Origin of the sequence: Paraburkholderia kirstenboschensis, assembly GCF_032806925.1 — a bacterium.
GTDB classification, from domain to species: domain Bacteria; phylum Pseudomonadota; class Gammaproteobacteria; order Burkholderiales; family Burkholderiaceae; genus Paraburkholderia; species Paraburkholderia kirstenboschensis.
The window spans coordinates 57,672-114,009 of sequence record NZ_CP136513.1; the positions used below are offsets into that span (position 1 = coordinate 57,672).

The following is a 56,338-nucleotide window of genomic DNA, read 5'->3' on the forward strand; positions in this document are numbered from 1 at the left end:
GCGTTCAACTGCACTTCTTTGATGGAGTTAGGCGTTGAGTTGGTCCTGACTAGTGTCTTTCTGTTCGGCATCATTCAGTCTTCCTGTTTTGCAAGGGCTTCATCGCCCCAATACACCGTGTAGTCGCCGCAACTCTCGCCGGTGTGAATACGAGGTAGCAGTCCATCCGCATCGAGGCGTCCCGCGCGCATCTGGCCGTCTGACGTCTCGATCAGATGCGGATAACCTTCGAGCGTCATGCCCGCAGCAGCGACGCAGGCCTGTTCGTCGTATATCGCATCTACTACCGGTGACGCGATTGCGGCAGCCGCCCCGCTGCTTACGCCCGCCGTGCTTTCGTCGGTCCAGTAGAAGCAACCGGGATTGGGACTAGCCATCACGCGATTCTGTCCGCAGGGACACAGCACCAGATCGCCTTCGATGACACCGGGCTTTCCTCTGTAACATCTGCGTGTAGCCGTACCGCATATCCTGAATGCACCCTTGCAGTTGCCGCACGTTGCTTCGTCGCCGTTGAGCGCGAATGGCCTGCCGTGGTCCGTCATGTGAGTGGCAGACCCGCCGGTTACAACGCCACCTGTCGTCGTGGGGCTGCCTTGCACGACGAGCGCCTTACGCATGGGTGTCGCGTCTCGCATCGGCAGGCTCAGCGGCAGGCGGCGCGTATCCGGGATTGAACAGGCTGGGGAGTCGTTTCGCCGTTACTCAGGCGCGAACCGATCAACGCAAGCGGCTTACCCTCCCATGTGGCGGCGTAAGCCGCGCCGTCGATAATGGTGGTTTGACTGCCGTCGTCATACGCGACGATATCTCCGACGCGAGCGAATGCCTTGCCTTCATGCTCGGCGCTGGTCATTACCCGGCCCGCGTATCGGCCGCGCCCGGTACGAGCGCCAATAGTTGCAAACAGGTACGTCAATTCGTTTATCTGCTGTTCCGGCATTTAAAAGTCTCCTGTCCTGGTTAAGTTGCTCCGATGCATTGCGCGAAAACTGGCCGCTGACGCGGCAAGGCATTACCCCGCAGGGCAGGCCGACAGCCATATCGGACAGCTCTGAAAACAGGTGACGTGCTGCGGTTTGTTGACGTGATGCCGAATTCTTCCCGCTCGCACCTAAACGAAATATTTATCGAGCATTAATTCAGGTATGCGTAGCATTCTTGTGATGCTATCAACAAAAATCCGATCAGAACGGTCGGCTTCAGGTCACTACGGCATCCCGAATATGCGACTAGAGATCGTGAGCTAACCCTGCGCTCACGTCGACAAGGCCGTCCTCGAACAGGCCAAAGATCTAAGCCTGTCCCGGCAGCGACAGACCAGCAAACTCTTCGGCCATGGCCTCAAGTCGCGACAGGCTGGTCAGGGCATGTAACTGGTCGATGCGGATTGCGGCGATATCCAGCGCGGCAGTATTGTGACCGCTATCGGTACATAGAGATTTGGCCATGACGCGCCTTCATTGTTCTGTCGAAGCGCTTCAACAAAGGCAAGCACCATCGAACGGCTGGCGGCGCGTAGGGAGGTTTGGTTTTTTCTGGCAGATCACGTCGCCCAGTTTTGACGGCTTGGCGCAGAATCCTGCCCAGTTGTCATCACCGGCCAGCGCGTTTCCAGGACGTCGCCGCGTCAATAGGCCGCCTCATTGCATCGCCCTGGGCGCGCGCGAACGGCACCTCGGCCGGCTCGCGCGGATAGTTTGCGTACTCGTACTGGACGACGTAGCTGTGTAATATTGTGGACCGCACATTTGCCAGACGTTGAACCACACTGCAAGACGAAAAAAAGGAATTTCGATGCTTACTGAGTCGCAACTGGAGGAGGTCAAGGCTAGCCTTTTCGCAGGCCAATAACTTACTGCTGGGCAGCGGCATCTCCCTTGATAGCTTTGACCGTGACAAGAAGCCGATAACTGGTGTGACCGAATTGACTCAGAATTTATGCGCTCTTAAGGGCGCAAAACCCGGCACAACGCTCGCAAGAGTTGAGCAAAGCTGAAGCAAAATCGCACCTCACCGAGAGATATATCGGATGCAGGCCAGGTGAAACGGTAAAAAGGATTGCTAATTTCGTCTGGAAGAGCGCATTTACTTTCAATATTGATGACGCGCTTGAGGCTGCGTACCAATCACATCAAAGGCCACGGCAAAAGATTGAATCACTCAACTACGGCACAGCTTATCAATCCCCTGCTAATCGGTCGCAGTTGCCCATTATCCATTTGCACGGATTTGTTCGCGAGGAAGACAAGGGCTATGTATTCTCCGTTGCGGAATATGGTAGGGTGACTCGGGGTCTAAATCCATGGATGCATGTATTGTCAAAATTGCTGGCAAGTGACCCTTTCATAATTTCTGAAACAGGCCTGAATGAGTCTGATTTAGAATATTATCTGGGCGGCCGTACTGAGGTTTCGCCTCGAAAAAATCGCGGCCCTTCCATATTGGTCGAACCTTTCCCTGATGCAGTCACGGAAAGTGACTGCCATCGTCACGGACTTCTTTTAGTTAAAGCCACCTTAAGTGAATTTCTTGGGTGGCTTGGTGAGAAATTAGGATCGCCGCCGACCGTCCAAGAGCTACTCATTCCGTCGACTACGTCTATATTCAGTACTCCTCCGACGCAACTCGAACAGGTTGCCTTTTTCACCGATTTTTACCTCGTGCGCCCCGTCGCACCTGTGCCAGATAGCAACCCCACACCATTCTTTGACGGTCGCCTCCATCTTGGCATGATCTCGAATCCGCCCTGGATATTTCCACCGTGGACGAGTCAAGCTTGAGCCGTCGAGTACGCCAATTTCTCGACGATCCAAACTCCCGCCGTCGAGCGATCTGCGTACTCTCAGAGGCCGGTTCCGGAAAGACCACTTGTTTGCGGCGAGTTGCATACGACTTCGTGCAAGAGGGGCAAACCGTTCTCTTTCTGAATAGCAGAGGCGATCTTGATATCGACAATGCTGCGGTCTGTTTCACTCAGATAGCGCGGCCGTTCGTTGTAGTGATTGACGGGCTGGCAGACCATGTTTCTACGGTCCGTGCTTTGCTGACAAACCCGGGCGTTACAAGGCCGTTTATAGTTCTGTCTGCGGAACGCCAATACCGCCAAGCACACATCGACCGACTCCTCGGCGACTTGGCGCTAGAGTTTACCGGAATGAGTTCGTGGCCTCGCGCCGCGCTTACCCAGTTAATTGAAAAATACAGACAATATGGGCTGGTCGGCGCCGGTGATGCAATAAAATATCCGGAGAAATACGCCGATGAACTCCGGGGCGAAGCAGTTGCAATCGTTACATGCAGAATTCTCAATAATTTCCGCCCGTTAGACAAATTGTGAAATCGTTATGGAACGATTCTACTGAGTCGGCCCTGAACAATTCGTCTTGAGTTCCGGCGGTCACACCATCGCGTCGGTGGCCATTCTGAACAAAACAGCAAGAACGAAGGCATAAAGAAGCCGTAGCTTCCTGAGGATCATCCGCAGGTTGTGGCCAGCGCCGCACAGCACGGCGTGCAGTGCATCGCCCAGCGCACCCTTCAACCAGTTGCGCCCGAGCCTGCCATCGCTCTTCATGTGACCGATGGCAGGCTCGATCGCACTTCGCCGTTTGATCATCGCGCGTAGTCCGCATGTGATGCCGCGCCGCAGGCCGGGGTGATAGATCTTCACGCCATCAAGCGCAACGCCCTTGTAACCACGGTCCACGATGGCGACCTCTGGCGTAACGTCGCTGAGGATCGCGGCCTGCTCCAGCGCCTCAGCCAGCGTGTGGCCGTCGTATGGGTTGCCCGGCATTGAACGCATCCCCACCACGAGCCCTTCCTTGTGAGTCGTCGTGATCGACACTTTCACGCCGAATTCGTACGGTATGCGCGCCTTGCCCTTGGCCAGACACTCGACTTCCGGCGCGTGCAGCGCATACAGCTTGTTCTTGTCCTTCAGCTTCTGCGACAGAATCCGCTTCGTGCGGCCAATCAGTTCCTGCAATGCCGCGCGGCTGCAATCGGCCACCGCGTCGACTTGCCGCTCGACGTCGCGCATCACCCGACCCACACGCGAGCGCAACGTGCGCAGTGTCTTTCTCATCCGCTTGTATTGCTTCGCATGCGCGTAACGACTGATCTGGCTTGCCAGCCGTGGCGCCTCGCGATTGTAGTTCTGCCGCAGCTTCAGGCCGTGTCTCGCAGCGGCCTTCACCAGGTGTTCGCGACATCGTTCGAGCAGGCGTGAATCGGTCGGATACGCAATCGCCTTCTCCATGACCGTCGTGTCGACGATTACGCGTTTTACGCTCGAGGCCTTGATCACGCCGGCGCGCTTCGCTGCTTCAATCGTCTCTGCCAGCAACTCTTCAACGCCGGCTTCACCCAGCCGCTTGCGCCAGCGCGTCAGGCTCGATGGGTCGATTGGTGGCTGCGTCTGCAGGTAAGTCTCGCCCGTGAACACCTGCCAATACGGGTTCTCAACCCATTGCCACACAACCTCTTCGTCAGACAGGTCGAAGGCATGTTGCAGGTAGAGCAGACCCGCAATCAGGCGCGGTGATGTTGCCGGGCGGCCCTTGCCGGACACGAAGCTCTCGCTCATCGACGCGCCCAGCCGTTCCCAGTTGATCAGGTCCGTCAGGCGTACCAGCGGATGCTTCAGGTTGATCTGTTCACGCAGCGGTTGCCGGAAGAAATCTCCTTCCGTCACAGGTGTCTTGGGACCCATCCGCACCTCGTCAGAAATTGCAGGATTCCCGTACCAATATGCCAGGTCCCTGCAATTCCCACAACACCATTTCGGCCGTAAAGCCTCACCACACAAGGACTTCCGGATTGTTCAGGTTCGACTACTGAGGGCGCTCGCAGAAGTTTTTTGATTGCTGCATTAGCTGAATATTGCTATTCAGGAGGATTGTATTATCCGATTTTAGAGGCGGCTCACGCCAATGTTGAGCTAAAAGATCAAATATATTTAGATTATCCTTTGCCACTAGCATGCGCGGATGATGATGATTATATTTTACCGCTTCATGCCGTTGTAGCGGATCGAATCCTTTTGCTGGCAAGCAACGGCAATTGAATCTCACCCTTACCCTTGGACCACACTTGCGTCGATTCTCGCCCGAAAAATGGAGATGACGCCGTCGTTCCGCGATGTGATTTTTGCTGAAGCTATTGAATTGCTGGAAGATGTATTCGGGTTCGAGGAAAGGCGAAGTTAACGTCCGACGCCGCATCCGTATTCGACACTCTTGCACTGCGTCAGTGTCTTCCTTGACCAAGGTGGTCTGATCACGCCAGCCCAACGGGCCTCGATCTCGACGCGGATCGAGAAGTGCCAAGAACTGTTTTCGCGCGATTCCGCAATGCAGGCGAGCATCACCGCGCTTGCAAGAAAACTTTAGGATCGGCAACCAAAAAGCTTCTTGGTACCTAGCGAGAATTATTTTTGAACAAGACGTGGGCGCATGAACTTCATGCCCCTGCGATCTAGTTCCGACGGACGTTGCGCGGAGTTTGAGACAAGCGTGGTGTTTTGAAAAACTGCCAGCAAACCCACGTCAGGTAAGGGTCTATGGCGGAGGCGGTGAGATTCGAACTCACGGAAGGATCACTCCTTCGCCGGTTTTCAAGACCGGTGCCTTAAACCACTCGGCCACACCTCCAAGCCGCAAATTGTAACCTGAAAAAACCTCTGTGCGGCGCTCTCTTCATCTGCATTCACTGCGGATCTTTCAGAAACAACGCCTGTAGATCGTTGAGGAACGCTTGTCCAAGCGGCGTGGGCGCAATCTTTTCGTGGTCGCGTGTAATCAGCTTGCGGCGTTCCGCCTCCTGCAAAGCCGGCTCGATAGATGTCATCGACAAACCCGTGCGTTCGATAAACCGATGCACCGGAAAGCCTTCGACCAGTCGCAGCGCGTTCAGCATGAACTCGAACGGCAGGTCGCGCGGTCCGACTTCGTGTTCTTCCTGCACCGCCGCGCCGGCCTTGGCCTTCTCGATGAACGTGGCCGGATGCTTGTAGCGCGCCTGACGCAACACACGATTCGGGAACGACAGCTTCGTGTGCGCGCCGGCGCCAATGCCGAGATAGTCGCCAAAACGCCAGTAGTTCAGGTTGTGCTTGCTCTGCCGATGCGGCTTGGCATACGCGGACACTTCGTAGCGCTCATATCCCGCCGCCGACGTGCGTTCGTGAATCCAGTCGTGCATGTCGGCGGAGGCATCGTCGTCCGGCAGCACCGGCGGGAATTTCGCAAACAACGTGTTCGGTTCGAGCGTCAGGTGATACAGCGAGAGATGCGGCGGCGCGAACGACAACGCAGTCTCGACATCGGCCTGGCATTCGGCAAGCGTCTGCTGCGGAAGCGCGAACATCAGATCGAGATTGAAATTGTCGAACGTCGTGGCGGCCACTTCCACCGCATGGCGCGCTTGCGTCGAATCGTGGATCCGGCCGAGCGCCTTCAGATGCGCCTCGTTGAAACTCTGTATGCCCACCGACAACCGGTTCACGCCGCTCGCGCGAAACTGCGCGAACTTCGCCGCTTCGAACGTGCCGGGATTGGCCTCGAGGGTGATCTCCGCATCGGCGTCGAGCGGCAGCAGTGCTCGCACGTCCGACAGCATGCGGTCGAGTCCAGCCGCAGACAGCAAGCTCGGCGTACCGCCCCCTATGAACACCGTATGCACCTGCCGTCCCCACACGAGTGGCAAAGCCATCTCGAGATCGGCACGCAATGCGTCGAGATACTCGTTCTCGGGGAAGCTGTGGCCTTTCCATTCGTGCGAGTTGAAATCGCAGTACGGACACTTGCGCACGCACCACGGAAAATGCACGTACAACGAGAGCGGCGGCAGCGACGTCAGACGGATGCTGCCCGGCGACGTGAATGCCTTGATCACGCCATTGCCGACATCGGCGGGCGTCGACTTGATCGGAATCACGCTTCCTCCGTTAGACGCGCAAGCAGTTGGCGCAACGCAATCGCGCGATGACTGCTGGCGTTCTTCACCGCCGGCTCGAGCTCCGCGGCGCTCGCGTTCAGCGACGGCAAAAAGAAGTACGGGTCGTAACCGAAGCCATGCGAGCCGCGCGGCGCATCGAGAATCTCGCCGTGCCAGCGGCCTTCGGCGATCAGCGGCTCGGGATCGTCCGCGTGACGCACCAGTGCCAGCACGCAGTAGTAGTACGCGCGCCGATCGCTCTCGCCTTGTAACGCCGAGACGAGCCGCGCGTTGTTCGCCGCATCGCTCTTCTCGCCGCCGGCCAGTTGCGCGTAGCGCGCCGAATGCACGCCCGGCGCGCCGCGCAACGCGCGCACGCACAGACCGGAGTCGTCGGCGAGGGCCGGCAGCCCGGTGAGCCTGGCCGCATGCCGTGCCTTGGTAAGCGCGTTTTCGACGAACGTGGGATGCGGTTCTTCCGCTTCCGGCACCCCCAGTTCGCCTTGCGCAATCAACTCGATGCCGGCCGCTCCAAGCAGCGCCGCGAACTCGCGCAGCTTGCCCGCGTTATTCGACGCCAGCACGACCTTGTTCAACGGCGATCCCGATAGTGGTGCGCCATTGCCTTCACGAACCTCACTCACCTCTGTACTCCAATGCTTCTTTCTGTTTCGCGATCAACGTGGCGATGCCGTCGCTCGCGAGATCCATCAGCGCGTTCATTTCATCGCGCGAAAAAGGCACGCCCTCCGCGGTGCCCTGAATTTCGACGAAGCCGCCCGCGCCCGTCATTACCACGTTCATGTCGGTGTCGCATTGCGAGTCTTCGTCGTAATCCAGATCGAGCACCGGCACGCCGTCGTACACGCCAACCGAAATCGCCGCGACGTAATCGGCAATCGGCGAACTTTCGATGCGCCCCGCGGCCAGCAGTTTGTTCGCCGCGTCATGCGCGGCGACAAAGGCGCCGGTGATACTCGCCGTGCGTGTGCCGCCGTCGGCCTGGATCACGTCGCAGTCGATATGCAGCGTGCGCGCGCCGAGCTTCTCGAGATCGAACACCGAGCGCAGCGCGCGGCCGATCAGACGCTGGATTTCCTGCGTGCGACCGGTCTGCTTGCCGCGCGCGGCCTCGCGGTCGCTGCGCGTATGCGTGGCGCGCGGCAACATGCCGTATTCGGCGGTAAGCCAGCCCTGGCCGCGATCGCGCAGGAACGACGGCACCGTCTCCGCGATGCTCGCCGTGCAGATCACCTTGGTGTCGCCGAATTCGACCAGCACCGAACCCTCCGCATGCTTCGTGTAGTGGCGCGTGATGCGCACGTCGCGCAGCTGATTGGCGAGACGGCCGCTAGGGCGTTGAGTGGTGTCGGTCATGTCGGATTGGGTCGGGAAGGAAGCAGGAAGGGAAAGCACGATTTTACAGCCGATCCGCACAGGCATGCGCCCCGGCGGCGTGCCGCGTCGGCCGGGGCTCTCCAAGGGGTCCCATCGCCAAAAATGGGATAATGCCGTTTCACCGCCTCGCGTCTCGTACACGCCGGGCGATTCGACTCTTCGGCCAGCGTCTCACGCATGGCCACCATCGCGAGAAATACGATGATCTACAGCATGACTGGCTATGCCAGCGCGACACGCGAACTCGTCGCGGCCTCCGGAACGGGCGGCGTAAGCGTGTCGGTCGAATTGCGCACGGTGAACTCGCGCTTTCTCGACCTCAACTTCCGTATGCCCGAGGACGTGCGCGTGTGCGAACCCACGCTGCGCGAAATGCTGATGAACAAGCTGTCGCGCGGCAAGGTGGATATTCGTATCAATCTGCAGCGTAGCGAACAGACGGCAAACGCCGGTTCGATCAATCATGACGCGCTGACGCAGCTTGCGTTGCTGGAGCGCACCGTGCTCGCGACGTTCCCCGAAGCGGGCCGTCTGCGCTCGGGCGAAATTCTGCGCTGGCCCGGCGTGCTCGCCGAGACGGGCGTGGCACCCGAGGTGCTGCGCGACGCAGTGCTCGCGTGCGGCAAGCAGGCCATTGCAGATCTGATCGACGTGCGTGCCCGCGAAGGCGCACAACTGGCCACGATGCTGCTCGCCAACGTGACCGAGATGGAAGCGATCGTCACGAAGATCACGCCGCTCGTGCCGGAGCTGATCACGAAGCATCAGCAAAAGATCGTCGAGCGTCTGCAGGAAGCGCTCGGCATTGCCGCGCCCGATACGGCGGCGACCATCGTCTCGCGCGAAGAGATCAACGAGCGGATTCGCCAGGAAGTGACGATGTACGGTATCCGCATCGACATTACCGAAGAATTGTCGCGCCTCACGGCTCATCTGAACGAAACGCGTCACGTGATCCAGAAGGGCGGCAAGGTCGGCAAGCGGCTCGACTTCATGATGCAGGAACTCAATCGCGAAGCGAACACGCTCGGCTCGAAGGCGGCCGCGAAGGAACTGGCGGATTCGTCGATGACCCTGAAGCTGCTCATCGAACAGATGCGCGAGCAGGTACAGAATCTGGAATAAGGCTGGAGCATCACAACATGACCGATCACCACACACGCGAAAGCGGCGCACCGCGCAACCCGTATGCCGGAGCTTATCCGGGCAACCTGTTCATGGTCGTCGCGCCGTCGGGCGCCGGCAAGTCGACGCTCGTGAACGCGCTGCTCGCCGGCGACGACGCGATCCGTCTGTCGATCTCGTACACGACGCGCCCGCCGCGTCCGAAAGAGCAGGACGGCGAGCACTACCACTTCACGTCCGTCGACGATTTCATGCGGCGTCACGACGAGGGCGAGTTTCTCGAAAGCGCTGAAGTGCACGGCAACTATTACGGCACGTCGCGCGTGTGGATCGAGGAGCAGATGAAGAGCGGCCATGACGTGTTGCTCGAAATCGACTGGCAGGGCGCGCAACAGGTGAAGAAGCAGTTTCACAACGCGGTCGAAATTTTTATCTTGCCGCCGTCGCTCGAAGCGCTCGAAGAGCGTCTGAAAAAGCGCGGTCAGGACGAGCCGAACGTGATCACGCGGCGGCTCCTCGCTGCAGGCAGCGAGATGGCGCACGCGGCCGAAGCGGAGTATGTGGTGATCAACGAGAACTTCGATCGCGCGCTCGGCGAACTGCAGTGTCTAGTGGCCGCTACGCGTTCGCGCTTCGCCTCGCAATACGCGCGTCATACGCAGCTTTTCGTGCAGCTCGGCATTCACCTTCCGCACCCCTGAGCGCGGCGGCGATTCGAGCACATAAGGTAGAATAAGCAACATACTGAGAAGGAACTCAACATGGCCCGCATTACCGTCGAAGACTGTCTGAAACAGATCCCGAACCGTTTCGAACTCGCGCTCGCCGCAACGTATCGCGCGCGTCAGCTCGCTCAAGGCCACACGCCGAAGATCGAAAGCCGTGACAAGCCCACGGTCGTCGCGCTGCGCGAAATCGCGGCCGGCCAGGTCGGCGTCGAAATGCTGAAGAAGGTGCCGGTTTAAGGCGCACTGTTTCTGTTTTCGGTTGGCAAGCATTTTTGCCATAGCTTTTGCCTCACCTGATTGCATCAACGTGCAGACCGGCGTCAACTCTCAACCGCTACGGAGGCGACCATGAGTACCACCCCGCCCACCGCCACGGAAGCGGAGCATGACGCCGACTCGCCTTCGTCTGCACGGAAGTACATCGACGCGGTCCTCGAACAGTCGTTTCGCCATCTGTTCGGGCCGACCGCCACGCCGGAGCAACCGCGCCGGCATGACGTCGTATCCATTGCCAAGCTGACGTCCGCGTTGTCCGGCTATCTGCAGCCGGAAGAGATCAAAGACGTCAAGGCGGCCTTCCATTTCAGCGACGAAGCCCACCTCGGCCAATATCGCCAGAGCGGCGAGCCCTACATCACGCACCCGGTTGCCGTCGCGGAAATCTGCGCCGGCTGGAACCTCGACGGCCAGGCAATCATGGCCGCGTTGCTCCACGACGTGATGGAAGACCAGGGCGTGACCAAGGCCGAGCTCGCCGAGCGTTTCGGCGCGAAGGTCGCGGAACTGGTCGACGGTTTGTCGAAGCTCGACAAGATGGAGTTTCGCAATCGCGAGGAAGCGCAGGCGGAAAACTTCCGCAAGATGCTGCTCGCCATGGCGCGCGACGTCCGCGTGATCCTCGTGAAGCTCGCCGACCGGCTGCACAACATGCGCACGCTCGGCGCGGTGCCGCCCGAAAAGCGTCGTCGCGTGGCGCGTGAAACGCTGGACATCTATGCGCCGATTGCGCACCGGCTCGGCTTGAACAATACGTATCGCGAGCTACAGGACCTGAGCTTCGCGAACTTCAATCCGCATCGGTACGCCACGCTTGAGAAAGCCGTGAAGGCGGCGCGCGGCAACCGGCGGGAAGTGGTCGGCAAGATTCTGGAATCGGTGCAGCGCGCGATCGCCGACGCGAAGATCGACGCGGAAGTCACCGGTCGCGAGAAAACCATCTTCAGCATCTACAAGAAGATGCGCGACAAGCAGTTGTCCTTCTCGCAAGTGCTGGACGTGTACGGCTTCCGTGTGGTGGTCGACAGCGCGCTCGAATGCTATACCTGCATCGGCGCATTGCATGCGCTCTACAAGCCGGTGCCGGGTAAGTTCAAGGACTACATCGCGATTCCGAAGGTGAACGGCTATCAGTCGTTGCACACTACGCTCGTCGGTCCGTTCGGCGCGCCGATCGAGTTTCAGGTGCGCACCCGCAAGATGCACGAGATCGCCGAAGCCGGCGTGGCGGCGCACTGGCTGTACAAGAACGGCAGTGCGGATCTGAACGATGTGCAAAAGCGCGCGCATCAGTGGCTTAAGTCGCTGCTCGACATTCAGAGCGAAGCCGGCGACTCGAGCGAATTCCTCGAGCACGTAAAGATCGACCTTTTCCCGGATGCGGTCTACGTGTTCACGCCGAAGTCGAAGATCATGGCGCTGCCGCGCGGTGCCACGGCGCTCGACTTCGCGTATTCGATCCACAGCGACCTGGGCAACCAGTGCGTCGCGGTGAAGATCAATAACGAACTGCTCCCGCTGCGCACCGAGTTGAAGAGCGGCGATATCGTCGAAGTCATCACGGCGCCGTATTCGAAGCCGAACCCCGCGTGGCTCGGTTTCGTGCGCACCGGCAAGGCCCGTTCCGCGATCCGCCATTATCTGAAGACGATGCGCCTGAACGAGTCGGTTCAGCTTGGCGAGCGTCTGGTCGATCAGGCTTTGAAGGGCTACGGCCTTGCGCTGTCGGACGTAACGCCCGAAGCGTGGGAAAAGCTCGTGCAGTGGACGGGCAACAAAAATGGCCAGGAAATTTTCGCCGACATCGGTCTTGGCCGGCGCGTCGCGGCGGTCATGGCCAAGCGCATCGAAGTGTTGATGAGCGGCCGCGATGCCGACGACGACGGTTCGCGTTCCGATTCCGGGTCGACGCCACATGCGCCGCCGGTCGTGATTACCGGCACCGAGGGCATGTCGGTGCAGTTGTCCGCATGCTGCCGTCCGATTCCGGGCGACGACATCATGGGCTATATCGGCATTGGCCTCGGCATGGCCATCCACACTACCGACTGCCGCGTCGCGCAGCGAATCCACCGGCGCGATCCCGGCCGCTGGATCGACGTGGCGTGGGCGCCGCAACCGGGGCGTCTGTTCGACGTCGCGGTCAAGGTGCTGGTCAAGAATACGAAGGGCGTGTTCGCCCGCGTGGCCGCCGACATTACCTCGGCAGACGCGAACATCGTGCATATCGCGATGGACGAAGACCTGTCGCAAGAATCCACGATTCTGCGCTTCGTGATCCAGGTCAGCGACCGCGTTCATCTGGCCAACGTCATGCGCCGCGTGCGCACGAATCCCGACGTGATGCGCATTGCGCGTGAGCGGCCGAGCGACGACGGCCATCATCGGCATGACGGCGGCATGCGAATCGACCGCGAGCGGGCCGATTACTGAGCTTTGCCGCTCATCGGGCGAAGAAGCGCCGTTTCGTTGCGTCGGAACGCCGGCGCCACTCGCGAGTCTCACCTGAAAACTCAGGGAGAACGCAGATGAAAGTAGCTGACCTCGAAGGCCTCGCACTGGATTATTGGGTGGCCCGCAGCCTGCACGATTTTGTGCGCGAAATTCACTTTACCGACAGCGGCGAGACCGTCGCGATTCGCGGTAATGACCGCGGCCGTCCGTGGGATGGCCGTTTCACACCTACCACCTCATGGGACGCCGCTGCGGCAGTGATGGAGCGCGCGCGTCGGCTTGAAATGCGCGAGCGCAGCGAGGAGGGCCCTGCGCACTGCGTGGCGGAATTCGAAGGCGGGCGCGGCGAGGCGGAGGGACGCGGGGACTCGTTGCGCGTGGCGCTGCTGCGGGCGTTCGTGGAAAGCCGGTTTGGCGATAGCGTGGGCGAGATGCTGCACGAGTCGCAGATGCTGGTGGGCGACACGGCGCGCCGCATTGCCGAAGCTACCGCTGGCGATACGTTCGAAGAGGTGCCGAGTCCCGACGGCCACATCGGTGATATTCAGTCTCCGCCGCGCTAAGGCTGCGCTCCTGAATTTGCGGTGTGCCGAAAGCGACTGCACAAAAACAAAGGGCCTTCCAACTGGAAGGCCCTCTAGAGGTGGTGCGGCTGGCAGGATTCGAACCCACGACCCCTTGGTTCGTAGCCAAGTACTCTATCCAACTGAGCTACAGCCGCACGCGAAACGGGTGATGCACTACTGCACTAAAACTGGGTAAAACATAAGGGCCTCCCCGGAGGGAGGCCCTCGAATAAGTGGTGCGGCTGGCAGGATTCGAACCCACGACCCCTTGGTTCGTAGCCAAGTACTCTATCCAACTGAGCTACAGCCGCACGCAGAAACGAGATTATAGCAAAGGTTTCAAAAAAAGGAAGCGTGTAACTGCGATTTGTCTCATTGTCATGATCGTGTACCCTAGTGAAGCAGTCGTTTGCTGCAGCTTATGGATCATCATGAACAAGGCCTTTGTCAAAGAGTCGAGCGAAGATAATGACGACGATCTCGACGTCGCCCAGCCGGATATCCCCGCGGGAACCAAGAACTACATCACGCCTGCCGGCTACCGCCGCATGCGCGATGAACTGCTGCATCTGATCGACGTCGACCGGCCGGAGGTCGTCAAGCTCGTGTCATGGGCTGCGTCGAATGGCGACCGCTCCGAGAACGGCGATTACATTTACGGCAAGCGCCGCCTGCGCGAGATAGATCGGCGCATCCGCTTTCTGACCAAGCGTCTGGACCTCGCCGAGGTTGTCGACAGCAGCAAGCAGGAGAACGTCGATCAGGTCTTTTTCGGGGCGACTGTCGAATATGCGACAGAGGACGGCGAGGAACACAGCGTGACGATTGTCGGCATCGACGAGGTCGATCTCGATATCGAACACGTAAGCTGGATCTCGCCGATCGCGCGGGCGTTGCTGAAGGCGAAGGTCGGCGACACAGTGACGTTGTACACGCCGGCTGGGCCGCAGCCGATCGACATAATCGACGTCAAATATCCGCCTCCGGATAGTGGCGGCTAGTCTCTTACCGCGCGCGAATTTGCCTGCGCGAAGCGTGTGTTGAGGCAATAAAAAAGGCGCCGCGAACGGCGCCTTCCATGCTGCGGGTCCTGCCCGCCGCGTCAGAAGCGGTGACGCAGACCTGCCGTGACCGCAACCTGCTTGTTGTTGCTCGAAGCACCCAGGCCGTTGATGTCGGCGCCAACGATGGCGCCCTCGTTGACCTGTTGGTATTCGCCCTGCAGATAAACATCCGTGCGCTTGGACAGTGCGTAGGCCGTTTGCAGATTGAACTGGTTCCAGTGCGGACGGGTGCCCGAAAGGCTCGCACGCGTGTACGTGTACGAACCGGCAATGCTGACAGCCGGCGTCAAAGCGTAACGAGCGTTTGCTTCGTAGTTCTGGAAGTGCGCGCTGTTGTTCGGGAGGCCGATGCCGGCGGGTTGGCCCGATGCACCTGCGCCGATGCCGACGAGACCCGACAGATTCGTCTGCGAATAGACGAGGCCGACGGTTGCCGGACCAAACGCGTAGCTGGCGCCTGCGCCCCACGTCTGCTGACGGCGAGCGAAGAACGTGTTGTCGCTGGACACGGCACCACCGGCGTTGAACGCCGCAGACGCGCCGTTCGCGCCGTTGCTGTTCAGTTGCAAATACGCTGCGCCGACGTTCAGGCCGCCCCAGTTGTACGACGCGCCCGCGCTGTAGGCGCGGTTGTTTGCGAAGCCGTCAGCCTGGTTCGAGAAGCCATACATGCCGCCGAACTTGAAGCCGCCGTAGTTCGTGCTCGTGTATTTGACCGAGTTGTTGACACGGAACGAGTTGTTCAGGTTGTCGTTGTCGAACGGATGGGCGAACTGCGTGCCGCCGTATTGCGTGCCGGTTAGCGCGAGCGGGCCAACGTAATCGACCATGCTGTCATATTGACGGCCGAGCGTTACGGCGCCGAACTGGGTGCTCGACAGGCCAACGAATGCCTGGCGGCCGAACTCGCGACCGCCTTGTTTCAGCGAACCGTCATTGATGCCGAAGCCGTTTTCCAACGTGAAGATTGCCTTCAGGCCGCCACCGAGGTCTTCAGCACCGCGCAAGCCCCAGCGGCTACCGTTCACCGAACCGCTCGTCTGTTGCCAGTTGCTGTGGCCGTGCTGGTTGTTGGTGTAGGTAATGCCGGCGTCGATCAAGCCGTACAAGGTGACGCTGCTTTGAGCGTGCGCCGCAGTTGCAAAAACGCCCGTGAGGGCCGCGACCATGAGAGTCTTTTTCATCTTGTTACTCCGAAAGCGAGAGTGAGCGGTGAATCGTGCTTCGGAACCCTCCACGCGGGCGCTGCGAGAGGCGTATCCGTGTCAAGGTGCGCTTAAAGATAGAGCGCTGATTTCCGGTTACGCAAAGTGTAGAGAGAGGCTCGAATCAATGGACGTTTCGATTCTCGCAATAAAGTATTACTTGATTCGAAACGATGGAAGAATTCCGCGAAAGCCTTGCCGGTCAACGGTTCCAGGCATGCCAGCAACGATGAGAACAAGTGAATGCCTAATGGCGTTGCGAAATTGCGACGCTAATTCGATGCGAAAAAACAACGAAACTGAATTGGAAGGCTATTGTTGTCGTTCTAGCAACAGACGATTGTATTTTGTGTGAATAATAGATTTGGGATTAAACGGTATACTGAAATCTCTGCTTTCCGAAGCGGACTTTTTCGTTGACGAAAAAGATCTCCAAAGCTTTGTCGGCGCGACTTCCCAGTCGCGCTTTTTTTTCGTCCGCGGATCGACGCGTTAGCGTTGCAGCGTCAGTTGACGATCAGTGCGCAGATGCAGTGCGGTCCGCATTCCACTCGTTCGCCGTGGTCGCAGTCCAGTCTTCCATGACGTAGTGGCGCGCGTCCATTGGTGAGGACAGGAGGTTCTGCCAGTGGTCGCCGTGCCACATCGGGTCGAACTCCAGCGCCGATGGTCGACCTGGCTTGGGTTGAGTGGGCGAGGCGGCTGGCGATTGTGCTAGAAGGGGGATCAGCTTGGAAAGGATTCGGCGGATTTCACAGAACTGCATGGCAATCTCCTGAGACGCATTACTGCAAATGCTCGATTCATGATGCGTTTCGGCAGGTCGGCGAACAACTCGTAGAAACACTTACCAATGTGGCGAAGCGTTACAGGCGCGGGCGGCGGAAAATATTTCCTTCCTTACGGTTTAGCGATTATCGGTTTTGGGTAAAGTTGACGGAGGAGCGAAAAAATTGACATAAGTAATACGAACGATTAATCCAAATATCAATTCGTTAAGCGCACAAGAAACATCTGTGACCAAAGCTTTAATTAAGTTCGCGGCTTCACTAATCGAAGTGGATGGTGACAATCGCTTGTGCACTTCTTCCAAAGGCGCGCCACTAAGCTGAAAAGCGCTCAACCTCGTTTAGCGAATGTGGTTTGACACCGCACGGCGAGGCTGAAAGGCAAGCAAGCGGCGAACGTTCAGCCGTTGTAGGGAGCGACTGCCACTGGGCAAGATGGGGCACGGTCGGCGCTAAAACCCTTCGCCGACGGAGGCTGGACCGCGCGGTGGTCACGCCCACGGGTCAGCGGCGGCCAACTAGTGCATACTTGCCGCAAAGTCACGCGTCCAAGCATTCCTTCATGTCTGAACAGTTTTTGCCCGAACCGGCCCTCAAAGATCCGATCGTCTTCGTCGATCTGGAAACCACCGGCGGCTCGACTAACGAGCACCGCATTACCGAAGTCGGCGTCGTCGAAGTAGGGCCGGCCGGCGTCACGCGCTGGAGCAGCCTCGTCGATCCGCAGCAACCGATCCCGTCGTTCATCCAGCAGCTCACCGGCATCACGAACGCAATGGTGCGCGGTGCGCCGACGTTCGACGCCATCGCGCCCGAACTGTTTGCGCGACTCAACGGCAAACTGTTCGTCGCCCATAACGCCAGCTTCGACCGAGGGTTTTTGCGCGGCGAATTCCGCCGCGTCGGCCTGTCATTCGACCCGGACGTGCTGTGCACCGTGCGCCTGTCGCGCGCGCTGTTCCCGTCCGAAAAGCGCCACGGGCTCGACGCCCTGGTCGAGCGGCACTCGCTGGTGCCGTCCGACCGGCATCGCGCGCTTGCCGACGCCGATCTGGTCTGGCAATTCTGGCAGCGGCTTCACGGCCTCGTGCCGCTAGACGTTCTGCGCGCGCATATCGAGCGCACTACGCGGCGCTATCGGCTGGCAGGCGACATCACGGAAGATCTGCTTGAGACCGCGCCTGCTGGATGCGGTGTCTATGCATTCTATGGAGACGACGATGTGCCGCTGTACGTCGGGCGCAGCGTGCGTGTCCGTCAGCGGCTTCGTGCGCATCTGACAGGCGAGCGGCGTTCGTCGAAAGATATTCGGCTGGCGCAGCAGGTGAGGCGCGTAGAGTGGCGCGCCACCGGCGGCGAGTTGGGTGCGATGCTCGCCGAGGCGCAGTGGATCGCGACGCTGCGGCCGGGGCATAACCGCGTGCCGCGCGTCACGAAGAGCGATCCCGCGGGCGCGCCGTGGCCGTTCCAGGGGCCTGTCGTTTTCGAGGAGCATGAAGAAGCGTCGCAGGCGCGCGCTTTCCATGTCGTCGACCAATGGTGTTACATCGGCCATGCTCCGTCGTTGGCCCAGGCGACCGAACTGCATGCAGCCAGTCTGACCGGCGGATTCGAAGCGTCAACCTACAAGATTCTTCAGAGCCACCTCGCGCGCGGGTTGAGGATGATGCCGCTGAGCGTGCTGGGCGCCGTGCCTGTCGCAGGCGTCGTTTGATCGCGCTCGCCTGATTGCGCGGCCGTTATGCGCGACCAGGCGAGATTTCCTCATTCCTCGCGACGCAACATTCCTCTTTGCGCCCGCGTCTTGCGTCTACCGCACCGTCAGCCGGTTGCGCCGACGCCACCGCTTTCGCACACGTGTCCAAGCGCGCGAGTCAATGCCGCTGAGCGCGTGGAATCGTAGCGAGTCAGAGACTTCCAGTTAGCCAGCGATTGCGCGACGCGCGACGGACAATCCGGCGCCGCGCGCAGCGGTTGCACGCGAGCGAGGCCGGCGACGAGCGATTGCGTCAGGCGATCCAGTTGCGGACGCGTGCTCGTTGCCAGGTCGGGAGCCGGTTCCTGCGGCGGCTGCGTTGCACGCCAGCTTGCAAAGAGCGCGTTCTGCACGTCTTTGCTCGCGTCGATCTGATCCTGGAAGAACGCGCGCGCGAACGCCGGATCGACGTTGGCGGCTGCCGCTCGTTTCTCCACATCTGCAAGCAACGCCTGCTCGCGCGGCGTGTCGGTGATTGCCTGGTGATTGGCCCACTTCCAGCGCGCCACCGGTTCTGCGAGCGCGAGTCGCTGCGACGCGAGCGCGATCAGATTGGTGAGCGCCGTATCGTCGCCGTCGGCGAGGGCAGAAGTAGGGGCAAACGAGAGTGATGCGAAAAGCGCAAGCGCGCATGGCGCGGCAAAGCGAAACAGGCGATTCATAAGCTGGACGATGGCCGGGCGGCCGCGAAAGGAAACCTGAAGAATAGACGATGCGTCACTGCGTGAGTGTTCTCGCCGGCATCTAGACCGGTGCCGCCGCCCGTTGCGGCAAGACAGTCCAGTTCACGCGAGCACAGGCGGGCGCAGGCTCGAGTGCGAGCGCCGACGGCAGACAGCGCTAGTCTGCCTGGTTAGAGCGTGATCCAAGGATATTAACGAACCGCGCGCAGCCGCGACTCGTGCAGTAAGCACAAGGACCGCTACCGTGTCGCGCTACCGCACAATTACTTTGCGTCGTACGACTTACGTTGTTCGTCGAAAAAGGCGCGGACGTGCTCCGGCAGTCCAGCCCCCAGAAACTCGACGCCGACAGGTTCCGGATCCGGGCTAAAGACTTTATCCGGGGTCGGGATCTTCGGTGTTTTCGCATCCATGATCATTCTCCTTTACAAACCAATTATCGGCCTCGTGCCCCGTTTCGCACCAGTGTCCGATTAGCATCACACCTTCTTTGTTGCTTTAACGGCACAGCGCACCATTTCAGCAGAGCTTCTGTTCAAATTTATAGGTTCGCTTGCGTTGTTCTTCTGCGGTCTTGCGTACAGTTCCGGCATCCATTGTTCTGCGAAATCGTGGTGAGCCTTGTCGGACGGGCCGTTGTGGCAGTGGGCAGCCCCCTTCGCGTAATCGGTCTTCAGTTTGTTGCGGGTATTCCCCGACTGGCGCTGAACTTGTGCATCGCCGCATCGGAATAATCTGCCCGGTAAAAAGCGAACGTTCGTTTATTGCCGATCGGACATTATTCGGTTGCGAACATCGGATTACTTTGTAAACGATTGGTTTGTCACGTCGTTGACGACTGACCAAAGTTTTCAGCGCATTTGCGTGAAAGGCTGGTTCACGCGCGCGAGTGCTTCAGGCAATCTCGTGCTGCCGTCATCAACGTTGCGCACTTGGCGGCAAAACATCGTCTTGTTAATGACGAACCCGGCCGCGCCAACATCGGCTCTATGATGAAAGTGGCTGTTATCCGCAGGCCACAGTGCGGTGGACAACCGACACCCGGCCGCGAACGCGGAAGATGGTTGTCTTCGCCTTCAGAGGGTTAGTCATGGAAAACGCTGTGTACTGGAATGGACGCCAGGTCGGCATCGAATGCGACGGCCGCATCTCGTGGTTTCCGTCAGCGCCGCAGGAGGCAGTCGCTGCGTACGGCGACGCCAAGCGCGCGGAAAACGACAAGGCCGTTCGGATGAGCGATCCGGTCGTCGCGCGCAACCTCGGCACTGTCGCGCACTTCGATAGACCTGAGTTGCGCGGCTAGGGATTGCAAGAGGTCGACGAAAAGCAAAAAGCCCAGTCGCAATGACTGGGCTTTTTGCTTGAATCTTGATGGTGCCGGAAAGAGGAATCGAACCCCCGACCTTCGCATTACGAATGCGCTGCTCTACCGTCTGAGCTATTCCGGCATCAGGAGAAACGAGATTATAGGGACTTCTTTATTGGCTTGGCAAGCCCTCGAATCACTTTTTTGTTTCGAGATGGTAGCGGGTCACGCGGTCCACTTCGTTCTTCGAGCCGAGGAACACCGCAACGCGCTCATGCAAGCTCTTAGGCTGAATGTCGAGAATGCGCTTTTCGCCGTTGGTTGCAGCGCCGCCCGCCTGTTCGACGATAAACGCCATGGGGTTCGCTTCGTACATTAGCCGCAGCTTGCCGGGCTTGTCCGGCGTGCGCTTGTCGGCCGGATACATGAAGATGCCGCCGCGATTCAGGATACGGTGCACGTCTGCCACCATCGACGCGATCCAGCGCATGTTGAAGTCGCTCTGACGCGGGCCGTCTTTACCCTGCTTGAGTTCCCCGATGTACTGCTCGACCGGCGGATACCAGTGACGCTCGTTCGACGCATTGATTGCATACTCGCGCGTTTCGACAGGAATGCGCATGTCGCTTTGCGTGAGCACCCACGAACCGAGTTCGCGGTCGAGCGTGAAGCAGTTCACGCCATTGCCGGTGGTGAGCACCAGCACGGTTTGCGGCCCATACACCGCATAACCGGCAGCGACCTGTTCTGTGCCTGGCTGCAGGAACGACTGTTCGGTGGGCTGCTGGCCGTCGGGGCAGCGGAGCACCGAAAAGATCGTGCCGATAGAAACGTTCACGTCGATGTTCGATGAGCCGTCGAGCGGATCGAACACGAGCAGATACTCGCCCTTCGGATAGTTCGCGGGGATAGGGAAGAACTGCTCCATTTCCTCCGACGCCATGCCCGCCAGGTTGCCGCCCCATTCGTTGGCTTCGAGCAGGATTTCGTTCGACAGTATGTCGAGCTTCTTCTGCACTTCACCCTGGACGTTCTCGCTGCCCGCCGTGCCAAGCGCGTCGCCCAACGCGCCTTTGCTGACGTGATAGCTGATCGCCTTGCATGCGCGCGCGACAACTTCGATCAAAAGCCGCAGGTCGGCCGGCAGGTTATTGGTTTCCCGCTGCTGCTCGATCAGGTACTTCGTGAGAGTGGTACGACGTTGCAAGGCCATTGCTGTACTCCAGGAGGCTTGAGGAATATCCCGATTTTAACCGCTTGGTGTGTCCGCTCCGTGCTTTTGACATCGGAGCGCGCGTGCAATGGCGCGCAATCGGCAAGAGCGGCCCTGCATGAACAAGCCGATCAGCCTTTGCGCCGGGCCCTGCCGCCCGTCGCGCTGCCGCTCACGCTTGCTGCGAGCGCCGCAGCCCGAGCGTGTTCCGCCGATACCTTGGGCAGCTTCGGGCGGTCGGCCTTGGGCATGGGTTCTATCTCGCGTTCGATCTGCTCGCCCGCCGCCGCCGTGGCAACGCGCAGGTCGTATGCGATTTGCAGATTGAGCCAGAACTGCGCGCTCGCGCCGAAATAGCGCGCGAGGCGCAGTGCGGTGTCCGCTGAGATTGCGCGCTTACCGCGGACCACGTCGTTGATACGCGGCGCCGGTACGCGCAACGCGAGCGCAAGCGCGTTGACCGACATGCCGAGCGGTTCGAGAAATTCGCTGCGCAGAATCTCGCCAGGATGGATCTCCTCGATGCTGTCTCCCGCGTCGATGTCGGAGAAATCGATACTGTCCAGATCGGAGCGTTTGATGACCATGCCGGTCTCCCAATAATCAGTGATAGTCGACAATCTCAACATTCAGCGCCTCGCCTTCGATAAAGTGAAAACAGATGCGCCACTGCGCATTGATCCGGATGCTCCATTGCCCGCTGCGTTGGCCTTGCAATGCTTCGAGCCGGTTGCCGGGCGGCGTGTGCAAGCTGTTGATGCAGTCCGCAGCGTCGATCATCAGCAACTTGCGGTACGCAAGCGCCTGGATATGACGTGGCAGCGTATGTACAAACTTGCCATGAAAGATTCTCGCCGTAGCCTTGTCGCCAAATGTCGTGATCATGGGATCATATATCGCTGCTCGTTAAACGTAAACCGTTAAATGAATGCGTTTACTTTCACCCCTCGGGCCGCGAACGAACAGTCAGCCAGACGGCTAATGTCCATGCGAGCTTCTGCCCCAAAGTCGTCCGAAAAAAGGCGAAAAAAAGCCGGCAACGTGTGCCGGCTTTTCGAAACGGAGGACCGCGTCAGAAATGCGTCATGCGAGCGCCTTCTCAACGATCTCACGTACGTCGCGCGATTTGACCTGCGACGCCACTTTCTCCAGCGCCGCGCGCATGCCTTCGCGCAACGTCGGCGTGAACCGGCGCCACAATTCGAGCGAGCGCGCGAGGCGGGCGGCCACTTGCGGGTTGATCGCGTCGAGCGCGATGACCTGGTCCGCCCAGAACGCGTAACCCGAGCCGTCTTCGGCGTGGAATTGCGCAGGGTTAGCCGCGCAGAAGCTGAAAATCAGCGAGCGCGCGCGGTTCGGATTTTTCAGATTGAAGGCTGGGTGCGTCATCAGCTTGCGTACGACGTCGATCACCGGACGCTGCGCGCTGCCGCGCTGCGTGGCCTGCAAAGCGAACCACTTGTCGATGACGAGCGGCTCCTTCTCGAAGCGCCGGTAGAAGTCGTCGAGGGCATGCTGCGCTTCGGCGCTGCCGCCATTCGCCGCCGATGCATTGAGCAGCACGGACAGCGCCGCCGCGCGGTCCGTCATGTTGTTCGCCGCGTCGTATTGCGCGGACGCGAGCCGCACGGTTTCCGCCGGATCGTCGAGCTCCGTGAGATAAGACAATGCCAGGTTCTTCAACGCACGGTGGCCTGCCGCCGCCGGCGTCGCTTCATATGGGCCGGGCGTGCGATGTTGCTCGTAGATCTTGAGCCAGTCGTCCTTGAGTGCATTGGCAAGACGCTTGCGCACGAATTGCCGCGCCGCGTGCACGGCCGCCGGATTGGATTCTGCCATCTGCTCGGCCAGATACGCTTCGGACGGCAGCATCAATGCAAGTTCACGGAAGGCCGGCGAAAGCGATTCGTCCGTGAGTACGCGTGCGAACGCGGCGGCCACCGAGTCGTCGAGCTGCAGTTCCGCACCGCTTGCGGCCCGTCCGGCTAGCGTCAGCAACTCACGCGTGGCGAGCCGTTGACCGGCTTCCCAGCGGTTGAACGGATCGCTGTCGTGCGCGAGGAGGAACGCCAGTTGGTCCGCCGAGTAATCGTATTCGACGATCACCGGTGCCGAGAAATTTCGCAGCAGCGACGGCAACGGTTCCTGCTCAACATTGACGAACGTGAAGGTCTGTTCGGTCTGGGTGAATTCGAGCACGCGCGTGGTGGAGTCCGAAGCCTGCGCCTCGCTCTCCAGTTGCAACGGCAAGTCCTTTCCATCTTTGCCGATCAGGCCGATCGCGAACGGAATCAGCAGCGGGCCTTTTTGCGTTTCGCGCGCGGCCGGCGCGGCTTCGCCATAACCTTGCGCGAGCGTAACGCTGTAGCGCTGCTGCGCGGCGTCGTAACGCGTGCGCACCGACACGCGCGGCGTGCCCGCCTGGCTGTACCAGCGCTCGAACTGCGCGAGATCGCGGCCGTTCGCGTCGGCGAGCGCGTGACGGAAGTCGTCGCAGGTCACGGCCTGGCCGTCGTGCCGCTTGAAATACAGGTCCATGCCCTTGCGAAAACCTTCGCGGCCGAACAGCGTCTGATACATCCGCACGACTTCGGAGCCCTTTTCGTAGACCGTCATCGTGTAGAAGTTATTGATCTCGACGTAGCTTTCCGGGCGCACCGGGTGGGCCATCGGCCCCGCGTCTTCGGCGAACTGCATCTGGCGCAGCACGCGCACGTCTTCGATGCGCTTGGTGGCGCGCGCGGCTTCGTCACTGCCGTCGGTCTCGCCGCCGGCCATGTCGGCCGAAAATTCCTGATCGCGAAATACCGTCAGGCCTTCCTTGAGGCTCAGCTGGAACCAGTCGCGGCAGGTCACGCGATTGCCGGTCCAGTTGTGGAAATACTCGTGGCCGACTACCGCCTCGATGTTCGCGAAGTCGGTGTCGGTCGCCGTCTCGGGGTTCGCCAGCACATACTTCGTGTTGAAGATGTTGAGCCCCTTGTTCTCCATCGCGCCCATGTTGAAGTCGCTCACGGCGACGATCATGAAGCGGTCCAGATCCAGTTCGAGCCCGAAGCGCTCTTCGTCCCAGCGGATCGAGTGGATCAGCGAATCCATTGCATGACGGGTCTTGTCGAGATCGTGCGGCTCGACCCATACCTGCAGCAGCTTTTCCTTGCCCGAACCCGTCTTTACGCGCTCTTCCAGCGCGACCAGCTTGCCCGCGACGAGCGCGAACAGATAGCTCGGCTTTCTGAACGGATCTTCCCAGCGAGCGAAATGGCGGCCGTCCGGCAGATCGCCTTCTTCGAGCAGATTGCCGTTGGACAGCAGCACGGGATAGTCGGCCTTGCTGGCTCGCAGCGTAACCGTGTAAGTGGCCATGACGTCCGGCCTGTCGAGGAAGTAGGTGATGCGGCGAAAGCCCTCCGCCTCGCACTGCGTAAAGAAATTCCCGCTCGACACATACAGGCCGGAAAGCGTGGTGTTCGCGGCCGGATTGCAGATGCTCGTGAGCGTGAGCTCGAAGTTCTCCGGCACGTTGTCGAGCACCAGGCCATGTTCGTGCGCATGCGCGTTGGCGAACGGCTGGCCGTCGAGCGTGGCGCTGACGAATTCAAGTTGTTCGCCCATTAGCTCCAGATGCGCGGCGCGCGACGCGTCCGGATTGCGGCGCACGCGCATCGTGTTCTTCACGACCGTGCGCTCCGGCAGCAAGTCGAATTCGAGCGCGACGGTGTCGATCAGGAAAGCGGGCGGCGCATAATCGGCGCGGCGGATCACATTGGGCGTTGCGGTATCGGCCATGGCGTTCTGTAGTGATGGACTCGAGCGGCCGGCGCACGAAGGCGCGTGAGCCGGGCTTGTCGAGCCATTGTACAAAGCCTCGGCGAATCGTGCGGAGCGACTTTCTGCCATTCCCATCGCAGCGCAAGGCCGGCGCACACGGCGCGGGACCCGGAACGGTGGGACCTGGCCTACGGTCTACGTACAATACAAACACGAGCCGACCCAAACGCTTCACGAGGTAGACCATGAAAACGAACCGATGGGCGCGCCGCGCCATGCTGCTGCTGGCGGCGCTGACCGTGCTGCTGTCCGGCTGCACGACTTATGTGACGACGCAGGTCACCGCGTTCTCCGACTGGAGCGGCGGCGACGCGACGCGCACCTACGCATTCGCGCGCGAACCGGACCAGCGAAACAATCTCGAACTGACCACGTACGAGCACATCGTCGCCAACGAACTGGCCACGCACGCGTTTCGTCAGGTGGACAGCGCGCAGGCGCGCTATCTTGTCGGACTCGCCTATGGAATTCGCTCGGACGTGGTGACAGTGGCCGAGCCGGTCTATTACAACCCGTGGCCGGCGCCTTATTGGGGGTGGGGGCGCCCGTACGATCCGTGGGGGCCATGGGGACCGTTCCCCGCCGGATACGTGAACCAGAGCTATCCGGTCTTCACGCATCTGCTCGGTGTGCGGATCACCGAGCGCGCGACCGGCAAAGAGGTCTACAACGTGACCGCGCGCAACTCGGGCGGCGAGTCGTCGCTGGTGAGGGCCATGCCGTACCTGGCTCGCAGCGCGCTCGCTGATTTCCCGCTCGGCAATGGCGTCGTGCGTACGGTCAAGATTCCGCTTGGCGCGAGCGCAGGCGCTTCCAACGAAACGTCTGTGCCCGCCGCTGCCTCCGCTGCCCCGGCATCGGCAATGGCGCCCGCGGCCGCGTCCGGCGCGAAAGCCGTGCAGTGACAGAACGGTGAGCCCGGCGGCGGCAATCCGGCTGGCGCCCGGATCGCGCGGTCCGCTTCAGATTCCGATGCCGAACAACGCCATCGTCCCGAGAACGACGAACAACACGGCGGCGATGCCGTGCACGAGGCCGGTCGGCAGACGGTGAGCGAAACGGTCGCCGAGCAGGATCGCCGGCACGTTCGCGATCATCATGCCCAGCGTGGTGCCGGCCACCACGCCGAAGAAATCGTGAAAGCGCGCGGCCAGCGCCACAGTCGCGATCTGCGTCTTGTCGCCCATTTCCGCCAGGAAAAATGCCACCACAGTTGCGCCGAAGACGCCGAGGTGCGTACGGTTCGTGTTGGCCTCGTCATCGGCGAGCTTGTCGGGCACGAGAATCCACAAGCCCATGCCGATGAACGAGATGGCCAGCGCCCAACGCATCACGGTCGGCGTGAGCAGCGAGCCGAGCCACGCGCCTAGTGCGCCCGCGCCCGCGTGATTGACGAGTGTCGCGGCCAGCACGCCCAGGATAATCGGCGCCGGCTTGCGGTAACGCGCGGCAAGCACGAGCGACAGCAATTGCGTCTTATCACCGATTTCGGCGAGCGCGACCGCTCCGGTCGAAATGAGAAAAGCGTGGATCACGTTGTTTTGAATTCCCGGGCCGAGAAATGAACGAGCGACGACCCACGACACGCCGGGCCCAATTGCGGCGGGGTGTGGGTCATCGGTCTCGCCAGGCCCGAGGCTGCGGCTGCCATGGCCGTGACGGCCAGGTCTGTTGACAGGCGCCCCCGCGACGTTTGCGTTCTACGAGCCCGGCATGTTTGCCCGCCGAACGCGCCGCGGGGCGGCTACTCCCCAATGAGGGGCGGATTATAACAGGCGTGGCATCGCAGTCTGAGTGCCGCCCACGAGATGGCCGGCAAAATGAATGTATTGAACTGCAACAGGATTCGCCGAAAGTTTATTGAAAGTTTCAGGCGATTTTCAGCGTAAGTGGCGCCGCGCGAAACCGGAATCCGGCGAGAAAACGCACCGCCATAGGTATATTCCCAAGGCGTCCCCTGAAATGTCCGCAAAATCTAATATGGGTTGAACGGCACCGTGGCAATCGCGACACGGATACAGATGGATACGTCTTTTTTGGCTGATTTAAACGAGAATCTTCAGTATGATTCCGGCTCACTGCGGGAGCCGGAGCCGAACCACCAGGCCAATTTTCAGAGGCGCCTAAATAATCTGGCCGATGTGCCGTTAATTTCGGTGAACCTACAAAAAGACTGGATCGACCCGCGGCTGGAGTTTGCCGGCCCGCGCGGCGCGCATACGCTATGACGGCTGCGTGTTCCGTCAGGCGCTTCAACCTCTCCCTGCTTCTACGCGCGAACACCGATATGCCCGATCCGCACTGGACCATTCCGGTCGCTCGCTGGTCTAGCTGGCCTGCTGCCGCATCTGCCGCGCCCGACATCGGCTTTATCGAGCCGATCGTGCGGCGGCGTCTCAGCACTCTGTCCAGAGTCGCGCTGAAGGTTGCGCACGATTGTGTCGGCGCCGGCGAGGCCCGCGTCGTGTTCGCCTCGCGGCATGGGGAATTGCGCCGCACCACCGACATCCTCCGCGCGATCAGCTCCGGCGAGCCCGTCTCGCCGACCGCGTTCAGCCTCTCGGTGCTCAACGCAATGACAGGCGTGTTCGGCATTGCGCGCGGCGACCGCTCGGCGGCGAGCGCCATCTCCGCCGGTCCTGAAACCCTCGGCTACGCGCTCCTCGAGGCCTACGCGCAATACGCGACGCAGCCCGCGTCGCCGGTATTGCTCGTCTACGCGGACGAACCCGCAGATCCCGCATACGGCACCATCGAAGACGAAGTGCAGGGCGGCGCAATCGCGATTCTGCTGAGCAGCGAAGGCGCGTTGGGCGATCTGGTGTGCGCGCGATCCGCGGCTGTCGGCCCGGACACGGCGCACGCAGTCGGCCGGCGCGACGCCAGCCCGACGGCTGCAACGGCTGCAAGCACTGGAGCCGGTGCACCCGCTGCAAACAGAGTAGCGCCCGAACACAGCGCGGCAACAGATGCAAGCGGCGCGGCGCAACCGCGCGACGCCGCCGAACCCGAAACGCGCTTCGCCACGCAGAGCCAGGCGCTGCTGCACTGTCTCGAGACCGGCAAGCCGGCAGCCTGGCAAGGCGCCGGCGCCCTATGGCATTGGGGATGGCATGACCGCGCGGCTTGACTACGCCTGGCGACTTTTCGCCACCGGCATGGCTTTCGTGGTGTTCGGCATCTGCGGCGTGCTGTTTTCGGTGCTCGTGTTTCCGCTCGCGTGGCTGTGGCCGCATCGCGCGTCGCGACAGTTTGCGGTGACGGGCGTGATCCACTGGTTCTTCCGCGCGCTTGTCGCCGTATTGCAGCGGATCGGCGTGATGGAACTCGAAGTGTCGGGCGTGGACGCGTTGCGCGCGCGCAAGCCGTCCATCGTGGTGGCGAATCACCCCACGTACCTCGACGTGATGGTGCTGCTCTCGCTCACGCCGCATGCGTGCTGCGTCGTGAAAAATGCGCACTGGAGCAACCCGTGTTTCTGGGGCATCGTGCGCTCGGCGGAATACGTCAGCAATGTCGATCCCGCGGAACTGGTCGAAGCCGGCGCGAGGCAGCTAGCCGCAGGCTATACGATGATCATTTTTCCGGAAGGCACGCGCAGCCCCGCGCCGAACCGGTTGCATGCGTTTTCGCGCGGTTTCGCGCATATGGCGCTAAAGGTCGGCGCGCCGATCGTGCCTGTGCTGATGGATTGCGATCCGCCCGCGTTCACGAAGCAGATGCGCTGGTATCACGTACCCGCGCGAGCGTTCCGCATGCGCGTGAACGTGCTCGAACCATTGGGCGTCGACCAGCTCACGGCAGACGACACTACACCGGCTCTCGCTGCGCGCAGCGTGACGAGCGCCGTCGAAGCACACATTACTCAGCACCTGTTCGATTATGGATTCTTTAAAACTCGAAATTAAGCAGCTCCTCATCGAAGCGCTCGATCTGGAAGACCTGAGTCCCGCCGATATCGACGACGACGCGCCGTTGTTCGATACCGACGGCATCGGTCTCGATTCGATCGACGCACTCGAAATCGGCATCGTGCTGCGCAAACAATACCAATTGACCATTGCGGCAAACGACGAACGCACGCGTGAGCACTTCCGCTCGATCAGCACGCTGGCCGCGCTGGTCGAGAGCCAGCGCGAAGCGGCGCATGCTGCGAACGAAACCAACAGAAAAGGGGAATAAATCGTGTCCGAGGCAGAGATTCTTGAACGCATCCGCGCCATCTTCAAAGAGAACTTCGCAATCGAGCCCGAGCGCGTGACGCCCGACGCGCATCTGTTCGAAGAGCTCGACCTGGATAGCATCGACGCCGTCGATCTCGCGATCAAGCTGCAGGAAATGACCGGCCGCCGGATCAAGCCGGAAGAGTTCAAGTCGGTGCGCACGGTCGGCGACGTGATCGGTGCTGTCGAATCCCTGCTGGCGGCCCAAGGCTGATGCCGGCAGCGCGCTCGGGAACGCCGGAGACCGCGCCTGGAGCGTCCGCTTCCGGCGCGCCGTCCACCGGCGAGCGTCATTGGGTCAAGGCAGTCGTGCAAGTGCTGGTGAAGCTCGCCTATCCGGCGTTGATTCTCTGCGCATGGCGTTGGGACACGCCGCGTTATGTCGGCTGCATGCTGTTCGCGATCCTGTGGTTGCAGCGCTGGGCCGGCGGCGGTCCGGTCGCGACTTCGCTTCGCCGCCTTTCCGCAATCGACTGGACTGTGGTCGGTTTGCTGAGCTGCGCGTCGGCGGCTATCGTGTTGACCAACAGCGAGCTGCTGTTGCGCCTGTACCCATCGCTCGTCAATCTCGGTCTGCTGATCGCGTTCGGCGCGACGCTCGCGCGCGGGCCCTCGATGATCGAAAAATTCGCCCGCCTCGGCAATCCTGATCTGCCGCCGGGCGCAGTGCGCCACACGCGGCGCGTTACTCAGGTGTGGTGTGTATTTTTTCTGCTGAACGGTGCTTTCTCCGCTTATACCGCGCTCTACTGGAGCCGCGCGAACTGGTCGCTTTATAACGGCGTGATTGCCTATGTGCTGATCGGTGTTCTGCTGATCGCCGAGGTCATATGGCGCTACCTCGTGGTGCTGCCGCGCGCCGCGCGTTCGGAGGCGGCATGATCGCGTTGCACGACCTGTTGTCGACTCCGTTGAGTACAGCCGCGGCCGCAACGCCGGTATGCCGCGATAGCGGTTTGCTGCTCGATCGCGCCGCATTTCGCGCACGCGTTGCGACGCTGCTAGCGGCTGTGCAATCGCAAGCGGCGCAACGCTACGCATTGTGTATCGACGACCCCTTCGATTTCGCCTGCGCGTTGTTCGCGCTGTTCGCATGCGGCAAGGAGCCGGTGATTCCCGCGAACGCGACCCCCGGCTATCTCGCCGATCTCGCCGACGCCTACGATGTCGTGCTCACCGACGCCGCGCTGCCGCCACATGCGCAAGCCGATGCCGCCGCCCATGCGCCGGGCGCACACATCGACCCGCAAGCACCGCTCACGCTATATACGTCGGGCAGCAGCGGCCGGCCCAAGCCGATCCGCAAAACGCTCGCGCAGTTCAACGCCGAGGTGCATACGCTCGAAAAGCAGTGGGGCACGCTGGCCGGCGACGCGACGATGCTCGCGAGCGTGCCGCATCACCACATCTACGGTCTGCTGTTTCGCGTGATGTGGCCGCTGTCCGCCGGCCGCGCATTCGACCGTGAGATCAGCATCGAACCGCTGCATCTGCAAACGCAACTCGCGCAGTGCGGCGCGGCCGTGATCGTGTCGACGCCCGCGCAGTTGTCGCGCTGGCCCGCGCTGCCCGGCTTCACTGCATTGACGCCGGCACCGCGCGCCTTTTTCTCGTCAGGCGGTCCGCTCGCGCTCGAAGCCGCGCACGAATATGCGGCCGCCTATGGTGCCGCGCCGCTCGAGATCTATGGCAGCACTGAGACGGGCGGCATTGCGTGGCGCCGCCAGGATCAGACGGATGCATGGCAACCGGTGACCGGCATCGAAGTGCGTTGCGACGAAGACGGTGCGCTCAACGTGCGCTCGCCGCATCTGGACCATAGCGGCTGGCATCGCACCGACGACAAAATCGCATTCGACGCGCAAGGCCGCTTCCGTTTGCAAGGCCGCCTCGATCGTGTGATGAAGCTCGATGGCAAGCGCGTGTCGCTGCCGGAACTCGAAGCGCGACTCGCGCTGCATCCGTATGTCACGCAAGCGGCAATCGTGCCGCTCGAAGGCGGCGTGCGTGAGCGCGTCGGCGCTGTGGTCGCATTGACCGAAGCGGGTAATAAAGCGTTGCGCGTCGATGGCCGCGTGCTGCTCGCGAAAACCTTGCGACGACATCTCGCCGATTATTTTGACGTCGTCGTATTGCCGCGTCACTGGCGCTTTCGTCTTGCGTTGCCGTTCGACGCGCGCGGCAAGCTGCCGGTGTCGGCCGTCGCAGCGGCGTTCGAGCCGCGCGACGAAGGCGTCGAAGTGCTGGCTGAAGCGCGCGGTGCCGACATTGGAGAGACACTGCACTACGAGTTGCGCGTGCCTGCCACGCTCACGCATTTCGCCGGCCACTTTCCCGGCTTGCCGATTCTGCCGGGCGTGGTGCAGATCGATTGGGCGATGCGGCTTGCCGCCGAGCAACTGCCGTGCGTGCGCGGTTTTACGTCGATCGATCGATTGAAGTTCATGGCGCCGGTCGGCCCGGGCGCGGTGCTCAAGCTCACGCTCGCGCACGACCCCGCGCGTCAGCGCGTGCAGTTCGCGTACCGGGTGAACGAGCGCGAATGCGCGTCGGGCGTGATCGTTTATCGGGAGGGCGCGTGATGAGCTTCGCTCCTTGCATCGTGATCCCGATCTACAACCACAAGGACGCGATTCGCGCGACCGTCGCGCATCTCGCGGTGCACGGCTTGCCGATTTTCGTCGTCGACGACGGCAGCGACGAGGCAACCCAGCAGGTGCTCGCACAACTCGCTCGCGAGCACGCGGCGCAGCTCACGTTACTGCGCCTGCCCGTCAACGGCGGCAAAGGCGCGGCGGTGATGGCGGGGTTGCGCGCCGCGCGCGACGCCCACTACACGCACGCGTTGCAGATCGACGCCGACGGCCAGCACGACGCCACGGACGTGCCGCGCTTCATCGAAGCGGCGCGCATCGAACCCGGCGCTGTGATTCTCGGCCGCCCCGTCTACGACGAGAGCGTGCCGAAAGCGCGTCTCTACGGCCGTTATCTCACGCATGTGTGGGTGTGGATCGAAACGCTGTCGCTGACCATTCGCGATTCCATGTGCGGCTTCCGCCTGTATCCGCTTGCACTGGCTTGCGATCTGATCGATAGCGTGCCGCTGCCCACGCGGATGGACTTCGACATCGAGATTCTTGTGCGCCTCTATTGGCGCCGCGCCGCATTCCGCTCGATTCCCACGCGCGTCACCTACGCGAGCGACGGCGTTTCACATTTCGACGTGCTGTGGGACAACGTGCGTATCAGCCGCAGTCATACGCGGCTCGTGTGCGGCATGCTGGTGCGTCTGCCGATTCTGCTCGCGCACAAGTTCATGCCACGGCGTGCCACGCTCGCCGGTAAACAAAGCGCACAAAGCGGCGGCCCTCACGCGCAGGACTGGTGGCGCATTGCCGAACGCGGCAGTCATCTGGGCATGTCATTGCTCGCGCTCAGTTGCAAGCTGTTCGGCCGCCGCTTCACCGGGCTGTGGCTGCATCCGATCGTCGCTTATTTTCTGTTGACGGGACGTGCTGCACGCGAGGCGTCGGCGAATTACTTCAGGCGTCTGCGGGAGGCCGAACCGCGCGGCGATACGCCTCGTCCAGGCTGGCTCTCCGCGTATCGTCACATGCTGGCATTCGCGCAATCGGGCTTCGACAAGCTCGCCGCGTGGTCCGGGCGCGTCAACAATGCGGACGTCCAGTTGGAAGATCCTTCGGCGTTCGAAGCATTGGTCGCGAGCGGCAAGGGCGCGCTGGTTATCGGCGCGCATCTCGGCAATCTGGAGATGACGCGCGCGCTCGCCGCACAGGGCGCGTATGCGAAAGTCACGGCAGTCGTCTATACCGAACATGCGCGCCGTTTCAACAGCGTGCTGGCCTCCGCAAATAGCGAGTTCACGCGGCATCTTCTGGAAGTGGCGGACTTCGGGCCCGAAACTGCGATGATGATGCAGGAGCGCGTCGACGCGGGCGAGTTGCTGGTGATCGTCGGCGATCGTGTGCCTGCCCACGAAGCCGGTCGCACCACCGAGGCGCGTTTCCTCGGCGCGACTGCACCGTTCGCTCAGGGTCCATATGTGCTCGCGCATGCACTCGGCTGTCCGGTCTATCTGTTCTTCTGTCTGAAAGAACACGACGGTTATCGTCTTTATTTCGAGCCGTTCGCCGAGCGCATCGAATTGCCGCGCCGCGAACGCACGCAGCATCTCGCGGCCTGGGCGCAACGTTATGCAGTGCGTCTCGAACACTACTGTCGCAAGGCACCTTATCAATGGTTCAACTTCTTCGATTTCTGGGCTCGCCCCAAGCGAGGCGCGAATGGCCGAACATGACCTGATCGACGTGCCGGATGCGGGCGCGCATGCGGCTTCCAATGGCGATGGCGATGGCGACGCGGCGCACGTCGTGATCGGCGGGCGCAAGCTGAGCATCGAAGAAGTCGTAGCGATCGCTCAGCATCGCGCGCCGGTTGCGTTGAACGCGGACCCCGCGTGGCGTGCCCGTATTCAACGCGGCGCGGATTTTCTGCGCCGGCATCTTGCTGCGGGCGAGACGGTCTACGGCGTCAACACGGGTTACGGCGACGCCTGCGTGGTCGACGTGCCGATGGAACTCGTCGAAGCTTTGCCGCTGCAACTCACGCGTTATCACGGCTGCGGCATGGGCCAATATCTCGACGACGCACAGACGCTCGCCGTCATCGCCGCGCGTCTGAACTCGCTCGCCTATGGTTTTTCAGGCGTGCGCCCGGTATTGCTCGAGCGCCTCGCGGACCTCGTCAATCATCGCGTGTTGCCGCGCATTCCCGCCGAGGGTTCGGTCGGTGCGAGCGGCGATCTGACGCCGCTCTCGTATGTCGCCGCGGCGCTCGCGGGCGAACGGGAAGTCATGTTCGAAGGACGTCTGCGCGACGTGCGCGACGTATGGAGCGAACTCGGACAAACCCCGCTTACGCTCGCGCCGAAAGAAGGCCTCGCGCTAATGAACGGCACAGCGGTGATGACCGGCCTGGCATGTCTCGCGTTCGCTCGCGCCGATCATCTGACGCGGCTCACCGCGCGCCTGACCGCGCTTTGCACCGTCGCGCTCGACGGCCGCGCCGCGCATTTCGACGCAACGCTCTTCGAAGTGAAGCCGCACGCCGGCCAGGCGCAAGCAGCCGCATGGATCCGCCAGGATCTGGAAGGCCGCGACGATACGCCCGGCCACCGTTTGCAGGACCGTTATTCGATCCGCTGTGCGCCACATGTGATCGGCGTCGCGCGTGATGCGCTGAGCTGGGTGCGCCGCGACATCGAAAACGAATTGAACAGCGCGAACGACAACCCGCTGATCGACCCCGACAACGAGCGTGTACTGCACGGGGGCAACTTCTACGGCGGTCATATCGCATTCGCGATGGATTCGCTGAAGGTCGCCGTCGCCAATCTCGCCGATCTGATGGACCGGCAACTGGCGCTCCTCGTCGACGTGAATTTCAACAATGGCTTGCCGCGCAACCTGACCGGGGCCGCGCCCGCGCGCGCCGCGATCAATCACGGCTTCAAGGCCGTGCAGATTTCGTCGTCCGCGTGGACGGCCGAAGCGCTCAAGAACACGATGCCCGCAAGCGTATTCTCGCGCTCGACCGAGGCGCACAATCAGGACAAGGTCAGCATGGGCACCATCGCCTCGCGCGACTGTTTGCGCGTGCTGGAGTTGACCGAGCAGGTTGCCGCCGCGCATACGCTTGCAACGGTTCAGGCCGCGCGCCTGCGCTTGCGAATCGACAGCGCGACGCCGGTTCCCGCAGCGTTGCAAACGTTCATGGAAAGCGTCGGCGCGCAATCGCCTTTCGTCGACGAAGATCGCGCGCTCGAACACGATCTGCGCGCGCTGACTGCGCGCATCGCCGCATGCGGGTTGTTGCAAGACTATCGGGGAGGGCCGCAAGCATGAGCACGACGGAAAGCGCGACGCGCAAAGTACTGAGCGCGAGTGCGATAGTCGAGGTGCCGTTCCACGACGTGGATGCAATGAACGTGTGCTGGCACGGCCACTATCTGAAGTACTTCGAAATCGGCCGTGCGGCGCTGTTGCGCGCATTCGATTACGACTACCGTGAGATGCAGGCGTCCGGTTATCTGTGGCCCATCGTCGAAGCGCATCTCAAGTACGTTCGCCCGGCTACGTACGGTCAGAAGATCGACGTGCGCACCCAACTGCTCGAACACGAAAACCGCCTGAAAATAGGCTACGAAATTATCGACTGCGCATCGGGCGCGAGGCTCACCAAGGGTTATACGATCCAGGTGGCGGTCGATGCGGCCACGCAAGAGTTGCAGTTCGTGTCGCCGCCGGTGGTCTTCGAGAAACTGGAGCGGGTATGGCGATAGCGAATTCCGGCGCGCGGTTGTTGAGCGGGCTGCGTGCATGTGCGTTTTCGTTTGCGGTGGCGAGTGCGTTGAGCGCGCCGGCATGGCCGGCGTGTGCCGCGTCCACAGACGGCAGTCCCGCGCTGGTCTCGCAGATCGCATCGCATCTTGCCCAGGCCAAAGGCGTGCGTGCGCAGTTCACGCAAACGCAGACGCTCGCCGCAATGAAGCAGCCGCTCGTCAGTACCGGTTCCTTGCTGTTCCTGCGCGAGCGCGGCGTGATCTGGCATATCGACACGCCGTACAAAGCCACTTATGTCATTACCGATGCAGGCGTCGCCGAAATCAACGCCAACGGTCAGCGCGTCACGACGCACAGCGCGCAAGGCACGCGCGGCGTCGCGCAAGTTTCGAAGATGATGCGCGCGATGCTCGGCGGCGATCTGTCCGCGCTGTATTCGCAATTCGACGTGCAGGCCGAGGGCAGCGCCGCGCACTGGCGCATGCAGCTCACGCCGAACCAGCCGCAGCTCGCGCAGTCAATCAAGGGTTTGCAGATGAGCGGCGGCGATTTCCTGCAGAGCTTACGCATCTCGCTCGCGAGCGGCGATACGACGCAACTCGAGTTCAGCAAGAGCGAGGCGGTGAGCGAACCGGCCGCGGCCGAACGCAGTCTGCTCGGGGCGCCCTGATGGATGTGCTGCGACACGGGTCCGCGAAAAACGCGTGGGGCATGCGCGCCGCGTGGCTGCTGCTCGCGCTCGTCGCGGCGCTGTATTGCGGCTGGCGTTTTGCCGGGCCCTCGCCGTTGCAGACGAACCTGCTCGCGCTGTTGCCGGCGACTGAAGCAGATCCAGTCGCCGAGAAAGCAGTTGATACGCTCGCGAGCGCTCTTGGCGACCGCACGGTTTTTCTCGTCACCAGTCACGACGATGCACATGCGAAAGCGGCGGCGAAGCAACTCGGCGCGTCGCTGCAAAAAAGCGGGGCGTTTGCTTCGGTGACGGCGGAGTTGCCGCCATTCGATCTGTCGCAGATCGCGTCGCTGTATCTGCCGTATCGTTTCGGCTTGCTGACGCCTGCTGACCGCGCGGCGATCGCACGCAGTAAGGCACCCGACACCGCGTTGCGCGACGCGCTCGCCCAACGCATCTATAGTCCGTTGCGCGGCGGACTCACCACGTCGCTCGCCGACGATCCATTCGGCTGGCTCGAGCATTGGCTCGGCAATCTGCCGCTTGCGACATCGAATCTCGAACTGGAAGACGGATTGCTGGTGTCGCATCAAGATGGGCATCGAGCCAATGCGACGAGCGTGCTGATCGTGGCCACCTTGCCAGGCTCCGCTTACGAAACGAAAACGCAACACGCGGTGCTTGCGGCGCTGTCGCAAGGCGAAAGCGCGTTGAAGCAGGCATTCCCCGACGTGTCGGTCGCACGAACCGGCGCGGTGTTCTACGCCGAATCGGCGCGCAGTGCATCGGAACGCGAAGTGCATCTGATCGGCGTCGCGTCGCTCGTCGGCATTGCGCTGTTGATGATGTGGGTGTTCCGTTCGCCGCGTCTGCTCCTGCTCGGCTTCGTCTCGACCGCGCTCGGCATTGTCTGCGCGCTTGCGGTGACGCTGCTCGTATTCGGCAAGCTGCATCTGCTGACGCTCGTATTCGGCGCGAGCCTGATCGGCGAAGCGGTCGACTATTCGATCCAGTATTTCGTCGTCTATCTCGGCGCCGGGCGCGATTGGGACGCACGACGGGGCGCACGTGCGGTGCGTCCCGCGTTGAGCGTGGCGCTTGCCACGAGCCTGCTTGGTTACGCGATTCTCACTTGGGTGCCGTTTCCCGCGCTCAAGCAGATCGCGTGCTTTGCGATGGCGGGCATCGTGACGGCGTTCGCCTCGGTGATGTGGCTGTTGCCCGCGTTGCTGCCGCACGCGCCGAAGCGCAGCCCCCGGCGGCTTTTCGAGCGCTCGGCGCGTTTGTTGAGCGCATGGCATCGATTGATCGGCGGCAAGCGAGCGTGGATCGTCGCGGCGCTGTTGCTGATCGTCGCGATTCCCGGCTGGTTGCGTCTCACGAGCGACGACGATGTTCATCTGCTGATCCAGCGCGATCCGTCGCTCGTCGCGCAAGAGGACAAGGTGCGCGACGCGGTGGGCGTCGATAACAGCGCGCAGTTTTTCGTGGTGCGCGGCGAGACGCCTGAAGCCGTGTTGCAGCGGGCCGAAGCGCTAGGCGCAAAACTCGACGCACTTAGCGGCACGCCGAACGGGGTGGGCGGTTATCAATCGGTCGCGCAGTTCGTGCCGTCCGCGCAGCAGCAGAACAGCGACCGCGCGTTGCTCGCACAGAATGTGTTCCGCGACACGGCGGCGTCGCGCAGCACGCTGCTGCAAGCCGGCTTCAAGGACGAAGTCGCCGACGCGTGGATCGCAGCGGAAACAAAACTGCAAGCGAAACCGCAAGCGCTTCTGACCGTCGACCAGTGGCTTGCCGCGCCGTGGTCGCAGCCATATCGGCATCTGTGGCTCGGCCAGGTCGATGCGGCGACTAAAGCCTATGCCGCCGTCGTGATTCCGCAAGGCGTGACACCGCGCAACGCGGCCGCCTTGATCGCGACCGCGCGCGCGGTGCCAGGGGTGGCTTTCGTCGACAAGGCCGCGAGCGTGTCGAAGCTGTTCGGCGCGTATCGGGTGGACAGCGGCTGGTGGCTCGGCGGCGCGCTGACACTGGTGCTGATTCTGCTGATCGTGCGCTACGCCCGGCAGGAAGTTCACGCGGGCCACGCCGCAAAAGAAGCGCCGCTCGGACACCGCGTGCGCGGCGGCATCGCCGTAACGCTGCCCGTGCTGCTCGCAGTAGGCGTCACGCTGGCGGTATTCGGCTACGCACGTGTGCCGCTCAATCTGTTCAACTGGCTGGCGCTGATGCTCGTGCTCGGCGTCGGCGCAAACTACGCCGTATTTCTGCGTGAAGGATGCCTGCGCGCGGACGCGGATCTCGGCGCGGTATGGACGGGCGTGCTGCTTTCGGCGGCCACCACGCTGTTGTCGTTCGGCATGCTCGGCATGAGCGCAATGCCCGCGCTGAAGAGTTTCGGCGCGACGCTCGCGCTCGGCATTGCGGTCTCGGTGCTGCTCGCGCCGATCGGCATGCCATCGGAATCCAGGAGGATCGCATGAAAGCGCCACCAGTTTATTTGCACGCACTCGGCATGATCAACGCGCTCGGCGGCGACCTCGAAAGCATCGTGCCGGCACTCGCCGCGAACCACGCGCGAGGCATGGCGGCCGTGCATACGGGCATCGGCGACGCGTTTGTCGGCAGCGTCCTGACGCCGCTCGATCTCGCTCCGCCCGCCGATCTCACGCGCTACGACTGCCGCAATAATCGCTTGCTGCTCGCCGCGCTCGCGCAGATCTCGCCTGCCGTCGACGCGGCGCGCGAGCGCTACGGCGCGCATCGGATCGGCGTGGTGCTCGGCACCAGCACATCCGGTATCGAAGCGGCCGAAGCGGCGTTCGTCTATCAGGCACAAGCGGGAGACTTGCCGCCGAACTTCAACTACCGGCAGATGGAAATCGGCACGGCCGCGCCGTTCGCGGCGGCGGCACTCGGCCTGAAGGGTCCCGCGTTCACGATCTCGACGGCCTGCACGTCGAGCGCGAAAGCGTTCGCGTCGGCCCGGCGCCTGTTGCAATTGCAGATGTGCGATGCGGTGGTGGTGGGCGGTGTCGATTCATTGTGCGAACTGACGGTGCAAGGCTTTGCGTCGCTCGAATCGACCAGTGGCGCGCGCACCAATCCGATGAGCCGCAACCGTTGCGGCATCAATGTGGGCGAAGGCGCGGCCGTGTTTCTGATGAGCCGCGACGAAGCGGCGGTGCGCCTGGCGGGTGTCGGCGAATCGAGCGATGCGCATCATATTTCAGCGCCCGATCCGCAAGGCGCGGGTGGAGAAATGGCGCTGCGCGAAGCAATCGCGGATGCGGACATCGTGCCGTCGTCTATCGGTTATGTGAATCTGCACACCACGGCCACGCGCAAGAACGACGAGATGGAAGCGAACCTGATGTCGCGCGTGTTCCCTGACGGCGTCGCGACGAGCGGCACGAAACCGCTGACCGGCCATCAACTGGGTGCGGCGGGCGCGACCGAACTCGGCTTCGCCTGGCTCACGCTCGCACGCGACGACGTTGCTCTGCCACGCCATGTGTGGGACGGCGAAGCGGACCCCGCGCTGCCCGCGCTAAATCTCGTCGAAAGCGAACAGTTTTTGCCGCGCGGCGAGGGCGCTCAATACGTGATGAGCAACTCGTTTGCGTTCGGCGGCAGCAACGTCAGTCTGATTCTTGCACGGTGAGGCGCGATGAACTCGACACGAAGCATTGACGAACTGCTGCGGCAACCTATCGAAGCGATCATCCCGCATCGCGGCACCATGCTGCTGATCGACGCCGTCACCGCGTTCGACGAAGAGACGCTGAGCGCGCGCGTAAGCGTGCATGCCGATGCATGGTATGCGGACGCGCAAGGCGGGATGCCTGCGTGGATCGGCATCGAATTGATGGCGCAGTCGATCGCCGCGCACGTCGCGTTGCTCGCCATGCGTGGCGGCGGCCGCGCGCGGCCCGGCGTGCTGCTCGGTTCGCGCAGCTACAAGGCGCTGCAACCGTCGTTCGCGGGCGGCGCGCGATTGCTGATTCGCGCAACGGAACTGCTGCGCAGCGACGAAGGCCACGGCGCATACGAATGCACGATTCATCATGACGACGTGTGTTGCGCGGAGGCGGTGATCAAGGTATTCCAGCCGTCCAATTTTCAGTCATTCATTGAAGGGAGTTTCAGTTCATGAGCCGGCGTGTTCTCGTTACCGGCGCAAGCCGCGGCATTGGCCGCGCGATTGCGTACCAGTTGGCCGCCGACGGCTTCGCAGTGTCCGTGCACTGCCGCACGGGGCGCGCTGAAGCCGAGGCAGTGGCGACGGGCATCGCCGCACAGGGCGGCACTGCGCGCGTGCTGCAATTCGACGTGCGCGAGCGCGCGGTGTGCCGCGATGTGCTTGAAACCGATGTCGCGGCGAACGGTCCGTACTACGGCATCGTGTGCAGCGCCGGCGTGACGCGCGACGCCGCGTTCCCCGCGCTCACCGAAGAAGACTGGGACGTCGTCATCGAAACCGGTCTCGACTCGTTCTATAACGTCGTTCATCCGCTGACCATGCCGATGGTGCGTGCCCGCAACGGCGGGCGCATCGTCACTATCGCGTCCGTATCCGGCGTGATGGGCAATCGCGGCCAGGTCAACTACAGCGCGGCAAAGGCGGGCCTGATCGGCGCGACCAAGGCGCTCGCGGTGGAACTCGCGACGCGCAACATCACCGTCAACTGCGTGGCGCCCGGTCTCATTGAAACCGGCATGCTCGACGAGATGCCGCTCGAACACGCATTGAAGACGGTGCCGATGAACCGCGTCGGCCAGCCTGCCGAGGTAGCGTCCGTGGTCAGCTTCCTGATGTCGGATGCGGCCTCGTATGTGACTCGCCAGGTGATCGGCGTCAACGGCGGGATGGTCTGATGAAGCGAGTCGTCATTACCGGCATGGGCGGCGTCACGGCGCTCGGCGACAGCTGGGACGCAATCGAAGCGCGTCTGAAAAGCGGCGTGAACGCGGTGCGGCGCATGCCCGAGTGGGACTACTTCGAATCGTTGCATACGCGGCTCGCATGTCCGTTGCCGCAGTTCGTCACGCCCGCGCATTATCCGCGCAAGAAGACGCGTTCGATGGGCCCCGTGTCGATGTATTCGGTGCGGGCAAGCGAACTCGCGCTCGCGGATGCGGGCCTCGCCGACGACGCGAGCATCAAGGACGGCCGCATGGGCGTCGCGTACGGCTCGTCGTCCGGTTCGGTGCAGCCGATCCGCGCGTTCGGCACGATGCTCGAAACCGGCTCGATGAGCGACGTCACGTCGAACAGTTACGTGCAGATGATGCCGCACACGGCGGCCGTCAACGTCAGTCTGTTCTGGGATCTGAAAGGGCGGATCATTCCCACCTCGTGCGCATGCGCGTCGGGCAGCCAGGCGATCGGCTACGCGTATGAAGCGATTCAGACCGGCAAGCAGACGCTGATGCTGGCGGGCGGCGCGGAAGAATTGTCGGGTCCGGCCGTCGCCGTATTCGATACGTTGTACGCAACCAGCACGCGCAACGACGAGCCTCATCTGACGCCGCGTCCTTTCGATGCCGCGCGCGACGGCCTCGTGGTCGGCGAAGGCGCCGCCACGCTCGTGCTCGAGGAATACGAGCATGCGGTGGCGCGCGGTGCGCGGATCCACGCGGAGATTGTGGGCTTCGGCTGCAACTCGGACGGCGCGCATATGACGCAGCCCACTGCCGAAACCATGGCGCTTGCGATGCAGCTCGCGCTGAAAGACGCAGCGCTTGCGCCTGAAGCGATCGAATATGTGAACGCGCATGGCACGTCGACGGATCGCGGCGATGTCGCGGAGAGCCACGCCACCGCGCAGACATTCGGCGAGCGCATGCCGATCAGTTCGCTCAAGAGCTATGTGGGCCACACGCTGGGCGCGTGCGGCGCGCTCGAAGCCTGGTGGACCATCGAGATGATGAAGCGCAACTGGTACGCGCCCACGCTGAATCTGCATGACGTGGACCCGGCCTGTGCGCCGCTCGATTACATCGTCGGCTCGGGACGCGAGATCGACGCGGAACTGGTGATGAGCAACAACTTCGCGTTCGGCGGGATCAACACGTCGCTTATTTTCAGGCGCGTTCGATGAGCGTGGCGTTGCAACGCGTGGTCGTCACCGGCATGGGCATCGTGTCGTGCCTCGGCAATTCGCTCGACGAAGTGTCGGCTGCATTGCGCGCGGGTAAATCGCGTATCGAACGAATCGAAGCATGGCGTGAGCGCGGCTTTGCGTCGCAAGTCGCGGGCGTTGCGTCGGTCGCGAACGAAGCGCCTTTCGAGCGCAAGCTTGAGCGCTTCATGGGCGATACCGCGCGCTTTGCTTGCCATGCCGCGCGCAAGGCCATCGACGATGCCGGGCTCGACGCCGCCATGCTGCGCTCGCCGCTTGCCGGCACCGTGATCGGCTCGGGCGTCGGCACGATGTCGAGCTACGACACGGCGATGAGCATTGCGAACACGCGCGGCGTCGATAAAGTGCCGCCTTACACGGTGCCGCATGCAATGAGCAGCACTGCGTCGGCGAACGTCGCGCAGGTGTTCGGGCTCGAAGGCGTTAGCTATTCACCGTCGTCGGCATGCACGACTTCCGCGCTTGCGATCGGGCAGGCGATGCAACTGATTCAGACCGGCCGCCAGCAGATCGTGCTCGCGGGCGGTAGCGAGTCGCTGCACGACAACATGACGCTGATGTTCGACGCGATGGGCGCGTTGTCACGCCGCTTCAACGACACGCCCGAGCGCGCGTCGCGCCCTTACGATACGGCGCGCGACGGTTTCGTGATCGCGTCGGGCGGCGGCGTGCTCGTGCTTGAAGCGCTGGACCACGCATTGGCGCGGGGCGCGCGCATCTACACGGAACTCACGGGGTTCGGCGATTGCACGGACGCAGGCATGGTCACTCCGCGCGCGGCAGGCATCGCACGCGCCATGCGCGGCGCGCTGGACGAAGCGGGCAAGCGTCCGGACTACATCAACACACATGCGCCTTCCACGCCGCTTGGCGACGTCGAAGAACTGCATGCGTTGACGCAAGTGTTTGGCGCCGCATCGGAGCGCAGTGTGCCCGCGTTTTCGTCGACCAAGGGCATGACCGGGCATCCGCTTGGCGCATGCGGCGCACACGAGTCGATCTATACGTTGCTGATGATGCGCGACGGGTTTATCGCAGGCACCACGGGGATAGATTCAGTAGAGCCGGAGATCGACGGCATGCCGCTCGTGCGTGAGACGCGAGACGCGCGCATCGGCACGGCGATGTCGGTGTCATTCGGCTTCGGCGGAAGTTGCGCGAGCTTGATGTTCGAGGCATGGCAAGGCGGCTGACACGGTCGCGATTTTAAAAACGAGGGCAATAAAAATGAAAAGAACAGTGGTGCTGGGCGCATTGACGATTGCAGCCGCGACGCTGACGGGATGTGCGACACAGGTGAAGTCGCTGCCGCTCGCGGCCGCGGGCGGTGAATCGCGCGGCGGCGTTCCCGTGTATTTCGGTGAGCAAAGCCATCCGGCCGTGAAGCGCGGGTTGGGCGACGTGTCGTACTCGGTGCGCATCGCGCGCAAGGTGGCGGGCCCCGACGACGCATGCCGCGAGGCGCTCGCCGAAGCGATCGGCAAGCTTCGCGCGGCGGCGCGCGAGCGCAATGCGAATGCGGTGATCGACGTGACGACGCGCTTTCACAGCAGTGAAAGCAATTCGTCCAGCGAGTTCACTTGCGGCGTGAGCCCGAGTGCCGCCGCGATCGCGATCAGCGGCCGGCTCGCTGTGCTCGAGGCGAACTGATTTGCAGGGCAGTGGATGCGGGAATCGAAAAACTCACAACAACCACGAAGGAGTATCAATGAAAGGTCATCTGATATTTGTCACACTCGCCGCTTCATTTGCGATGCTGAGCGCCGCACCGGCTTTTGCGCGGGACACGGTCAATATGTATCCGATCAACGAAGCGTTGCATAGCGAGCCGGGCAAGGTCGGCGACGACATCCCGCTGTATTTCGCGGGCCAGCGGCATCCGGCCGTCGTCAAAACGATCGGCGAATATGCGACGAACAAGAAGACCAACGCGTTCGGCAAGAGTGATGAGGCGGCATGCCAGCATGTGTTCCTGTCGGCGGTGATCGAGTTGCAGGATCGCGCGCGCAAGGAAGGCGGCAACGCGGTGATCAACATCAAGAGCAACTACAAGAACGAAGTGCGCGAAAGCGCGACTGAGTTCACGTGCGGCGCGGGTGCTGTGATTGCGGGCGTCGCGCTGAAGGGCGATGTGGTCACGCTGCGCAAGTAACGCAGCCTGGGCCGACTCAGGCGGTCTTCACCGCCGCGACATTGACGAGCGTCTCACGGCGCTTGCCGGGTTGCGGACGGTAAAGGCCGAGCCGTTCGAGCAGACCGAAATCTTTCGCGCGGCTCCACCAGAGATACGGCAGGGAGACGTTGCGTTCGGTGAAGCTGAAGCCGCCGCGACGAATCATGTCGAGATAGCCGTCCGCGCTTTTTTGCACGTGCATTGGATGGCGAAACAGCAGCCGGATCACCCACGACCTGATGTACGCGTCGGTGGATTCGGCGAACAGCAGCACGCCGCCAGGCTTCAACACGCGGCGGAACTCGGCGAGCGCGCGGTCCTGCTCGACGAGATGATGGAAAGTCTGATGACAGAACACGATGTCTGCGCTCGCATCGGGCAGCGGCAGCGCCGCACAGTCGCCGCGCAGCAACTCGATGTCGGCGACCTTGTCGCGGCAGGCGTTGGCCGCATTGGCGGCGAGCGCGAGCGACGGTTCATGATAGTCGATGCCGACGATGCGGCGCGGCTCGAACGCATCGGCAAGCAGGCGAAACGAAATGCCTTGTCCGCAGCCTACGTCGACGATGACGGGCGCTGCGGGCAACGGCGTATCGATCAGGCGCTTGAGGTCGTTGATCGCGACGCGCAACACATGGTGTTCCCATGTGTGGGTACGCAGGAACCAGATTCCAAATGCCGTTTCCGGCACGAAAGGCACGCTGGATGGTTGAGACGGCGACACGCTGGACTCCCCGGTGAAATATTTATTGCTGTTAGAGATGCAATGTAACAGGACGTAAGGATGCAGCGTAATGCTGCATCGGGCAAGCAAACGATTGAGGCAAACTTGAGTACACATGACATGAAGCACACGGCGCAGCACACTGCGGTCGACGTCGCGATCATCGGCGCCGGTCCGGCCGGTGCAGTCGCGGCCGCGTTGCTGCGCAAATCGGGCCGCTCGGTGCTCGTGCTGGAGCGCCAGCACTTTCCGCGTTTTTCGATTGGCGAAAGCCTGTTGCCGCAAAGCATGGCTTATCTGGAAGAAGCCGGCATGCTGCAAGCGGTTATCGAGGCCGGGTTCCAGTACAAGAACGGCGCGCAGTTCGTGTATCGCGGCCAGTCGTCGTCGTTCGACTTCCGCGACAAGCACACGGCGGGATGGGGCACGACGTATCAGGTCGAACGCGCGGTGTTCGACGAGATTCTGATTCGCTGCGCAGCGGAGCAGGGCGCGGACGTGCGCTTCGGGCATACGGTGCAGGCCGTCCATACGGGCGAGGGCACGGACGCCGCGCCGCGCGTCGACGTGATCGACGAGGCCGGTCATGCGTATCAGGTCGAAGCGCGTTTCATATTCGATGCAAGCGGCTTTGGCCGCGTGCTGCCGCGTCTGCTGAACCTGGAGGCGCCCACGCGCATGCCCACGCGCGCCGCGCTCTTTTCGCATGTGTACGACGGCCTGCCGCCGGGCGTCCACGACCGCAACAAGATTTGCGTGGCAACGCATCCCGAGCGCCGCGACGTGTGGTTCTGGATGATTCCGCTTGCGGGCGGACGGTCGTCGGTGGGTTGCGTCGCCGAGTCGAGTTTCCTCGACGTACCCGCAACGGAGCGCGAGCCGAAATTGCGCGCGCTGATCCAGAAGGAGCCGACGTTTAACCGGCTGATCGGCGACGCGCCGTTCCTGTTGCCTGTGCGGCATATTGGCGGCTATTCGGCGAACGTCGAGCGTCTGCACGGACCGGGTTATGCGCTGCTCGGCAACGCGGGCGAGTTTCTCGACCCGGTGTTCTCGTCGGGCGTGACGATCGCACTACGCTCGGCGCATCTGGCGGTGCAGACCTTGAACCGTCAACTGGACGGCGAGCAGGTCGACTGGTCCGCGAATTACGACGTGCCCTTGCGCAAGGGCATCGATACGTTCCGCGCGTTTGTCGAGCGCTGGTACACGGGCGAATTGCAGGACATCATTTTCTATCCCGACCAGACGCCGTCGATCCGCCGCATGATCAGCGCGGTGCTGGCAGGCTATGCGTGGGACGAATCGAATCCGTATGTCGCCGATCCGGTGCGCAGGCTCAATGCTTTGCATGAGGTTTGCACGCAGCGCTGAGTCCTCGCACGCGGGGCATGCACTGCATGCGGAAACTGAAACGGCGCTTCCTTGTCATGCAAGGAAGCGCCGTTTTCATTCAAAAGCGGCGACATACATCCGGCCACGTTCCAGCGGCGATCAGGCCGCGAACCGGGCGACGCGCGGCGCGTGCTGCCGCACGTCGTCGCGGCGATGCACGCGCTTGCCGGCCGCATACGTTTCATACACCGCGCGATCGTCGCCGAGCAGCGCGAAGGCGAACAGCAACTCTTCGAGCGATTCCGTGCGCGCGGTGCGGCGCGCGAGCAGCGGCGTTGCTCGAGGATCGAGCACGACGAAGTCCGCTTCCGACTTCGGCTTGAGCGTGCCCACCTTGTCTGCGAGATCGAGTGCTTCGGCCGCGCCCGCTGTCGCGAGATAGAACATGCGCGTGGCCGTCAGATGATGGCCCGTCAAACGCGCGACCTTGTGCGCTTCATTCATTGTTTGCAGCATCGAGAATGACGTGCCGCCGCCGACGTCGGTGGCGAGCGCAATCGGCATGCGGGCTTCATCGGCCTTGTCGAAATCGAACAGACCGCTGCCGAGGAACAGGTTCGACGTCGGGCAATGTGACGCGACCGCGCCGGTTTCAGCCATGCGTTGCCGGTCTTGCGCGTCGAGATGAATGCAATGCCCATATACCGCCCGGCGGCGTAGCAGACCGTAGTGGTCGTAGATATCCAGATAGCTGCGGTGACCGGGGAAGAGACTGTTGACCCATTTCACTTCGTCGGTGTTTTCGGCGACGTGGCTCTGGATGAACACATCCGCATGCTCGCCCGCCAGCACGCCGCAAGCTTCCAGTTGCGCTTCGGTCGAGGTCGGCGCGAAACGCGGCGTGAGCGCGTACATCTGACGGCCGCGATTGTGCCAGCGGCCGATCAGCTCGGAGCTGTCGTCATAACCGGATTGCGCAGTGTCGCGCAGGAACTCCGGACAGTTGCGGTCCATCAGCACCTTGCCTGCCACCATGCGCAGATCGCGCGCCTCGCTTTCGGCAAAGAGCGCGTCGGCCGACTCCTTGTGCACCGTGCAGTACACAAGCGCGGTGGTCGTGCCGCAAGACAGCAGTTCTTCGAGGAAGAAGCTTGCCGTATCGCGTGCATAAGCCTGATCGGTGAAACGGCGCTCGGTCGGAAACGTGTACGTATCGAGCCACGGCAACAGGCCCGGCGCAGGCGACGCGATCATGTCCGTCTGCGGATAATGAATGTGCGTGTCGATGAAGCCCGGCACGATCAGTTTGTCGCGCATGTCCTGAACCGGCGTGCCCGGCGCGAGTTGCGGCGCGAGCGCCGCATACGCGCCCGCCGCGACGACATGGCCGTCTTCGACGATCAGCAGGCCGTCCTCATTGAAGATCGCCGCATCGGGCGAGCGCGACGGATCGCCGTTGAATGTGAGCAATTGCGCGCGGAATGCCGATTGGGCCGGGTTAGCCGTTGTAGCCGGGTGAGTCATGAGAAAACCGTCTCCGAATGTGAAAAGCTGTGCAGCGTGGAAGGCGGTGTTGCGATGCCCGCGCTGCAATACGTCGGCCCTTTAATGCGGGCCGCTTTGATTCCAATGCGCGTCGAGCTTCGCGATCAATTCCGCGCGTTCTTGAGGCGTAACGAACGACGCTTCCAAACCGTTGCGGATGATCGTGTAGACCTCGGCATCGTCGAGTTTCAATGCGTCGATGGTCGCCGCATAGTTGGCGTTCACATAGCCGCCGAAATACGCCGGATCGTCGGAATTCACCGTGACGGCGACGCCGTGATCGAGCAGGTCCTTCAGCGTGTGTTTTGTCATGTCGTCGAATACGCAGAGCTTGAGGTTCGACAGCGGACACACCGTCAACGCCACGCGCGTGTCCGCAAGACGCGCGACGAGCGCCGGGTCTTCGATGCTTCGCACACCGTGGTCGACGCGGTCTACCTTGAGCAGATCGAGCGCTTCATAGATATACGAAGGCGGTCCTTCCTCGCCCGCATGCGCGACGAGCTTCAGGCCGAGCGCACGCGCTTTCGCGAAGACACGTTCGAACTTCGACGGCGGATGGCCGCGCTCCGACGAATCGAGCCCCACGCCGATCAGGCGGTGCTGGTACTGCTCGAACAGCGGCCGCGCTTCTTCGAACGTTGCAAGCGCGTCTTCTTCCGACAGGTGACGCAGAAAGCACAGAATCAGCTTGCTCGACATGCCGCGCTTTTCCGCGTCGGCAAGCGCGCGCTCGATGCCGGCCACCACCGTCGCGATGGGCACGCCGCGCTCGGTGTGCGTCTGCGGATCGAAGAAGATCTCGCTATGAATCACATTGTCGGCGAGGCAGCGCTCGACATACGCCATCGTCATGTCGTAGAAATCCTGCTCGTGCAGCAGCACGCTCGCGCCGGCGTAATAAATGTCGAGAAACGATTGCAGATCGGTGAATGCATAGGCTTCGCGCAGTGCTTCGATCGAGTCGTAGGCGAGCTTCACGCCGTTGCGCTCGGCAAGCGCGAAAATCAGTTCAGGTTCGAGCGAGCCTTCGATGTGAATATGCAGCTCGGCCTTCGGTGCGAGCATGGCCTTTTCGATGAGGGACGTAGCGGTTGTTGTATTCATGGTCGGTCAGGAGTTCATTGGTGTCGTTGTGCGCCGGATGCGTGAGCGTGATGTCGATTCGCCGTTCGTCAAACCGTCTGCGCCACGCGATGCAGGCCCGCGTTCGCTTCGACAGCTTGCAGCAGTTGCGCGGCCGCGGAAATCGCAATGATCTCCGGCGACTTGTCGACGATGCCATCCACGCCGAGCGGGCACTTCATCCGCGCAATCCGCGAAGGATCGATGCCGCGCGCGGCAAGCCGGTGTTCGAACTGCTTGCGCTTGCTGTGCGAGCCGATCATGCCGAAGAACGCAAAATCGCCGCGCCGCAGAATGCGCTCGGCCAGTTCGAGGTCGCGCGTATGGTTGTGCGTCATGACGATGAAGTACGTGTTTGGCGCGGCCGTGTCGACGGCTTCGTCAGGCGCGTCGTTCGCGTCGATCTTCACGTTTTGGGCGTGCAGCGATTCAACTGGCGGAAACTGCGCATCGCGTTCGTCGACCCAGCGTACCGTGCAAGGTAGCGTGGCGAGCACGCGAACCAGAGCGGCGCCCACGTGCCCCGCGCCAAACAGCACGACCGGGAAATCGCCTGGCGCAATAGTCTCGGTGAGCAGCGCGCCGCTGTCGTCGAAACCGGCGCCGTCCCACAGCAGGCAGTCGGCGGCATCGACGCCCGGCTCGGGGTCGGACAGCATCACCGCATCCGGTGCGGGGCCGAATGATACGCTACGCACCGTCGATTGACCCGCCGCCACGCGCTTCGCAAGCGACGTGATCCAGCCGAGATCGCCGATGTCGAGCCGTTCGAACGCGAGTATCACCGCGCCGCCGCAGCATTGCCCGAGACTAGGCCCGAGCGCGAAACGCTCGAGCCGGCGCATATGCGGCGAGCGCATGCCGTCGCGCAACACCTGGCGCGCGGTCTCGATCGCTTTCCATTCGAGGTGTCCGCCGCCGATCGTATGTTTCGCCGAATCGCGCGTGACGATCATCTTGGTGCCTGCCTCGCGGGGCGCCGAACCTTCGACGCGCGCGACCGTCACCAGCACGGCGGCGTCGCCGTGCGCGAGCAGTTGTTGCAGGTCAGGTAGCCATGCTTGCATCCGACGAATCTCCGTACAGTGCCGCTCGGGGTTTCCATGCGGCCGGTTGAGCTTGGCGCGAGGCGATCGTGTCGCGCCGGGCGTGGATGTGAGTCACTTGCGTTCGCTGCGCTTCGCCCGGATGTGCGCTTCGGTTGTCTGTTTCGCGCATGTCAGGCATTCGTGTCGCTGGTTGTCGCTTCTTTGCTCGTGCCTTGCGCGGATGCCGGCTCGCTCGCGCTTTGTGCGTGCAGCGCATCCAGTGCATCGAGGATCGCTTCGGGCGTCGCGGGCGCGCGCAACATCGGCGCATGCTGCGCGGACGGCACCGCGGCTGCAATCGCGTCGCGAATCGCGAGGAACACGGAGAACGGCAACAGCAACGGCGGCTCGCCGACAGCCTTCGAGCGGAACACCGTCGGCTCTGCGTTCGGGTTCTGATAAAGCCGCACGTGGAACGCGGCGGGCGTATCGTTCACAGCCGGAATCTTGTACGTGGACGGTGCATGCGTCATCAGACGGCCATCGCGGCTCCACCATAACTCTTCGGTCGTGAGCCAGCCCATGCCTTGAATGAACCCGCCTTCGACCTGACCGAGATCGATCGCCGGATTGATCGACTGACCGGCGTCGTGCAGCACGTCGGCGCGCAGCAGTTTCCATTCGCCGGTCAGCGTGTCGATCACCACTTCCGACACGGCCGCGCCATACGCGAAGTAATAAAACGGATGACCGGTCAGCGTCTTCGCGTCCCAATGCACTTTCGGCGTCGCGTAGAAACCGTCCGACCACAACTGCACACGCGCGAGATACGCGGCGCCGACCAGTTGATCGAACGGCATCGCACCGCCGTTCACCGTGACCTCGCCGTTCGCGAAGCGCACGTCGCCCGCATTGCCGCCGAGTTGTTTCGCCACGAGTTCGGCGAGCCTCGCGCGAATGGTTCGCGCGGCGGCTTCCGCAGCCTTGCCGTTCAGATCGCTACCGGTGGAAGCCGCGGTCGCCGACGTGTTGGCGATCTTCGACGTATCGGTTGCGCTCACACGCACGCGCGAGAGCGGCAAGCCGAACTCGTTCGCGACGACTTGCGCGACCTTCGTGTTGAGCCCCTGGCCCATCTCGGTGCCGCCGTGATTGACGAGCACCGAGCCGTCCTTATACACATGCACCAGTGCGCCGGCCTGATTCAGAAACGGCACGTTGAACGAGATGCCGAACTTGACCGGCGAAAACGCGAGGCCGCGCTTGAGTACCGGGCTCTTCGCATTGAACTCGGCGATCGCTGCGCGGCGCGCGCGATAGTCGCTCGAGTCGAGCAGATCGTCGGTCAACGCCGCGATGATGTTGTCTTCGACGCGCTGTCCATACGGAGTCGTATCGCGTTCGGCTATGCCGTAGTAGTTGGCGAGGCGTACGTCTAGCGGATCGTGGTTCAGTTGACGCGCAATGCTGTCGAGCATCACTTCCATCACGAGTGCGCCTTGCGGGCCGCCAAAGCCGCGGAACGCGGTGTTCGACTGCGTGTTGGTTTTGCAGCACAGCGCGACGATGTCGACGTCGGACAGGTAATACGCGTTATCGAAATGGCACACGGCGCGCGTTGCGACGGCTCCGGAGAGGTCGGCGGAATAGCCGGCGCGCAACGCAATTTCCACGCGCGCGCCGAGAATGCGGCCATTGTCGTCGAAGCCCGCTTCATATTCGTAGATCGCGTCGTGCCGCTTGCCGGTGATCATGAAGTCGTCGTCGCGATCGGCCCGCAGTTTGACGGGGCGACGCAGCAGCTTCGCCGCGAGCGACGCCACGCAGGCAAAGAGCGCCGATTGCGATTCCTTGCCGCCGAAGCCGCCGCCCATCCGGCGGCACTCGCAAACCACGTTATGCGCGGGCCAGTCGAGCATATGCGCGACGACCTGCTGCATTTCGCTCGGATGCTGCGTCGAGCTGTAGACGAGCATGCCGTCCATCTCTTTCGGCACCGCATACGCGACCTGGCCTTCGAGATAGAACTGCTCCTGGCCGCCAACTTCGAACGTGCCGCGAATTCTGTTCGGCGCGGCGGCGATCTTCGCGTCCGGATCGCCGCGCTTCAGATGCAGCGGCGGCAGCACGAACTGTTTGGCGGCCTTCGCGTCCGCCGGCGTGAGAATCGCGTTGAGCGGCTCATAGCGGATCACGTCGTCGCTTTTCGCGAGTGCCGCGGCGCGGCGCGCGAGTTCGTGGCTCTCCGCAATCACGGCGAACACGGGCTGACCGAGGTACAGCACTTCATTGACGGCGAGAATCGGGTCGTCATGCAGCACCGGGCCGCAATTGTTTTCACCGGGGATGTCTTCGGCGGTCAGCACCGCTATGACGCCGGGCGCTTTTTTCACCGCGTCGAGATCCATCGACACGATGCGCGCGTGCGCATGCCGCGACAAGCCAAGCGCCGCGTGCAGCGTGCCTTGCAGTTCGGCGATGTCGTCGGTGTACGTAGCCTCGCCGCTCACGTGCAGCGCGGCCGATTCATGCGGCAGCGCGACGCCGATCGCGGCTTCCGGTTGCTGCGGGGCGGCGTGGTTTTCAGCCGGGCTTTCCGCCTGCTTTGCAGCGCGTTCGACAAAAGCATCGGTGCGGTTCATCACGACGGCTCCTTCACGATCGCGTCCGGCGCGCCGGCTTCGAACGCGAATGCGTTCACGTCGAAGAGGGCGAGCGGCGCGTCGTCGCGCGTTTCCAGATGGAAGCGCCACAGCAGGTTGCGCGCCACTTTCAGCCGATAGGCGCTCGATGCGCGCATGTCGGTAAGCGGCTGGTAGTCGGCGGCGAGTGCGTTCATGGCCTGCCGCGCGGTGCTTTCGTTCCACGTCGAGCCGGTCAGCGCGGCTTCGGTTTGCGTGGCCCGCTTCGGCGTTGCGGCCATGCCGCCGAACGCGACGCGAGCCTCGACGATCGTGCTGCCTTCGCCGATATGCAAAGCGAAGGCCGCACAGACCGCGGAGATGTCCTGATCGTAGCGCTTCGACACTTTGTATGTGCGAAAGCGCAGATTGCCCGCCGGCCGCGGCACGCGCAGCGCGGCGACGAACTCGCCCGCCGCGAGCGCGGTTTTCTGATAGCCGAGATAGAACCCGTCGAGCGGCAGCGTGCGCGTTCTGGTGCCGTGGCGTAGCACGACTTCGGCATCGAGCGCGAGCAGCGCGGGCATCGAATCGCCGATCGGCGAGCCGTTTGCGACATTGCCGCCGAGCGTTCCGGCATTGCGGATCGGCAGCGACGCGAAGCGCGTCCAAAGCTCGGCGAGTTCGGGATAGTCGGCGGCGAGAGCGGCATACGCGTCTTCGAGCGTGACGGCCGCGCCGATAGTGAGCGTTTGCGCATCGCGCTCGATCGTCTTCAATTCGCGCACATTGCCGATGTACAGAACGTCGCCGAGATCGCGGAACTGCTTGGTGACCCACAGGCCGACGTCAGTGCTGCCGGCCACGAGCCGGGCTTGCGGATGTTCGGCGCGAAGCCGCGCGAATGCGTCGAGCGTGAGCGGCGCGTAAAACGCCGGCGCACCGAAGGCGGCGCCGCGCGTGTCGGGCGCGCGGTACTCGAAGGTGTCGTTGCGTTGCAGTGCGCGCAGCGCCTCCTCGACAGCCTTGCGGTCGAGCGTCACGCGCGGATATTGCGCGTAGTCGAACATTTTCTGCGATGCGTCCACGATCGGCCGGTAGCCCGTGCAGCGGCACAGGTTGCCGGAGAGCGCGGTGTTGATTTCGTCGCGCGTCGGCAGGCCGGCGGCGGCGGGCTGGTTCTCGTAGAGCGCCCACATCGACATCACGAAGCCCGGCGTGCAGAAACCGCACTGCGAGCCGTGACAGTCGACCATCGCCTGTTGCACGGGATGCAGCGTGCCGTCCGCGGCGCGCAGGTCTTCGACCGTGAACAGGGCTTTGCCGTCGAGCGTGGGCAGGAACTGGATGCAGGCGTTGACCGCTTTCAGCGCAAGCGCGCCTTGCGCGTCGAGTTCGCCGATCACCACCGTGCAGGCACCACAGTCGCCTTCAGCGCAGCCTTCCTTGGTGCCGGTGCAATGCAGATTTTCGCGCAGATGCTGGAGCACGGTGCGCGATGCGGGGACGCCGGAGATCTCATGGACGGACCCCTGGCGATAAAAGCGGATGGTTTGCGTTGTCATGGCGAATCAAGAAGACAGTGCGGACCGGGCGCGCGTTACGCATGGGGTCGCGCCAAAGCCGGCCTCGCGCACGTAGATCGCCATCCATATCCGAAGATAGCATTACGGCGCCCCAAAAATATTTCCGATGTCGCATGAAGCTTATTCGGGACATGCAATGAGATAAGTCCGATTTGAGTCGGATTCGCTTCGCGCGGGGAAGTTGCGTCGTGCGAGGAGGCGCGCGAGACGCACCGCCGAGATACAGGCGGGAGCAGGCGAGAACTACGCGGGCAGCAGCAGCGGGGAGCAGCGGGCAGGGGCGGAATGCGAACCAGGCGCAGGGCCGTGCCTGCGGTTCAGAAGCGTCGGAAACCGGGGCGCGCAACGCAGGCAGCAACCGGATCGGCAAAAAAAGGAGAAAGGCAAAACCCGACACAGCGCAGATGCAGCCGCGATTCACACAGGCGCTCTCACTGCGGCGGTCTTCGCCTTCGAGCCGCGCCGTTAAGCGCGGGGCAGATGCAAGCGCCGTCTGGAACCGGCAAATCCCTCAAGCAATCCGTCTGCGATTGCGCACGAGGCTAATCGCCAGCGGAACAAAAGCCAGCACGAAGCCGGCCAGCGCCCACATCGGCAGCGTCAGTCCGAGGATCGGCGGATAGGCGGTTTCGCAAAGCCCGGCCACCTTGAACACGCCCGGCAGCCAATGCGCGGGCGGCAAACTGTCGACGATCGGCTGCAGCGCGTCGAAGCCGCAGCTAAAGCCCGGATTCGCCTGCACATACACGTGCCGGACCGCGGTCACGATGCCCGCCAGCGCCGACAACGCCGCCATCGCTTCGAGCAGACGCACGCCGCGCCAGCTGTGGAACCGCGCGCCGAGGAACGCGAAGATCGCGATCAACAGGAAGAAATAGCGCTGAATGATGCACAGCGGGCACGGGTCCTCGTGCTTGAAGTACTGCAGGTACAACGCGCCGGCCACGAGGCCGACGCAGATCAGGCCAAGCAGGACCAGCAGGGAGCGCTCGCGGCGCAGCATCGCATTGTCGTTGTTCATGGATCGTGTGGCGGTTGTGTAGCCGTCAATAAGCGGAAAGGGCGAGTGCCCGCGATTTTAGCGCGAACCCCCGCCCCCACGACGCCGCACCCGCACGCAAACCGTGACGCCGCTCAGCGAATTGAGTTGAGCACGGCTTCGGCGCCCCGGCCGATCGCGAGAAGCGCGTCGTCGGCGTGCGGCGCGCCTGCCAGCATCAGGCCGACCGGTGCGTCTCCCCGCATATGGCAGGGCAGCGACAGCGCGCAGGCGTCGAGGAAGTTGAACACGCCCGGGTTGCGCAGCATCAGCGCGTTGGTGCGGCCGAAGACGTCGTCGTCGGATACGAGTTCGGCGACGCGCGGCGGCAGCATCGGCACGGTCGGCGCGACTACCGCGTCGAAGCGCTGCCACAGCGTGCGGGCGGCTTCGGCGAGCATCGCGTCGCGCTCGGCGAGC

The 56,338-nt window shown here is 62.4% G+C and carries 57 protein-coding genes, 4 tRNA genes and 1 riboswitch (2 of these 62 only partly in view); of the genes, 32 read left to right on the top strand and 29 right to left on the bottom strand.

What is annotated here, in order from left to right; all coding sequences use genetic code 11:
- From RW095_RS22880 to RW095_RS22895, 4 genes are all read right to left on the bottom strand, one after another.
- On the bottom strand, positions 1-74 hold the beginning of the coding sequence (locus RW095_RS22880; RefSeq protein ID WP_317021282.1) for a T6SS effector amidase Tae4 family protein. The gene continues 538 nt to the left of window position 1, outside the view; 74 of the gene's 612 nt are visible here — the first part of the coding sequence; its start codon is at positions 72-74; the stop codon falls past the left edge of the window.
- Complete coding sequence (locus RW095_RS22885) at positions 75-638, bottom strand: PAAR domain-containing protein (protein WP_317021283.1); 564 nt, start codon at positions 636-638, stop codon at positions 75-77.
- A gap of 8 nt (positions 639-646) precedes the next feature.
- Positions 647-943 (bottom strand): PAAR domain-containing protein, encoded by a 297-nt coding sequence (locus RW095_RS22890; protein ID WP_317021284.1) that lies wholly within the window; start codon positions 941-943, stop codon positions 647-649.
- A 352-nt stretch (positions 944-1,295) separates the two neighbouring features.
- Positions 1,296-1,451, bottom strand: coding sequence for a hypothetical protein (locus RW095_RS22895; protein WP_317021285.1), 156 nt, complete (start codon positions 1,449-1,451; stop codon positions 1,296-1,298).
- A 534-nt stretch (positions 1,452-1,985) separates the two neighbouring features.
- Here RW095_RS22895 and RW095_RS22900 point away from each other — a divergent pair.
- Together RW095_RS22900 and RW095_RS22905 are read left to right on the top strand one after the other, a co-directional pair.
- Positions 1,986-2,783, top strand: a complete 798-nt coding sequence (locus tag RW095_RS22900; protein ID WP_317021286.1) for an SIR2 family protein — start codon at positions 1,986-1,988, stop codon at positions 2,781-2,783.
- On the top strand, positions 2,780-3,340 hold the full coding sequence (locus tag RW095_RS22905) for a P-loop NTPase (protein WP_317021287.1): 561 nt from the start codon (positions 2,780-2,782) through the stop codon (positions 3,338-3,340). Before RW095_RS22900 ends, RW095_RS22905 begins: the two co-directional genes overlap by 4 nt.
- A gap of 60 nt (positions 3,341-3,400) precedes the next feature.
- Here the strand turns inward: RW095_RS22905 and RW095_RS22910 are convergent, their stop codons facing one another.
- Positions 3,401-4,717: an IS5 family transposase gene (locus RW095_RS22910; protein WP_317016336.1), complete on the bottom strand. Its 1,317-nt coding sequence runs from the start codon at positions 4,715-4,717 to the stop codon at positions 3,401-3,403.
- A gap of 147 nt (positions 4,718-4,864) precedes the next feature.
- Here RW095_RS22910 and RW095_RS22915 point away from each other — a divergent pair, with 147 nt between their 5' ends.
- Positions 4,865-5,071 (top strand): hypothetical protein, encoded by a 207-nt coding sequence (locus tag RW095_RS22915; protein WP_317021288.1) that lies wholly within the window; start codon positions 4,865-4,867, stop codon positions 5,069-5,071.
- A 496-nt stretch (positions 5,072-5,567) separates the two neighbouring features.
- On the opposite strand, the gene RW095_RS22920 is transcribed toward RW095_RS22915, so the two are convergent.
- The 4 genes from RW095_RS22920 to rph all read right to left on the bottom strand — a co-directional run bounded on the left by RW095_RS22920 (position 5,568) and on the right by rph (position 8,319).
- A tRNA-Ser gene (locus RW095_RS22920) sits at positions 5,568-5,657 on the bottom strand.
- Positions 5,658-5,712: 55 nt separating this feature from the next.
- Complete coding sequence (gene hemW / locus RW095_RS22925) at positions 5,713-6,942, bottom strand: radical SAM family heme chaperone HemW (RefSeq protein WP_317021289.1); 1,230 nt, start codon at positions 6,940-6,942, stop codon at positions 5,713-5,715.
- Positions 6,939-7,586: an RdgB/HAM1 family non-canonical purine NTP pyrophosphatase gene (rdgB, locus tag RW095_RS22930; protein ID WP_317021290.1), complete on the bottom strand. Its 648-nt coding sequence runs from the start codon at positions 7,584-7,586 to the stop codon at positions 6,939-6,941. The genes hemW and rdgB overlap by 4 nt, the downstream gene beginning before the upstream one ends.
- A complete protein-coding gene (gene rph, locus RW095_RS22935) occupies positions 7,579-8,319 on the bottom strand; it encodes a ribonuclease PH (protein WP_317021291.1) in 741 nt (246 codons plus the stop codon). The genes rdgB and rph overlap by 8 nt, the downstream gene beginning before the upstream one ends.
- 222 nt (positions 8,320-8,541) lie before the next feature.
- Between rph and RW095_RS22940 the strand changes: the two genes are divergently transcribed.
- The 5 genes from RW095_RS22940 to RW095_RS22960 all read left to right on the top strand — a co-directional run bounded on the left by RW095_RS22940 (position 8,542) and on the right by RW095_RS22960 (position 13,486).
- Complete coding sequence (locus tag RW095_RS22940) at positions 8,542-9,465, top strand: YicC/YloC family endoribonuclease (RefSeq protein WP_317021292.1); 924 nt, start codon at positions 8,542-8,544, stop codon at positions 9,463-9,465.
- A gap of 17 nt (positions 9,466-9,482) precedes the next feature.
- Positions 9,483-10,166 (top strand): guanylate kinase, encoded by a 684-nt coding sequence (gene gmk / locus RW095_RS22945; RefSeq protein ID WP_020069050.1) that lies wholly within the window; start codon positions 9,483-9,485, stop codon positions 10,164-10,166.
- A 60-nt stretch (positions 10,167-10,226) separates the two neighbouring features.
- Positions 10,227-10,430 (top strand): DNA-directed RNA polymerase subunit omega, encoded by a 204-nt coding sequence (gene rpoZ, locus RW095_RS22950; protein WP_006025620.1) that lies wholly within the window; start codon positions 10,227-10,229, stop codon positions 10,428-10,430.
- A gap of 111 nt (positions 10,431-10,541) precedes the next feature.
- Positions 10,542-12,902, top strand: coding sequence for a RelA/SpoT family protein (locus tag RW095_RS22955; RefSeq protein ID WP_317021293.1), 2,361 nt, complete (start codon positions 10,542-10,544; stop codon positions 12,900-12,902).
- Positions 12,903-12,997: 95 nt separating this feature from the next.
- Entirely contained in the window at positions 12,998-13,486 is a 489-nt protein-coding gene (locus tag RW095_RS22960; RefSeq protein ID WP_317021294.1) for a phage protein NinX family protein, read from the top strand.
- An 81-nt stretch (positions 13,487-13,567) separates the two neighbouring features.
- Here the strand turns inward: RW095_RS22960 and RW095_RS22965 are convergent.
- Together RW095_RS22965 and RW095_RS22970 are read right to left on the bottom strand one after the other, a co-directional pair.
- Positions 13,568-13,644, bottom strand: a tRNA-Arg gene (locus tag RW095_RS22965).
- 79 nt (positions 13,645-13,723) lie between these two features.
- A tRNA-Arg gene (locus RW095_RS22970) sits at positions 13,724-13,800 on the bottom strand.
- A 120-nt stretch (positions 13,801-13,920) separates the two neighbouring features.
- Here RW095_RS22970 and greB point away from each other — a divergent pair.
- A complete protein-coding gene (gene greB, locus RW095_RS22975) occupies positions 13,921-14,490 on the top strand; it encodes a transcription elongation factor GreB (protein ID WP_317021295.1) in 570 nt (189 codons plus the stop codon).
- 101 nt (positions 14,491-14,591) lie between these two features.
- Here the strand turns inward: greB and RW095_RS22980 are convergent, their stop codons facing one another.
- Complete coding sequence (locus RW095_RS22980; RefSeq protein WP_317021296.1) at positions 14,592-15,737, bottom strand: porin; 1,146 nt, start codon at positions 15,735-15,737, stop codon at positions 14,592-14,594.
- A gap of 538 nt (positions 15,738-16,275) precedes the next feature.
- Positions 16,276-16,524, bottom strand: a complete 249-nt coding sequence (locus tag RW095_RS22985) for a hypothetical protein (RefSeq protein WP_317021297.1) — start codon at positions 16,522-16,524, stop codon at positions 16,276-16,278.
- A 584-nt stretch (positions 16,525-17,108) separates the two neighbouring features.
- On the opposite strand from RW095_RS22985, the gene RW095_RS22990 reads away from it, so the two are divergent.
- The gene (locus RW095_RS22990) at positions 17,109-18,260 is read left to right on the top strand and encodes an exonuclease domain-containing protein (protein ID WP_317021298.1); all 1,152 of its coding nucleotides are present in this window, start codon (positions 17,109-17,111) and stop codon (positions 18,258-18,260) included.
- A gap of 107 nt (positions 18,261-18,367) precedes the next feature.
- Here the strand turns inward: RW095_RS22990 and RW095_RS22995 are convergent, their stop codons facing one another.
- Together RW095_RS22995 and RW095_RS23000 are read right to left on the bottom strand one after the other, a co-directional pair.
- A complete protein-coding gene (locus RW095_RS22995; protein WP_317021299.1) occupies positions 18,368-18,964 on the bottom strand; it encodes a chorismate mutase in 597 nt (198 codons plus the stop codon).
- Positions 18,965-19,248: 284 nt separating this feature from the next.
- Positions 19,249-19,398, bottom strand: a complete 150-nt coding sequence (locus RW095_RS23000; protein ID WP_317021300.1) for a hypothetical protein — start codon at positions 19,396-19,398, stop codon at positions 19,249-19,251.
- A 677-nt stretch (positions 19,399-20,075) separates the two neighbouring features.
- On the opposite strand from RW095_RS23000, the gene RW095_RS23005 reads away from it, so the two are divergent.
- The gene (locus RW095_RS23005) at positions 20,076-20,288 is read left to right on the top strand and encodes a hypothetical protein (RefSeq protein ID WP_317021301.1); all 213 of its coding nucleotides are present in this window, start codon (positions 20,076-20,078) and stop codon (positions 20,286-20,288) included.
- A 69-nt stretch (positions 20,289-20,357) separates the two neighbouring features.
- Here RW095_RS23005 and RW095_RS23010 read toward each other — a convergent pair.
- The 5 genes from RW095_RS23010 to pepN form a co-directional block, all read right to left on the bottom strand.
- Positions 20,358-20,433 (bottom strand) — tRNA-Thr (locus tag RW095_RS23010).
- Positions 20,434-20,487: 54 nt separating this feature from the next.
- The gene (locus tag RW095_RS23015; RefSeq protein ID WP_128587754.1) at positions 20,488-21,504 is read right to left on the bottom strand and encodes a class 1 fructose-bisphosphatase; all 1,017 of its coding nucleotides are present in this window, start codon (positions 21,502-21,504) and stop codon (positions 20,488-20,490) included.
- A gap of 131 nt (positions 21,505-21,635) precedes the next feature.
- The gene (locus RW095_RS23020; protein WP_317021302.1) at positions 21,636-22,091 is read right to left on the bottom strand and encodes a HigA family addiction module antitoxin; all 456 of its coding nucleotides are present in this window, start codon (positions 22,089-22,091) and stop codon (positions 21,636-21,638) included.
- A 16-nt stretch (positions 22,092-22,107) separates the two neighbouring features.
- Positions 22,108-22,389, bottom strand: a complete 282-nt coding sequence (locus RW095_RS23025; RefSeq protein WP_317021303.1) for a type II toxin-antitoxin system RelE/ParE family toxin — start codon at positions 22,387-22,389, stop codon at positions 22,108-22,110.
- 198 nt (positions 22,390-22,587) lie between these two features.
- A complete protein-coding gene (gene pepN, locus RW095_RS23030; protein ID WP_317021304.1) occupies positions 22,588-25,293 on the bottom strand; it encodes an aminopeptidase N in 2,706 nt (901 codons plus the stop codon).
- Positions 25,294-25,520: 227 nt separating this feature from the next.
- Between pepN and RW095_RS23035 the strand changes: the two genes are divergently transcribed.
- Positions 25,521-26,240 carry a DUF4136 domain-containing protein gene (locus RW095_RS23035; protein WP_317021305.1) on the top strand — a complete coding sequence of 240 codons (720 nt, stop codon included), beginning with the start codon at positions 25,521-25,523 and terminating at the stop codon, positions 26,238-26,240.
- Positions 26,241-26,297: 57 nt separating this feature from the next.
- Here RW095_RS23035 and RW095_RS23040 read toward each other — a convergent pair whose 3' ends face one another.
- Positions 26,298-26,870, bottom strand: a complete 573-nt coding sequence (locus tag RW095_RS23040; protein WP_317021306.1) for a TMEM165/GDT1 family protein — start codon at positions 26,868-26,870, stop codon at positions 26,298-26,300.
- A gap of 7 nt (positions 26,871-26,877) precedes the next feature.
- Positions 26,878-27,100: riboswitch (yybP-ykoY riboswitch) on the bottom strand.
- Between the two features lie 256 nt (positions 27,101-27,356).
- Here RW095_RS23040 and RW095_RS23045 point away from each other — a divergent pair.
- The 19 genes from RW095_RS23045 to RW095_RS23135 are packed head-to-tail and all read left to right on the top strand — an operon-like array spanning position 27,357 to position 44,894.
- Complete coding sequence (locus RW095_RS23045; RefSeq protein ID WP_317021307.1) at positions 27,357-27,563, top strand: hypothetical protein; 207 nt, start codon at positions 27,357-27,359, stop codon at positions 27,561-27,563.
- 59 nt (positions 27,564-27,622) lie between these two features.
- Positions 27,623-28,465, top strand: coding sequence for a beta-ketoacyl synthase chain length factor (locus RW095_RS23050; protein ID WP_317021308.1), 843 nt, complete (start codon positions 27,623-27,625; stop codon positions 28,463-28,465).
- Entirely contained in the window at positions 28,449-29,243 is a 795-nt protein-coding gene (locus RW095_RS23055) for a lysophospholipid acyltransferase family protein (RefSeq protein WP_317021309.1), read from the top strand. Before RW095_RS23050 ends, RW095_RS23055 begins: the two co-directional genes overlap by 17 nt.
- Entirely contained in the window at positions 29,218-29,517 is a 300-nt protein-coding gene (locus tag RW095_RS23060) for a phosphopantetheine-binding protein (RefSeq protein ID WP_020069033.1), read from the top strand. The genes RW095_RS23055 and RW095_RS23060 overlap by 26 nt, the downstream gene beginning before the upstream one ends.
- Positions 29,518-29,520: 3 nt before the next feature.
- The gene (locus RW095_RS23065; RefSeq protein WP_128588974.1) at positions 29,521-29,772 is read left to right on the top strand and encodes an acyl carrier protein; all 252 of its coding nucleotides are present in this window, start codon (positions 29,521-29,523) and stop codon (positions 29,770-29,772) included.
- A complete protein-coding gene (locus RW095_RS23070) occupies positions 29,772-30,440 on the top strand; it encodes a COG4648 family protein (RefSeq protein WP_317021310.1) in 669 nt (222 codons plus the stop codon). The genes RW095_RS23065 and RW095_RS23070 overlap by 1 nt, the downstream gene beginning before the upstream one ends.
- Positions 30,437-32,140, top strand: a complete 1,704-nt coding sequence (locus tag RW095_RS23075; protein ID WP_317022648.1) for an AMP-binding protein — start codon at positions 30,437-30,439, stop codon at positions 32,138-32,140. The genes RW095_RS23070 and RW095_RS23075 overlap by 4 nt, the downstream gene beginning before the upstream one ends.
- Positions 32,140-33,876, top strand: a complete 1,737-nt coding sequence (locus RW095_RS23080) for a glycosyltransferase family 2 protein (protein ID WP_317021311.1) — start codon at positions 32,140-32,142, stop codon at positions 33,874-33,876. The genes RW095_RS23075 and RW095_RS23080 overlap by 1 nt, the downstream gene beginning before the upstream one ends.
- The gene (locus RW095_RS23085) at positions 33,863-35,482 is read left to right on the top strand and encodes an HAL/PAL/TAL family ammonia-lyase (RefSeq protein ID WP_317021312.1); all 1,620 of its coding nucleotides are present in this window, start codon (positions 33,863-33,865) and stop codon (positions 35,480-35,482) included. The genes RW095_RS23080 and RW095_RS23085 overlap by 14 nt, the downstream gene beginning before the upstream one ends.
- Positions 35,479-35,919, top strand: a complete 441-nt coding sequence (locus RW095_RS23090) for an acyl-CoA thioesterase (protein ID WP_317021313.1) — start codon at positions 35,479-35,481, stop codon at positions 35,917-35,919. The genes RW095_RS23085 and RW095_RS23090 overlap by 4 nt, the downstream gene beginning before the upstream one ends.
- On the top strand, positions 35,910-36,590 hold the full coding sequence (locus RW095_RS23095; protein WP_317021314.1) for a LolA family protein: 681 nt from the start codon (positions 35,910-35,912) through the stop codon (positions 36,588-36,590). The genes RW095_RS23090 and RW095_RS23095 overlap by 10 nt, the downstream gene beginning before the upstream one ends.
- Positions 36,590-39,079 (top strand): MMPL family transporter, encoded by a 2,490-nt coding sequence (locus RW095_RS23100; protein ID WP_317021315.1) that lies wholly within the window; start codon positions 36,590-36,592, stop codon positions 39,077-39,079. The genes RW095_RS23095 and RW095_RS23100 overlap by 1 nt, the downstream gene beginning before the upstream one ends.
- Positions 39,076-40,260, top strand: coding sequence for a beta-ketoacyl-[acyl-carrier-protein] synthase family protein (locus tag RW095_RS23105; protein ID WP_317021316.1), 1,185 nt, complete (start codon positions 39,076-39,078; stop codon positions 40,258-40,260). The genes RW095_RS23100 and RW095_RS23105 overlap by 4 nt, the downstream gene beginning before the upstream one ends.
- Positions 40,261-40,266: 6 nt before the next feature.
- Positions 40,267-40,752, top strand: coding sequence for a hotdog family protein (locus RW095_RS23110; protein WP_317021317.1), 486 nt, complete (start codon positions 40,267-40,269; stop codon positions 40,750-40,752).
- On the top strand, positions 40,749-41,474 hold the full coding sequence (locus RW095_RS23115) for a 3-ketoacyl-ACP reductase FabG2 (RefSeq protein WP_317021318.1): 726 nt from the start codon (positions 40,749-40,751) through the stop codon (positions 41,472-41,474). Before RW095_RS23110 ends, RW095_RS23115 begins: the two co-directional genes overlap by 4 nt.
- Entirely contained in the window at positions 41,474-42,700 is a 1,227-nt protein-coding gene (locus tag RW095_RS23120) for a beta-ketoacyl-ACP synthase (protein ID WP_317021319.1), read from the top strand. The genes RW095_RS23115 and RW095_RS23120 overlap by 1 nt, the downstream gene beginning before the upstream one ends.
- Complete coding sequence (locus tag RW095_RS23125) at positions 42,697-43,935, top strand: beta-ketoacyl-[acyl-carrier-protein] synthase family protein (protein WP_317021320.1); 1,239 nt, start codon at positions 42,697-42,699, stop codon at positions 43,933-43,935. Before RW095_RS23120 ends, RW095_RS23125 begins: the two co-directional genes overlap by 4 nt.
- 34 nt (positions 43,936-43,969) lie before the next feature.
- A complete protein-coding gene (locus RW095_RS23130; RefSeq protein WP_317021321.1) occupies positions 43,970-44,392 on the top strand; it encodes a signal peptidase in 423 nt (140 codons plus the stop codon).
- A gap of 58 nt (positions 44,393-44,450) precedes the next feature.
- Positions 44,451-44,894, top strand: coding sequence for an excinuclease ABC subunit A (locus tag RW095_RS23135; protein WP_317021322.1), 444 nt, complete (start codon positions 44,451-44,453; stop codon positions 44,892-44,894).
- 16 nt (positions 44,895-44,910) lie between these two features.
- Here RW095_RS23135 and RW095_RS23140 read toward each other — a convergent pair whose 3' ends face one another.
- Positions 44,911-45,639 carry a class I SAM-dependent methyltransferase gene (locus RW095_RS23140; protein ID WP_317021323.1) on the bottom strand — a complete coding sequence of 243 codons (729 nt, stop codon included), beginning with the start codon at positions 45,637-45,639 and terminating at the stop codon, positions 44,911-44,913.
- 120 nt (positions 45,640-45,759) lie between these two features.
- Here RW095_RS23140 and RW095_RS23145 point away from each other — a divergent pair, with 120 nt between their 5' ends.
- Complete coding sequence (locus RW095_RS23145) at positions 45,760-47,013, top strand: NAD(P)/FAD-dependent oxidoreductase (RefSeq protein ID WP_317022650.1); 1,254 nt, start codon at positions 45,760-45,762, stop codon at positions 47,011-47,013.
- A gap of 120 nt (positions 47,014-47,133) precedes the next feature.
- Here the strand turns inward: RW095_RS23145 and guaD are convergent, their stop codons facing one another.
- From guaD to RW095_RS23180, 7 genes are all read right to left on the bottom strand, one after another.
- Positions 47,134-48,498, bottom strand: coding sequence for a guanine deaminase (gene guaD / locus RW095_RS23150; protein WP_317021324.1), 1,365 nt, complete (start codon positions 48,496-48,498; stop codon positions 47,134-47,136).
- Positions 48,499-48,579: 81 nt separating this feature from the next.
- Positions 48,580-49,626 carry an adenosine deaminase gene (locus tag RW095_RS23155; protein WP_317021325.1) on the bottom strand — a complete coding sequence of 349 codons (1,047 nt, stop codon included), beginning with the start codon at positions 49,624-49,626 and terminating at the stop codon, positions 48,580-48,582.
- Between the two features lie 68 nt (positions 49,627-49,694).
- Positions 49,695-50,711 (bottom strand): xanthine dehydrogenase accessory protein XdhC, encoded by a 1,017-nt coding sequence (gene xdhC, locus RW095_RS23160; RefSeq protein ID WP_317021326.1) that lies wholly within the window; start codon positions 50,709-50,711, stop codon positions 49,695-49,697.
- A 152-nt stretch (positions 50,712-50,863) separates the two neighbouring features.
- Positions 50,864-53,314, bottom strand: a complete 2,451-nt coding sequence (xdhB, locus tag RW095_RS23165) for a xanthine dehydrogenase molybdopterin binding subunit (protein WP_317021327.1) — start codon at positions 53,312-53,314, stop codon at positions 50,864-50,866.
- Complete coding sequence (gene xdhA, locus RW095_RS23170) at positions 53,314-54,858, bottom strand: xanthine dehydrogenase small subunit (protein WP_317021328.1); 1,545 nt, start codon at positions 54,856-54,858, stop codon at positions 53,314-53,316. Before xdhA ends, xdhB begins: the two co-directional genes overlap by 1 nt.
- Positions 54,859-55,390: 532 nt before the next feature.
- A complete protein-coding gene (locus RW095_RS23175; RefSeq protein ID WP_128586537.1) occupies positions 55,391-55,900 on the bottom strand; it encodes a disulfide bond formation protein B in 510 nt (169 codons plus the stop codon).
- A gap of 113 nt (positions 55,901-56,013) precedes the next feature.
- Positions 56,014-56,338, bottom strand: partial view of an amidase gene (locus RW095_RS23180; RefSeq protein WP_317021329.1) — the 3' portion only. 1,055 nt of this gene lie beyond the right edge of the window; 325 of the gene's 1,380 nt are visible here — the last part of the coding sequence; its start codon lies off the right edge, out of view — the gene reads right to left on this strand; its stop codon occupies positions 56,014-56,016.

Coding starts and splice junctions, on each gene's coding strand:
- RW095_RS23090 (WP_317021313.1), top strand. CDS start 35,479: ATGAGCACGACGGAAAGCGCGACGCGCAAAGTACTGAGCGCGAGTGCG.
- RW095_RS23025 (WP_317021303.1), bottom strand. CDS start 22,389: ATGATCACGACATTTGGCGACAAGGCTACGGCGAGAATCTTTCATGGC.
- RW095_RS23155 (WP_317021325.1), bottom strand. CDS start 49,626: ATGAATACAACAACCGCTACGTCCCTCATCGAAAAGGCCATGCTCGCA.
- RW095_RS23175 (WP_128586537.1), bottom strand. CDS start 55,900: ATGAACAACGACAATGCGATGCTGCGCCGCGAGCGCTCCCTGCTGGTC.
- greB (WP_317021295.1), top strand. CDS start 13,921: ATGAACAAGGCCTTTGTCAAAGAGTCGAGCGAAGATAATGACGACGAT.
- RW095_RS23060 (WP_020069033.1), top strand. CDS start 29,218: ATGGATTCTTTAAAACTCGAAATTAAGCAGCTCCTCATCGAAGCGCTC.
- RW095_RS23045 (WP_317021307.1), top strand. CDS start 27,357: ATGGATACGTCTTTTTTGGCTGATTTAAACGAGAATCTTCAGTATGAT.
- RW095_RS23115 (WP_317021318.1), top strand. CDS start 40,749: ATGAGCCGGCGTGTTCTCGTTACCGGCGCAAGCCGCGGCATTGGCCGC.
- RW095_RS22955 (WP_317021293.1), top strand. CDS start 10,542: ATGAGTACCACCCCGCCCACCGCCACGGAAGCGGAGCATGACGCCGAC.
- RW095_RS23120 (WP_317021319.1), top strand. CDS start 41,474: ATGAAGCGAGTCGTCATTACCGGCATGGGCGGCGTCACGGCGCTCGGC.
- RW095_RS22985 (WP_317021297.1), bottom strand. CDS start 16,524: ATGCAGTTCTGTGAAATCCGCCGAATCCTTTCCAAGCTGATCCCCCTT.
- RW095_RS23055 (WP_317021309.1), top strand. CDS start 28,449: ATGACCGCGCGGCTTGACTACGCCTGGCGACTTTTCGCCACCGGCATG.
- RW095_RS22995 (WP_317021299.1), bottom strand. CDS start 18,964: ATGAATCGCCTGTTTCGCTTTGCCGCGCCATGCGCGCTTGCGCTTTTC.
- gmk (WP_020069050.1), top strand. CDS start 9,483: ATGACCGATCACCACACACGCGAAAGCGGCGCACCGCGCAACCCGTAT.
- RW095_RS23145 (WP_317022650.1), top strand. CDS start 45,760: ATGAAGCACACGGCGCAGCACACTGCGGTCGACGTCGCGATCATCGGC.
- RW095_RS23000 (WP_317021300.1), bottom strand. CDS start 19,398: ATGGATGCGAAAACACCGAAGATCCCGACCCCGGATAAAGTCTTTAGC.
- guaD (WP_317021324.1), bottom strand. CDS start 48,498: ATGACTCACCCGGCTACAACGGCTAACCCGGCCCAATCGGCATTCCGC.
- RW095_RS23125 (WP_317021320.1), top strand. CDS start 42,697: ATGAGCGTGGCGTTGCAACGCGTGGTCGTCACCGGCATGGGCATCGTG.
- RW095_RS23085 (WP_317021312.1), top strand. CDS start 33,863: ATGGCCGAACATGACCTGATCGACGTGCCGGATGCGGGCGCGCATGCG.
- RW095_RS23095 (WP_317021314.1), top strand. CDS start 35,910: ATGGCGATAGCGAATTCCGGCGCGCGGTTGTTGAGCGGGCTGCGTGCA.
- RW095_RS23020 (WP_317021302.1), bottom strand. CDS start 22,091: ATGGTCATCAAACGCTCCGATCTGGACAGTATCGATTTCTCCGACATC.
- RW095_RS23070 (WP_317021310.1), top strand. CDS start 29,772: ATGCCGGCAGCGCGCTCGGGAACGCCGGAGACCGCGCCTGGAGCGTCC.
- RW095_RS22960 (WP_317021294.1), top strand. CDS start 12,998: ATGAAAGTAGCTGACCTCGAAGGCCTCGCACTGGATTATTGGGTGGCC.
- RW095_RS23130 (WP_317021321.1), top strand. CDS start 43,970: ATGAAAAGAACAGTGGTGCTGGGCGCATTGACGATTGCAGCCGCGACG.
- RW095_RS23005 (WP_317021301.1), top strand. CDS start 20,076: ATGGAAAACGCTGTGTACTGGAATGGACGCCAGGTCGGCATCGAATGC.
- xdhB (WP_317021327.1), bottom strand. CDS start 53,314: ATGAACCGCACCGATGCTTTTGTCGAACGCGCTGCAAAGCAGGCGGAA.
- RW095_RS23110 (WP_317021317.1), top strand. CDS start 40,267: ATGAACTCGACACGAAGCATTGACGAACTGCTGCGGCAACCTATCGAA.
- rph (WP_317021291.1), bottom strand. CDS start 8,319: ATGACCGACACCACTCAACGCCCTAGCGGCCGTCTCGCCAATCAGCTG.
- RW095_RS23080 (WP_317021311.1), top strand. CDS start 32,140: ATGAGCTTCGCTCCTTGCATCGTGATCCCGATCTACAACCACAAGGAC.
- RW095_RS23015 (WP_128587754.1), bottom strand. CDS start 21,504: ATGGCCTTGCAACGTCGTACCACTCTCACGAAGTACCTGATCGAGCAG.
- RW095_RS22990 (WP_317021298.1), top strand. CDS start 17,109: ATGTCTGAACAGTTTTTGCCCGAACCGGCCCTCAAAGATCCGATCGTC.
- rpoZ (WP_006025620.1), top strand. CDS start 10,227: ATGGCCCGCATTACCGTCGAAGACTGTCTGAAACAGATCCCGAACCGT.
- RW095_RS23075 (WP_317022648.1), top strand. CDS start 30,437: ATGATCGCGTTGCACGACCTGTTGTCGACTCCGTTGAGTACAGCCGCG.
- RW095_RS23035 (WP_317021305.1), top strand. CDS start 25,521: ATGAAAACGAACCGATGGGCGCGCCGCGCCATGCTGCTGCTGGCGGCG.
- RW095_RS22885 (WP_317021283.1), bottom strand. CDS start 638: ATGCGAGACGCGACACCCATGCGTAAGGCGCTCGTCGTGCAAGGCAGC.
- RW095_RS23105 (WP_317021316.1), top strand. CDS start 39,076: ATGAAAGCGCCACCAGTTTATTTGCACGCACTCGGCATGATCAACGCG.
- RW095_RS23135 (WP_317021322.1), top strand. CDS start 44,451: ATGAAAGGTCATCTGATATTTGTCACACTCGCCGCTTCATTTGCGATG.
- xdhA (WP_317021328.1), bottom strand. CDS start 54,858: ATGACAACGCAAACCATCCGCTTTTATCGCCAGGGGTCCGTCCATGAG.
- RW095_RS22980 (WP_317021296.1), bottom strand. CDS start 15,737: ATGAAAAAGACTCTCATGGTCGCGGCCCTCACGGGCGTTTTTGCAACT.
- pepN (WP_317021304.1), bottom strand. CDS start 25,293: ATGGCCGATACCGCAACGCCCAATGTGATCCGCCGCGCCGATTATGCG.
- RW095_RS22910 (WP_317016336.1), bottom strand. CDS start 4,717: ATGGGTCCCAAGACACCTGTGACGGAAGGAGATTTCTTCCGGCAACCG.
- RW095_RS22940 (WP_317021292.1), top strand. CDS start 8,542: ATGATCTACAGCATGACTGGCTATGCCAGCGCGACACGCGAACTCGTC.
- RW095_RS23050 (WP_317021308.1), top strand. CDS start 27,623: ATGCCCGATCCGCACTGGACCATTCCGGTCGCTCGCTGGTCTAGCTGG.
- RW095_RS22890 (WP_317021284.1), bottom strand. CDS start 943: ATGCCGGAACAGCAGATAAACGAATTGACGTACCTGTTTGCAACTATT.
- xdhC (WP_317021326.1), bottom strand. CDS start 50,711: ATGCAAGCATGGCTACCTGACCTGCAACAACTGCTCGCGCACGGCGAC.
- RW095_RS23100 (WP_317021315.1), top strand. CDS start 36,590: ATGGATGTGCTGCGACACGGGTCCGCGAAAAACGCGTGGGGCATGCGC.
- RW095_RS22895 (WP_317021285.1), bottom strand. CDS start 1,451: ATGGCCAAATCTCTATGTACCGATAGCGGTCACAATACTGCCGCGCTG.